Here is a 55,378-nt window from a genome sequence, read left to right on the forward strand (position 1 = left end):
CCTACGAGACGCTGGCCGCCGAGACGGGTGTGTACATCGACACCGACCTGGTCGTCAGCCGGCTCGGGCCGCCGCTCGAGGACGAGATGGTCCACTGGTTCCCGGCCGACGCGGTCGCCGGTGCCTGCGCCCGGTACCGGGTGATCTACCCGGACACGGCCATCACGCCGTCGACCGCGCTGCCCGGCGCCCGGGAGGCCGTCGCGGCCGTCCAGGCGCTGGGCGGACGGGCGATGGTCGTCACCGCCAAGTACGAACCGAACGCCAAGCTCCACCTCGCGCACCTCGGCATAGACGCGGACGTGCTGATCGGCGGACTCTGGGCCGAGGGCAAGGCGGAGGCGCTCCTGGAGCACGGCGCGGGGATCTACGTCGGCGACCACATCGGGGACGTCCGCGGCGCGCACGCGGCGAACGCCCTGTCGGTCGGGGTCACCACCGGCCCGTGCGCCGAGGAGGAACTGCGGGCCGCCGGAGCCGAGGTGGTCCTGCCGGACCTCCTGGCCTTCCCCGACTGGCTGCGGACCTTCGCGGCGGCCTGACCCGGCGTTCGGGGCGCGGGTGGGGCTGTTCCGTCATGGCCCCGGCTGTTCGGGCGCGGGTGGGGCTGTTGCGGGGCGGGTGCGGCTGATTCACCCCGGCCCCGGCTGTTCCTGCGCGAGTGCGGCTGATTCACCCCGGCTCCGGCTGTTCCGGGTGCGGGTGGGGCTGTTGCGGGGCGGGTGCGGCTGCTCCACCCCGACCCTGGCTGTTCCGGGTACGGCCCCGGCTGTTCCGGCGTGGATGCGGTGACGACGTGGGTGCCCTGACCTGGCACGTGGGGCCTGGGGCTGGTGACGGTGTGGGTGGCCCGGCACCGGCGTTCCGGCTCGCGCGGTGAAACGGTTGGGTGGCCTGACTCGGGCCGTCCGGCCCGTGCGGCGTGAGGATCGGCCGACCTGGCGCGGGCGTCCGGCTCGTGAGCCGGGACGGTGGCAGCCCGTGCCGCCCTGACCTGACCTGACCTGACCGGCCAACCGCCCCCCGACCGACCGGCCAACCGCCCCCGACCGGCCCGTCAACCGCCTGCCCGCCCTGGCCCGCCGGCCAACCGCCCGCCAGGCTCGCCCGCCGACCGCCCGCCCGCCCGGCTCGCCCGCCGACCGCCCGACCAACCGCCGACGCCCCGACGCATGTGGGCCCGGCCGTCGGCGCGAGCCTCCGTGCAGCCGCCCCCCCTCCCCGGGGAAGGGCGGGCAGCCGTGCGTGCCGGGCCAGCCCGCGCGAGCGCGGGTGCCGTCCTGCGGCGCTGCTGTTAATTTCGCCCCTATGGTCACTAATTGCCCGCATTGCCGGTATGTCCGGATCGGCAGCTGAGGCGGGGTGGGTGTTCTCCGCGACAACCCCGCCCTCTCCCTCTTCCTCTGCCTCGCCGCCGGCTACCTCATCGGCAAGCTCCGCGTGGGGCCCATCACGCTCGGCGGTATCTGCGGCACGCTGATCGTGTCGCTGCTGCTCGGCACCCAGCACATCAGCGTCGACGACGACGTGAAGACCGTCTTCTTCGCCCTGTTCATCTTCTCGCTGGGCTACATGGCCGGTCCGCAGTTCTTCTCCAACCTCAACCGCCGCAGCCTGCGCTTCTTCGTGCTCTGCCTGATCGAGCTGGTCTGCGTGCTCGGCATCGCCTACGGGCTCGCCAAGGCCTTCCGGCTGGACGTCGGCACCGCCGCCGGGATCCTGGCCGGGGCGGCCACCGAGTCCGCCGTCGTGGGGACGGCCACCGAGGCCATCGGCAAGCTCGGAGACCTGACCTCCGCACAGGTCTCCCAGTACCAGGGGCACGTGGCCACCGCGTACACGGTCTGCTACCTGTTCGGCCTGATCACCATCGTCCTCTTCACCAGCCAGATCATGCCCATGCTGCTCCGCATCGACCTCGCCGACGCCTCGCGTGAGCTGTGGGAGAAGATGCGCGGCGGCGGGAGCGGGCTGGAGTCCGACGAGCGTGAGGCGCTGCCCGGCACGGTCGGCCGGACCTATCTGGTGACCCTGGCCGACGGGCGGACCGTAGGGGACCTGGAACGGGCCCTCGGCGGCCGGGTCACCGTCGAGGGCGTCAAGCGCGGCAGCAAGCTGCTCACCCCGGACGCCGCGCTGGAGCTGACGCTCAGCGACCTCGTCCAGGTGGTCGGCCGGCGCTCGGCCATCATCGAGGCCGGGCGGGAGATCGGCCCGGAGACCCCGGCGGTGCCGGGTCTCGACACCCCGCTGGCCACCCGTCAGGTCGCGGTGACGGAGAAGGCCACCGCCGGCGCGACCATCGACCGGCTGGAGAAGACCCACCCGGAGTTCCGCGAGGACGGCGTCTACATCACCGACGTCCTGCGCAACGACCAGCACCTGCCCGCCAGCGGTGAGACGACGCTGGCCCGGGGCGACGTGCTCACCCTGGTCGGCGCCCGCGGCGGACTGAACAAGCTGGTCGCGAAGATCGGCGCGGTGGTGAAGAACGACTCCACCGACTTCATCTACCTGGGATTCGGCATCGTCGCGGGCTCCCTGCTCGGCCAGATCGTGGTCAAGGCCGGGGACGTCCCGCTCTCCCTCGGCACCGGCGGCGGCTGCCTGATCTCCGGCCTCGTCTTCGGCTGGTTCCGCTCCCGCCGGCAGACCTTCGGCGCCTTCCCCCCGCAGGCGGCGAGCACCCTCAAGGACATGGGCCTGGCCGTGTTCATCGCCTGCACCGGGCTCGCCGCCGGACCGCAGGCCTGGCCACTGCTCAAGGAGTACGGCGCGCTGCTTCCGCTGGCGGGCATCGCCATGGTCCTGGTCCCGGCGACGGTCTCGCTGATCGTCGGCACCCGGCTGCTGAAGATCGAGAAGCCGCTCCTGATCGGCGCCATCGCGGGGCAGCAGTGCTCCACCCCGGCGATCACCTCCATCACCCAGGTGGCCCAGAGCTCCGTACCGCTCCTCGGCTACACGATCACGTACACGCTCTCCAACTTCCTGCTCCCGCTGACCGGGCCGGTCCTCGTCGGCGTGCTGGGGGCCTGACATGAGCGTCCTCCCGACCACCGAACCCCACAGGAGCGGAGACCACCGTGCCCAGGACCAGCCTCAGCCGTGCCGAGATCCGTTCCTTCGCGCAGCTCAGCCCGTTCGAGCTGAAGGACAAGTTCATTCGGATCGCCACGGAGGCGCAGACCGGGAAACCGGGCCAGAAGGGCAGGACCACCCGGGCGATGCTCAACGCCGGGCGCGGCAACCCGAACTGGGTGGCCACCGGGCCCCGTGAGGCGTACCACGCGCTGGGGTACTTCGCCCTCTCCGAGTCCCGCCGGGTGTGGACGGCCGACAACCTCGGCGGCATGCCGGAGGAGGAGGGCTGCGCCGAGCGCTTCGACCGGTTCGCCCGCCGGAACCCCGGGCTGCCCGGCATCGAACTGCTGAAGGCGTGCGTCGACCTGGCGGTGAAGCGCTTCGGCTTCGTGCCCGACGCCCTCGTGCACGAGCTCGCGGACTCCTCCATCGGCGACAACTACCCGGTGCCGGACCGGATCCTGCACCACACCGAGGAGATCGTGCGCGGCTACCTCGCCGACGAGATGTTCGACCACCGGCCGCCGGAGGGGCAGACCCTCAGCCTCTTCGCCACCGAGGGCGGCACGGCGGCCATGTGCTACGTCTTCGACTCCCTGCTGAAGAACGGGATCCTGCGGAAGGGCGACCGGATCGCCCTGATGGTGCCGGTCTTCACGCCGTACCTGGAGATCCCGGAGCTGGACACGTACGGCTTCGACGTCGTGGAGGTGCGGGCCTCCCTGTTCACCGAGACCGGCGTGCGCCAGTGGCGCTACCCGCCGGAGGAGATCGAGAAGCTCGCCGACCCGTCGGTCAGGATGGTCTGCTGCGTGAACCCCAGCAACCCGCCCTCGCTGGCCCTCGCCCCCACGGTCTCCGAGCAGATCGTCTCGCTGGTCGCCGACCGCAACCCGGACCTGATCATCGTCACCGACGACGTGTACGGGACCTTCGTGGAGGGTTTCCGCTCCCTCGCCGCCGACCTCCCGCGCAACACGCTGCTCGTCTACTCGTACTCCAAGCACTACGGTGCGACCGGCTGGCGGCTCGGCGTCATCGGGCTCCACGACGACAACGTGATCGACGCCATGCTGGCCGCCCAGGACCCGGAGCTGAAGGCGCGGCTCGCCCGGCGGTACGGGAGCCTGTCGCTGGAGCCGGAGAGGATGCGCTTCATCGACCGCATGGTCGCGGACTCCCGGCAGGTGGCCCTGAACCACACCGCCGGGCTCTCGCTCCCGCAGCAGGTGATGATGACCCTGTTCTCGCTCTTCGACATGCTGGACGAGGGCCAGGAGTACAAGCACCGGATTCGAGCCATCGTCCGGCAGCGGCTCGACCTCCTCCTGGAGGGCGTCCACATGAAGGTCTCGGAGGACCCCAAGCGCGCCGCGTACTACATCGAGCTGGATCTGCTCGCCGAGGCCGAACGCGTCCACGGCAAGGAGTTCGCCGACTACCTGGAGCAGAACTACGAACCCGTCGACCCGCTCTTCCGCCTCGCCGAGCAGACCTCCGTGGTGCTGCTCAACGGCGGCGGCTTCGACGGACCGGAGTGGTCGGTGCGGGTGTCGCTCGCCAACCTGGACGACCTCGACTACCTGAAGATCGGCCACCACCTGCGCGTCATCTTCGACGAGTACGCGCAGGAGTGGCGGGCCCGGTAGCCGGTGCTACCGCGCGGCGGCGCGCTTCGGGGAGCTCTTCCACACCGACCGCACCACCCCCGCGGCCGCGATCAGGAAGCCGAGACCCATCAGCATGCACACCGCGTAGGCGATGGACGGGAACGGGTCGGTGCCGAGGAACAGCGGGGCGACGGTGACCAGGGTGGCCAGCGCGCCGACGAAGAAGACGATCGCGCCGACCTGTACGAGCCGGTCGCCTGCGCCTGAAGGAGTAGTACTCACCCGGCCAGGGTAGTTCCCAGCTCGGCGGAACCATCCGGCGACGTCTTGTGTCCGGCCCCCGGGCCATTAGCCTGGTGTACGGCGGGTCTCGGACCCGCTGTACTGCTATCCGGAGCCGTTTTCGCGGCTCTCCCGCACACCGACGAGTACGAGGACGAGGACAGACGTGCCCACGGGTAAGGTCAAATGGTTCAATTCGGAAAAGGGCTTCGGCTTTCTTTCGCGCGACGACGGCGCCGACGTCTTCGTCCACTCCTCCGTTCTCCCGGCCGGCGTCGAAGCGCTGAAGCCCGGTCAGCGCGTCGAATTCGGTGTGGTCGCGGGCCAGCGCGGTGACCAGGCCCTCTCCGTGGTGGTCCTCGACCCGACCCCGTCCGTCGCCGCCGCACAGCGGCGCAAGCCGGACGAGCTGGCCTCGATCGTGCAGGACCTGACGACGGTGCTGGAGAACATCACGCCGCTGCTGGAGCGGGGCCGCTACCCCGACAAGGCCGCGGGCGCGAAGATCGCCGGTCTGCTGCGGGCGGTCGCCGACCAGCTCGACGTCTGACGGAAGGCCGGGCCCGCGCGGCCCGGCCCCTCCGGGTCAGCGCCCGGTGACGGAGAACGCGTCCGGGGCCAGCGCCGGTACGAGCCCCTCGGCCGCCGCCCGCGTCAGCAGGCCGCGGATCGCCGCGTAGCCGTCCTCCCCGAGGTCGGCGGTGAACTCGTTGACGTACAGCCCGATGTGCTGGTCGGCGACGGCCGGGTCCATCTCCTGGGCGTGCTCCAGGACGTACGGACGCGAACGCTCCGGGTCGTCCCAGGCCATCCGGACCGACGTGCGGATCGACTCCGCCAGCCGGTTCAGCGTCTCCTCGCCCAGCGACCGCTTGGCGATGATCGCGCCGAGCGGGATCGGCAGGCCCGTGGTCGACTCCCAGTGCTGACCCATGTCGGCGAGGCTGTGCAGACCGTAGTTCCGGTAGGTGAAGCGGGCCTCGTGGATCACGAGCCCGGCGTCCACCCGGCCGTCGCGGACCGCGGGCATGATCTCGTCGAACGGCAGGACGACGATCTCGCCCACACCGTCCGGCACGACCTCCGCGGCCCACAGCCGGAAGAGCAGGTAGGCCGTCGAGCGCTCGCTCGGCACCGCGACGGTCTTCCCCGTCAGGTCCGCGCCCGGCTCCTTCGTGAGGACGAGCGGTCCGCAGCCCCGTCCGAGCGCCCCGCCGCACGGCAGCAGCGCGTACTCGTCGAGCACCCACGGCAGGACGGCGTAGGACACCTTCAGCACGTCGAACTCACCGCGCTCGGCCATGCCGTTGGTGAGGTCGATGTCGGCGAAGGTGACGTCGAGGGCGGGGGCGCCGGGGATCCTTCCGTGCGCCCACGCGTCGAAGACGAAGGTGTCGTTCGGGCACGGCGAGAAGGCGATCCGCAGCGCGGACGGCGGCGTCCCGGCGGCGTCGGCGGCGGGGTCAGTCACGGTGTCGGTCGAGTCGGTCATGCCGGTTCCAGCTTTCCACTACAGGTGCGGTCTTCCCGAACGCCTCCGTGAGGGCCGCCAGCGCGTCGCCGATGCGCCAGGCATCACGGTCGCGCGGCCCCACGGTGTTCGAGACGGCCCGGAGCTCCAGGGCCGGCACGCCGAACCGGTCGGCGGCCTCCGCGACGCCGAAGCCCTCCATGGCCTCGGCGACCGCTCCGGGATGTGCGGCCAGCAGCTCGGCGGTGCGGGCCGCGCTGCCGGTCACGGTGGAGACGGTGAGGACGGGGCCCGGCCTGGCGCCGGTCGCCCCCGCCACGTCCCGTACGAGCGTCCCGGGCGGCAGGAAGGTGTCCCTGCCGAAGCCGAGACCGGTGACGGGCACGAAGCCGTCCGGGGTCTCGGCGCCGAGGTCCGCGGCGACGATGCCGGTCGCCACCACGAGGGAGCCGACGGGCGCGGCGGGTGCGAAACCGCCGCCGATCCCGGCCGAGACGACGAGCGCGTACGGCGTCGCGGCGAGCGCGCACGCGGTGGCGGCCGCCGCGGCGGCCGGACCCGCGCCGCCCGCCAGGACGTCGAACGGCCCGGCGTGGTGCAGCTCGGCGCCGGGCACCTCACGCACCCGCGGCCCGTCCGCGAACGCACGCGTGACCGCGTCCCGTTCGGCCGGGACAGCGGTCACGACAAGCACCCGCACAGCGGTGGTCCTCGGGGTCAGGGGGTCAGGACGTCTTCGTGAGCTGGAAGTGCCAGATGCCCGTGAGCTTCTGGCCCTTGGTCTCGACGATGCTGACCTGCGTCTTGTCCGCGGTGGTCTCGCCGGTCTGGCTGGCGAAGAAGGCGCTGCCCGGGATCGAGCGGTAGGTCTTCTTGTACGGCTCCTGCTCGGCCTGCTGGCCGTTGATGAAGAGCGTCCAGCCGTTGTCGGCGATCTCGGGGTCGACGCCGAAGCGGACCTTGTCGTCCATCGCGACCTTGACGGACTTCTCCGCCTTCTTGTTGAGGCAGCCCTGGATCTCGGACTCCTTGAGGGCGTTGCCGTCGTTGTAGCAGGCGGCCTCGGTGCTCACCGAGTTGCCGCCGACCGTCACCGTGGCGAGTGGCGTCGGCTTGTCGCAGGCGGACAGGACAAGGAGTCCCGCGGACACGGCACCGAGAGCGACGCCGATTCGACGGCCCTTACCGGAGAAGAACGCAACGGTCATGCGCCGAAGGTTATCGGTCGGTGCCGCTCACGCCACGCGGGGGTGCGGTGAGCCGCGCCGGGCGGCCCCCAGGAGCCCCCGTACGGAGGCGGCCGCTCCCAGGGCGAGGAGCCCGGCGGCCACCGACATGCCGAGTACTCCGTTGAGGGGGAGGGCGATGCCGATCGCCCCGCCGACGACCCAGGACATCTGGAGGAGCGTCTCCGACCGGGCGAAGGCCGACGTGCGCACCTCCTCCGGCACGTCGCGCTGGATCATCGCGTCCAGCGACAGCTTCGACAGGGCCTGGGTGAATCCGGCGACCGCGGTGAGCGCGGCCACCATCACCGTGCTGAAGAAGATCGCGGCGAGCACCGCGACGCCCAGGGCGAGGCCCAGCACCGTGGCGACGATCACCTCGGGGCCGCGTGCCCTGAGCCACGAGCCCACCGCCGTGCCGCAGGCGTTCCCGACGCCGGCCGCCACGCCGACGATGCCGAGGGAGACGGCGGCGCTCTGCCCGGAGAGCGGATGCTCGCGGAGGAGGAAGGCCAGGTAGAAGATCAGGAAGCCGGAGAGCGCGCGGTGCGCGGCGTTCGCCTGGAGGCCGTGCAGGACGGACGGTCCGACGGAGCGCAGTCCGGGCGGCTTCTCCCGCCCCTTCCTCCGGCCGAGCCTGGTGCTGCCGCCCCTGCCCCACCGGGCCGCGGGCTCGGGCGGGCGGTCCGCCTCCTCGTGCGGGACGACGAGCCGGGCCTTGCGCTCGCCCTTCGCGGAGTCGACCTTGGGGGGCAGCGTGAAGGCGAGGACGGTCCCGCCGAGGAAGATCGCGCAGGCTCCGTAGAGCGGCCAGGGCGACCCGATGGTCTGTAGCCCGGCCCCGATCGGCGCCGCGACGCCCGTCGCCAGCAGACCGGCCAGGGTGACCCGTGAATTGGCCTTCACCAGGGAGAAGCGGGGCGGCAGGAGCCGGGGGACGACGGCACTGCGTACGACGCCGTACGCCTTCGACGAGACCAGGACGCCCAGCGCCGCCGGATAGAGCTCCAGACCGCCGGTGGCCACGGCGCCCGACATCGTGATCGCGAGGACCGCGCGGGCGAACATCGCGCCCGCCATCGCGGCGCGGCGGCCGTGCGGCAGCCGGTCCAGGAGCGGGCCGATCACCGGGGCGAGCAGGGTGAAGGGGGCCATCGTGACGGCGAGGTAGAGGGCGACGCGTCCGCGCGCCTCGTCGGTGGGTACGGAGAAGAACACCGTGGAGGCGAGCGCCACGGTGATCATGACGTCCCCCGCGCCGTTGACCGCGTGCAGCTCGATCAGCTTGCCGAGGCCGGACTCGCCCGCCCCGTGGGCGTGCGTCGCCTTCCGGATGCCCCGCGCCGCGCCCGTGAACGGGGCGCGCAGGGCACGGCCCATCGCCCGGCCCGCCCTGCGGAGCGGGCCGGATCCGTCGGACGACCTGGCGGCGGCCACGTGGTCATAGTGCCCCACCCCCTGCCGTAACGAACCCATGATCGCCACGGGGCGCGCGGCTGCCGCTCCGTCGGGTGAGTCGGCCGCGCCCGGGAAACGGCCGGGACACACCACGGGTCCCCGGCCGGCCGGTCCGCGTCCCGGCGGCGGTTCCGGCGCCGGTCCGCAAGGGTTACGGAGCTGTTTGGGACGGGCAGGTGGGCGCGGAGCGGCGGAGAGGGTAGCGTGCACTCACGCGCCACCGGCGGTTGTTCTTGGCCGCGCGCCTCTCCGCGATCCCGCAGAATGGGTTGCAGAAGGCGCGCCCGACGCAGGCACAACGGGTGTGGACGTCGACGCGGCCCCCAGGTCCGCTCCGTTCACAACCGTCATGGCCGAAATCGGACATCGATGGAGCTGCTGGCGCGCTCGTGAGACGGCGTATGGAGAGAAGCGAGACCTGTGAGTGCTGCGACGACGACGCGAAGCCGTACGGCCCGTACCCCCGCCCCTGACCGCCTGTGCGCCGAGGCGGTAGACCTCGCACGCGCGGCGGCGGAGGAAGCCGCCGCGCCCGGAGTGGTGGGTGAGCATGTGGCGGTGGTCTCCGAAGGGGACCGGGTCGTCACGCACTACTTCGAGTCCAAGGAGCCCGGCTACCGGGGCTGGCGCTGGGCGGTGACGGTCGCCCGGGCCTCCCGCGCCAAGAACGTCACCCTTGACGAAACGGTGCTGCTGCCCGGGTCCGACGCGCTCCTCGCCCCCGAGTGGGTGCCCTGGAGCGAGCGGCTGCGGCCCGGCGACATGGGTCCCGGCGACCTCCTGCCGACCGAGGCGGAGGACCCGCGCCTGGAGCCCGGCTGGACGGGCGAGGACGAGCCCGCGCCGAATTCCGCGGTCTCCGAGGTGTCGCAGGAGCTGGCGGCCCTCGCCGACGCGGAGGACGCGGAGCTGACGACGCTGCCGGGGACGAGCCGCGGCTCGATCGCCTCGGTCGCGGAGGAGCTCGGCACGCGGCGTGCGCGGGTGCTGTCCCGGTACGGGCTGCGGCTGGCGGCGGACCGCTGGGACGAGGAGTTCGGCCCGAGGACCCCCATGGCGCAGGCGGCTCCGGCCTCATGCGTCACCTGCGCGTTCCTGGTGCCCATGGCGGGCTCGCTGAAGCAGGCCTTCGGGGTCTGCGCGAACGAGTTCGCCCCGGCCGACGGCCGGGTGGTCTCCCTGTCGTACGGCTGCGGAGGCCACTCCGAGGCGGCGGTCATGCCGAAGCCTCCGAAGCCGGCACCGCACGCCCTGGACACGATGCGGGTGGACGACTACCCGCTGCGTCCGGCGGACGACTCCGGCTCGGTCCCGGCCCAGCCGGACGGCTCGACGGAAGACCTGGGCCACTCCTGACGTCCCCGCGCGTCCCGGGGTCCGGCGCCGCGCCGGACCCCGGCACCGCCATGCCGCGGCCGGGTCCGTCCGCGTGCGCCCCGCGGGCCTCCTGAGAGGGCCGCCGTACGGGCGCGGACACGCCCCGGGGCACCGGGTGCGCGAGGCCGTCCGGACCGCTCCCGGACGGGATCCGCGGACGAGGCCCAGCTCGGGGACGGGGGGCGCCGAGGGGGTTCCCGGTCGCGGTACCTTCGGGCGCACACTGGGCGTCACGGGTCACCGGAAGAGCGGAGTACGAGCGTGGGCATGAATGCGACCGAGGGGGCCGATCCGTTCGGGACGGCACGGCTGCGGCGCGGCGTGCTCGACGCCTGGGGCGCGGGTCCCGCCCGCTTCCGGGAGGACGCCAACGCCGAGGAGGACCTCGCGCTGGGCGGCTACCGCGACCGCCTGGTCGTCGAGCTGGCGCAGAACGCCGCCGACGCCGCGGCCCGCGCGGGAGTCCCCGGCCGCCTCCGCCTCACCCTGCGCGCCGCGTCCCCCGACGGCCCCGCCGTGCTGGCCGCCGCCAACAGCGGTGCCCCGCTCGACGCGACCGGCGTCGAGTCGCTGAGCACGCTGCGGGCCTCCGCCAAGCGCGAGGGCCACGAGTCGGCCGTCGGCCGTTTCGGCGTCGGCTTCGCCGCCGTCCTGGCCGTCAGCGACGAACCCGCGGTGATCGGACGCCACGGCGGTGTCCGCTGGTCCCTCGCCGAGGCCCGCGACCTCGCCCGGCAGGCCTCCGTCGGCAGCCCCGGCCTCGGTGACGAGCTGCGCCGCCGGGACGGCCACGTGCCGCTGCTCCGGCTCCCGCTGCCCGCCGAGGGCACCGCGCCCGACGGCTACGACACCGTCGTCGTCCTGCCGCTCCGCGACGGCGTCGCCGAGGATCTCGTGGGCCGCCTCCTGGACGGTGTGGACGACGCGCTGCTCCTGACGCTGCCCGGCCTCGACGAGGTCGCGATCGAAACCCCCGACGGCGCACGGACGTTGCGGCGCTCGCAGCACGGCCCGTGCACGCACGTGGACGACTCCGCGCACGGCCTCCACCGCTGGCGCACCGCCTCGGCGGACGGGCCGGTGGAGCCCGCGCTGCTGGCCGGCCGGCCCGTGGAGGAACGGCTGCGCCCGCACTGGTCGGTGACCTGGGCCGTGCCCGTCGACGAGGACGGAGCGCCCCAGCACCCCCGTACGGCACCCGTCGTGCACGCCCCGACGCCCACCGACGAGCCGCTCGGCGTCCCCGCGCTGCTGATCGCCTCGCTGCCGCTGGACACCACCCGCCGGCACCCCGCGCCCGGCCCGCTGACGGACTTCCTCGTGGAGCGCGCCGCCGACGCGTACGCGGAACTGCTCGCCGGGTGGGAGCCCGTGTCCGTCGCCACGATCGCGCTGGTGCCGGGCGTGCTCGGCAAGGGGCAGCTCGACGGCGCGCTGCGCGCCGCGATCCTGGAGCGGCTGCCCCGGGTCGCGTTCCTGGAGCCCGCCGCGCCCCGGGACCCGGCCGAGGCGGCGGGTCAGTGGGACGACTGGGACGGTGCCGGAGCCCCGCGCCGGGACACGGCCGCGCTGCGCCCGGTCGAGGCCGAGGTGGTCGAGGGCGTGGGCGCGGAGACCGTACGGGTCCTCGCCGAGGTGCTGCCCTGCCTGCTGCCCGCCGGGCTGGAGCGCCGCACCGAGCTGCGCACGCTCGGCGTCGCCCGCGTCCCGCTGACCGAGGCCGTCGACCGGCTCGCCGGTCTGGAGCGGGGCCCGGAGTGGTGGCGGCGGCTCTACGACAGCCTGGCCGGTGTCGACCCCGACCGGCTCTCCGGACTGCCCGTCCCCCTCGCCGGCTCCGCCGACACACCCCGCACCACCATCGGCCCCCGCCAGGTCCTCCTGCCGCTGCCGGACGCGCTGACCTCGCCGGTGCTCGACAGGCTGGCCCGGCTCGGGCTGAAGGTGGCCCACCCGGACGCCGCCCACCCGCTGCTGGAGAAGCTGGGCGCCCTGCCCGCCACCCCCCGGGCCGTCCTGACGACCCCGCAGGTCCGGGCCGCCGTGGCGGGTTCGCTGGACGCGGGCGAGATCTGGGACGAGGACGCGCTGGACGGCGACGAGCTCGCCGAGACCGTCCTCACGCTCGTACGGGACGCGGACCTCGCGCCCGGCGACGAGCCCTGGCTCGGTGCGCTCGCCCTGCCCGACGAGGACGGCGAGCCCGCGCCCGCCGGCGAACTCGTCCTGCCGGGAAGCCCGTTCGCCCAGGTGATGCGCGAGGGCGAACTCGCCCTGTGCGACGCGGAACTGGCCGGGCGCTGGGGCGAACAGCCGCTGACCGCCTGCGGGGTGCTGGCCACCTTCGCCCTCGTGCGGGCCACCGACGTCGTCCTGGACCCCGACGAACTGGAGCCCCGCGACGGCGACTTCGCCGAGCCGGACGACGCGGGTCTGCTCGACGCCGTCGACGTCTGGTGCGAGGACGTCCTGGACCAGCTCCCGGACACCCCGGTGCCGCCGGTCGCCACGGAACTCGTCGCCGTACGCGACCTGGACCTCGTCGACGACGACGCCTGGCCGCAGGCGCTGGCGATGCTCGCCCGCCCGCCGCTGCGCGACGCGCTGACCCAGCCGGTGCGGGTGCTGCTCCCGGACGGTACGACGCAGTCGGTGCGGCCCTACACCGCGTGGTGGCTGCGCGACCACCCCGTGCTCGACGGGCGCCGCCCCGCCGGACTGCGCGCGGCGGGCGGTGACCCGCGCCTGGAGGGCCTGTACGACTCCGCCGACGCGACGGGCTTCGACGACGCGCAGGTGCTGCGCGCCCTCGGTGTGAGGACCTCGGTGGCCGCCCTCCTGGACGAACCGGGCGGGGCGGCCGAGCTGCTGGGGCGGCTCGCGGACGAGGAGCGCCCCGTCGGCCCCGTGCAGCTGCACTCCCTCTACACCGCGCTCGCCGAACTGGACCCCGAACAGGTCACGTTGCCCGACGAGTTGAGGGCCGTCGTGGACGACGAGGTGCGGGTCGCCGACGCGGCGGACGCCGTCATCGCCGACGCCCCCGACCTGCTGCCGCTGACCGGTGGCCTGCCGCTGCTGCCGGTGGCCCCGGCGCGCGCCGCGGAACTGGCGGAGCTGCTCCAGGTGCGGCGGCTCGGGGAGAGCGTCGAGGCCGTGGTGACGACGGAGGGCGAGGAACACCGGGTGCCGGACTCCGTACGGATCCTGCTCGGTCCCGGGACCCCCGGCAGCTACGTCGAACACGGCGAACTGCGCGCGGGCGGTGTGGAGCTGGACTGGCGCCGCACCCCTGACGGTGTGGTCCACGCGTCCACGGTGGAGGGGGTGGCGGCCGGTCTCGCCTGGGCCGCCGGGCAGTGGCCGCGCCGCTTCGAGGTGGCCGCGCTGCTGGAGGACCCGTCGCGCACGGAGGAACTGGCCCGGGACCGCTGGTTCGACTGAGCCGGGGGCTCACAGCTCCTTGACGTACCGGTTCGCGTGGGCGAGCGGGACGAGCGGATGGCGGTCACGGACGGTCCTGACCGCGGCGACGTCCCCTCGCGCGCCGCGGACGGCGCGGACCTCGTCCTCGTCCACCCGCGTCCGGAACCCCTCGTAGCTTCCGTAGCGGTCCTGGAAGGCGCGCCCGCGCCCGCGGAGGACGAGGTCGCAGGCGAACGCCGCGACCGCTCCCACGGCCCCGGCCACGACGACTCCGGTGAGGGGGTCGATCATCGGTCCTCTCCTCCGGTTCTCCCTGCCGGGCACGCCGGTTCAGGGCTCGGCCCGTCGAGGGCCCTCTGGGGTCAGCACAGTCAGGGTGCCATGCCCCCGATGTGATCTTCACAGGAAAGTCACCCGGCGGGCACAACCTTTCACGACTGCGGCCTGTCTGGATCGGTGAGTCATCAGACTCACCGACCACATGGGGACCACGGGCAGCAGTGCCTGCCGCGGGCCCCCTTCTCCACCTGGGGAACACATGCGTATGCGTGCCACTGTTGCCGCTGTCTCCGGCGCCCTGGCTCTGTCCGCCCTCGCCGTCCCGGCGGCGCAGGCGGGCGACCGGGCCGTTCCGGTCCTGGACAAGCCGACCGCCGCCGAGGTGTTCGGCACCGGGGCCAGGGCCCCCTTCGCGGCGTCGCGCGCCGTGGTGACGGAGCCCGTCATCTCGAAGGTCGTCGTCAACGGCGGCAAGGACATCGTCGTCGGCACGACGGCCGCGAAGAAGATCACCGTCTCGGTCACCGCCTCGCACCCGTCCGGCATATCCGACGGATACGTCGACCTCTGGCACGGCTCTAACCCCGAGACGGACATCGACGGATGGGTGGTGGCGAACGAGGACGCGGCCACCTGCACGAACTCCAGCGCCACCACCGCCACGTGCAGGCTGACGATCACGATCGTCCCCGGCGAGGACCTCTACAAGAACGCGCTCGCCGGAACCTGGCACGTCACCGCGGGTGCGCTCGCCCGTGACGAGAGCTCGTTCGCGTGGAACGACTACCAGGCCAAGGCCCGGATCCAGCGCCTCTCCAAGGTCACCGTCAACGCCACCCCGGAGCCCGTCAGGAAGGGCAAGACCCTCACGGTCACCGGCAAGCTCTCGCGCGCCAACTGGGAGACCGGCACCTACAAGGGCTACTCCGCCCAGGCCGTCAAGCTGCAGTTCCGCAAGAAGAACAGCAGCACCTACACCACCGTCAAGACCATCAAGTCGAACAGCACCGGCGTGCTGAAGACCACCGTCAAGGCGTCCGTGGACGGCTACTGGCGCTACAGCTTCGCCGGCACGTCCACCACCCCGGCCGTCACGGCCGCGGGCGACTACGTCGACGTGAAGTAGTGACCGGATAACCGGGTGAGCGGGGGCCGCGCCCCCGCGGACCTACGAGCGGAAGCGGCGGCCGACCATGCGCCAGGCCAGTTCCAGGACGGCCGCCGCGACCACCGAGATACCCACCGCGGTCCAGGGCATCGACACCCCCACCAGCTTCAGGGCGAAGAAGTTCTGGAGGGCGGGGACCGCGAGCACGACCAGGAAGCAGACGCCCATCGCCACCACCAGGGTGATCCGCCACCACGTGTAGGGGCGGGCGATGATCGCCAGGACCCACATCGAGACCAGGAACAGGGTCAGGGTCGCCGCACTCGTCTCGGCCTCCAGCGATCCCGGCCCCGAGTAGGCGTGCCGGGCGACCAGGTAGGTGGCGAAGGTGGCCACCGCCGCGATGACCCCGGACGGGATCGCGTACCGCATGACGCGGCGTACGAAGTGCGGCTGGGCGCGCTCCTTGTTGGGGGCGAGCGCCAGGAAGAACGCCGGGATGCCGATCGTCAGCGTGGACAGCAGCGTGAGGTGGCGGGGGAGGAACGGGTACTCCACCTGGAAGCAGACCACCAGGATCGCCAGCAGCACCGAGTACACGGTCTTCGTCAGGAACAGCGTGGCGACCCGGGTGATGTTGCCGATGACCCGCCGGCCCTCGGCCACGACCGAGGGCAGTGTCGCGAAGCTGTTGTCGAGCAGCACGATCTGGGCGACCGCGCGGGTCGCCTCGGAGCCCGAGCCCATCGAGACGCCGATGTCGGCGTCCTTCAGCGCCAGCACGTCGTTGACGCCGTCCCCGGTCATCGCGACGGTGTGACCGCGTGACTGGAGGGCCGCGACCATGTCGCGCTTCTGCTGCGGGGTGACCCGGCCGAAGACCGCGTTCCGTTCGATCGCCGTGGCCATCTCGTCACGGTCCTCGGGCAGCCGGCGGGCGTCCAGGGCGTGTTCGGCGCCCGGCATCCCCAGCTTCTGGGCCACCGCGCCGACCGAGACGGCGTTGTCGCCGGAGATGACCTTCGCCGCGACGTTCTGGTCGTCGAAGTAGGACAGGGTCTCCCCGGCGTCGGGCCGCAGCCGCTGCTCCAGGACGACGAGAGCGGTGGCCGTGGCCCGATCGGCGGCGTCGGGGGCGTCCAGCTCGCCGCTCAGCCGGGCGAGGAGCAGGACCCGCAGGCCCTGTTCGTTGAGGTGGCCGGTCTCGGCGAGGGCGGGGTCGTCGGCGGACAGCAGCACGTCGGGGGCGCCGAGCAGCCACGAGGACGTCCCGCCGTCCCCCTCGCTGAAGGCGGCGCCGCTGTACTTGCGGGCGGAGGAGAACGGCAGGGTCCGTGTGACGTCCCAGCCCCTGTCGTCCGGGTAGGCGTCGATGATGGCCTGGAGGCTGGCGTTGGGCCGCGGGTCGGAGGCACCGAGGGCGCCCAGGACCCGGTGGACGTACTCCTCGTCCGAGCCGTTCAGCGGGCGGACCTCGGTGACGTCCATGCCGCCCTCGGTGAGGGTGCCGGTCTTGTCCAGGCAGACCACGTCGACCCGGGCCAGGCCCTCGATGGCCGGCAGTTCCTGCACGAGGCACTGCTTGCGGCCGAGCCGGATGACGCCGATCGCGAAGGCGACCGAGGTGAGCAGGACCAGGCCCTCGGGGATCATCGGGACGATGCCGCCGACCGTGCGGGCGACCGAGTCCTTGAAGTTGTTGTCCTTGACGACCAGCTGGCTGATGATCAGCCCGATCGCCGTCGGCACCATCATCCACGTCACGTACTTGAGGATCGTGCTGATCCCGCTGCGGAGTTCGGACTGGACGAGGGTGAAGCGGGACGCCTCCTCGGCGAGCTGCGCGGCGTAGGCCTCGCGCCCGACCTTGGTGGCGGTGAAGGCGCCGCCGCCCGCGACGACGAAGCTGCCGGACATCACGGGGTCGCCCGGCCGCTTGATCACGGGGTCGGCCTCGCCGGTCAGCAGCGACTCGTCGATCTCCAGGCCGTCGGCCTCGACGACCGTGCCGTCCACGACGGCCTTGTCGCCGGGACCGAGCTCCACCAGGTCACCGAGGACGATCTCGGACACGGAGACCTCGGCGGAGGTCCCGTCGCGCCGCACGGTCGGCTTCGCCTCGCCGATCACCGCGAGGCTGTCCAGGGTCTTCTTGGCACGCCACTCCTGGACGATGCCGATCCCGGTGTTCGCGATGATCACGAAGCCGAACAGGCTGTCCTGGATCGGCGCGACGAAGAGCATGATCGCCCAGAGCACGCCGATGATCAGGTTGAACCGGGTGAGGACGTTCGCGCGGACGATCTCGGTGACGGACCGCGACGAGCGGACGGGTACGTCGTTGACCTCGCCCCGCGCGACCCGTTCCGCCACCTCGGCGGTGGTCAGCCCGCCCGGTGGCGCGGGCGCGGGAGGGGTCCGTACGGATTCCGGTCGCTCACCGGAGGAGTCGAGTGCCCGCTGCGTCATGATCCGACCGTACGGGCGGACGGGGCGGTTCACCCCCTGAGGAGGGCGAAGATCAGACCGGGGGAGGAGCGGAATGGTCCCACGGGTGTACGCCCGGGAGCCCGGGTCTCGGGCGGCGGGTGGAGGACGGGCGGCGGCCGGCGGGGAACCGGAGGAGCCGCGCCCGCGCGGGGCGCCGGTGGCGCCGGGCCGAGGGAGCAGGCGGAACCGGCGTGGCAGGCGGGGCCGAGGGGACCGGCCGGGTCAGCCGAGCGTGCTGCCGTGCGCGGACTTCTCCGCGGCGGCCGCCGCGGCCCGCTTGATCGCGGCGTCGCGTCCCCGGACGTACCAGATGCCGATCAGGCCGAGTCCGGCGCCCGCCAGGCAGGCCCAGATCCACCAGGCGTGACCCCGGTCGTCGAACCAGCCGTAGAAGGGGACCTGCACGAGGAAGAGGACGAACCAGAGGATCGTGCCGCCGGTGATGGTGGCGACGACGGGACCCTCCAGGGGCTCCGGTGCCTCGTGTTTCGGTGTCCACTTCTCCATGCGATCAGTCTAGCCGGGGCGTCGCGGGCCAGACGGCGCAAGGATCTACGCGCGGAGATAGCGATCTTTCCCTTATGTATTCATACTGAATCTGCTTGCGGGTGACTCGAATTATTCGTGTGAACATCCAAATCTGACTGTTTTCATCCCCTCGATGCACGACTGAAGGTCATACATGTCCTCCTCGACCACCGCTCCGGTCGATCAGCCTCCGATGCCGCCGCAGCCCGACGGCGTCCTTGATCGTTACTTCAAGATCTCCGAGCGGGGGTCGACGGTCGCGCGCGAGATCCGCGGCGGCTTCGCCACGTTCTTCGCGATGGCGTACATCATCGTGCTCAACCCGATCATCCTGGGCAGCGCGAAGGACATGTACGGGCATCAGCTCGAAGGCGGCCAGCTCGTCACGGCCACCGTGCTGGCGGCCGCGTTCTCCACGCTGCTGATGGGCGTCATCGGCAACGTGCCGATCGCGCTCGCCGCCGGTCTCGGGGTCAACACCGTCGTCGCCCTCCAGCTCGCGCCCCGGATGAGCTGGGCGGACGCGATGGGCATGGTCGTCCTCGCGGGCATCGTCGTGATGCTGCTGGTCGCCACCGGGCTGCGCGAGCGCGTGATGAACGCCGTGCCGCGCTCGCTCCGCAAGGGCATCGCGATGGGCATCGGCCTCTTCGTGCTGCTGGTCGGCCTGGTCGACTCGGGATTCGTCTCCCGCATCCCCGACGCCGCGCACACCACGGTGCCGCTCCAGCTCGGCAGCGACGGCCACCTCAACGGCTGGCCGGTCCTGGTCTTCGTCCTCGGCACGCTGCTGACCCTCGCGCTGATCGTCCGCAAGGTGCCCGGCGCGATCCTCCTGTCCATCGTCGCCATGACGGTCGTCGCGCTGGTCATCGACGCCGTCGCGAACCTCCCGGCCGACGCCTGGGGCCTGACCGTGCCCGCGTGGCCGGGGAATCCGGTGTCGTCCCCGGACTTCGGGCTGCTCGGCCAGGTCAGCCTGTTCGGCGGCTTCGGGAAGGTCGGGCTGCTGACCGGCGTCCTCTTCGTCTTCACCGTGCTGCTGTCCTGCTTCTTCGACGCGATGGGCACCATCCTCGGCGTCGGCGACGAGGCCAAGCTGATGGACAAGGACGGCAACTTCCCGGGCATCAACCGGGTCCTGCTCGTCGACGGTGTCGCCGTCGCCGCGGGCGGCATCAGCTCCTCGTCGGCCTCGACCTGCTTCGTGGAGTCCACGGCGGGCGTCGGCGAGGGTGCCCGTACCGGGCTCGCGAGCGTGGTGAGCGGCCTGCTCTTCACGGTGGCGCTGTTCCTGACGCCGCTGGCGACGATGGTCCCCTCGCAGGCGGCCACCCCGGCACTGGTCGCGGTCGGGTTCCTGATCCTCGCGGGCAATGTGCGCGACGTCGACTGGAGCGACCTCACGCTCGCCATCCCGGCCTTCCTGGCCATGCTGATGATGCCGCTCACGTACTCGATCACCAACGGCATCGGCATCGGCTGCATCGCCTTCAGCGCGATGCGCCTGGCGGCCGGCCGCGGCCGCGAGGTCCCGGCGGCCATGTACGTGGTGTCGGCGGTCTTCGTCTTCTACTACGCGATGCCGGCGCTCGGCCTCACGTAGGCGCGTACGTCCGCACCCCCACGGGGCGGATCCCCGTCAGGTGACCCGGTCCGCCGGGTCCGCGTGACGGGGGTCCGCCCCGTAGAACTTCTCCGTCTCGTCGACGGCGGCGTGGAAGCGCTCGTCGAAGTCGTCCCGCACGAGCGTCCGGACCACGTAGTCCTGGACGGTCATGCCGCGTCTGGCGGCGTGCCGGCGGAGCCGTTCGAGCAGCTCACCGTCTATGCGCAGGCTGAGCACTGTCGATTCCATGCCAAGCAGGGTCGCGGCACACCCGGCCCGCTCGCGGCTCTTTCCGGCTCATACTCACTCGTTCGGGTGATCAGTTTCTCGCGCGTGTACCACCCATTGGTATTTAGCAGAGCTAATGAGTTACGCTAAGAAACATGCCTGACCTGATCCACGACGGCGACAGTGCCGCCGCCGTGAGCTCCCTTCGCTCCGCCGTGATGCTGCTGGGCCGGCGCCTGAAGCACCAGCGTGTCGACGAGTCGCTGAGCCCGACCGAGATGTCGGTGCTCGGCACGCTCGCGCGTTGCGGCTCGGCCACTCCCGGTGAGCTGGCCCGCAAGGAGCACGTGCAGCCGCCGTCGATGACCCGCATCGTCGCGCTGCTGGAAGCCAAGGGCCTGGTCAGACTGGAACCGCACCCCGATGACCGTCGGCAGAAGATGGTCAGCCGGACCGAGCAGGCGGAAGCCATGCTCGCCGAGAGCCGCTCCAAGCGGAACGCCTGGCTGGCCGATCTCGCCGAGGGCCTGGACGAGGAGGAGTGGGAGAAGCTGCGGGCCGCCGCGCCCGTGCTGGAGAAGCTCGCCCACCTGTGACCCTGCGCGCCCCCGCCGGTTTCCGGTCCGAGGCGCGCCCGCGTCACACCCCCGTCAGCAAGCACGTCGTATACGTCCGAGGAGGCGAACCCTTTTGAGTACGGGATCCGGAGCAGACTCCGCCCCCGCACCGACTTCCACCCACGAGAGCAAGACCGGCGGGACCTTCTCGTCGCTGAAGATCCGCAACTACCGCCTGTTCGCCACGGGCGCCGTGATCTCCAACACCGGTACCTGGATGTCCCGCATCACGCAGGACTGGCTCGTCCTGAGCCTCACCGGGTCCGCCGCCGCCGTCGGTATCACCACGGCCCTCCAGTTCCTCCCGATGCTCCTGTTCGGCCTGTACGGCGGCGTCATAGCCGACCGGCTGCCGAAGCGGCGTCTGCTGCTCATGAGCCAGGCCGCCCTCGGCCTCTGCGGCATCGCACTCGCCGCCCTGACCCTCTCCGGCGTCGTCCAGGTCTGGCACGTCTACCTCGTCGCCTTCCTGCTCGGCCTCGTGACCGTCGTCGACAACCCGGCGCGCCAGTCGTTCGTCTCCGAGATGGTCGGCCCCGCGCAGCTGCGCAACGCGGTCAGCCTGAACTCCGCGAACTTCCAGTCCGCCCGGCTCATCGGCCCCGCCGTCGCGGGTGTCCTGATCACGACCGTCGGCAGCGGCTGGGCCTTCCTGCTGAACGGCCTGTCGTTCGCCGCACCCCTGATCTGCCTGCTCATGATGCGTACGAGCGAGCTCCACGCGTCGGTGACGGTCAAGCGGGCCAAGGGCCAGCTGCGGGAAGGACTGCGCTACGTCTCGGGCAGACCCGAGCTGATCTGGCCGATCGTGCTGGTCGGGTTCGTCGGCACCTTCGGCTTCAACTTCCCGATCTGGCTGACCGCCTTCGCGGACGAGATCTTCCACGGCGGCGCCGGGATGTACTCGTTCTTCAACATCCTCATGGCGGCCGGCTCCCTGGCCGGAGCCCTGCTCGCCGCCCGCCGCCGGTCCTCGCGGCTGAGGATGCTGGTGGCCGCCGGCACGCTATTCGGCGGTCTGGAGATCGCCGCGGCGCTCTCCCCGTCCGTCTGGCTGTTCTCGCTGCTGCTGCTGCCGATCGGCATGATCGGCCTGACGACCAACATCAGCGCCAACACGAGCGTCCAGATGGCCTCCGACCCCGAGATGCGGGGCCGGGTGATGAGCCTCTACATGATGGTCTTCGCCGGGGGCACCCCGGTGGGAGCCCCGATCGTGGGCTGGATCAGCGACGTCTACGGCGCCCGCACCGGCATGGTGGCCGGCGGGGCGATCTCGATGGTGGCCGCGCTCGGCGTCGGGTTCGCCCTGACCCGGGTCGGCGGTCTGCGCCTCAAGGTCGACCTGCGCCCGGGCCGCCCGCACGTGCGGTTCGTCCCGCGCGAGCAGCTGGCGACGGCTGCCTGAGCCGTGCGGAGCGGCCCCGGCCCGTGAGGAACGCACCACGGCCGGGGCCGCTGCCGTGTGCCGGGGCCCCGCCACCCGCCGCTGATGCCCGCCGTCGTGCCGCGCGGGACGACGGCGGGTGGGCTGCCCGGGCGGGCCGGACGCTGGGACACTCGCCGCATGAGCAGCCGGAGACTCTTCGTCGCCCTCCTGCCGCCGGAGTCCGCCGCCGAGGAGCTGGCCGCGGCCGTCGCGCCGCTGCACGAGCTGCCCGGTGCCGGGGAGCTCCGCTGGACCGCGCGCGCGGGCTGGCACTACACGCTGGCCTTCCTCGGGAACGTCGACGAGGAGGTGCTGCCCGGGCTCCGCACCCGGCTGGAGCGGGCCGCGCACCGGACCGGCCCCTTCCCGCTCCGGATCCACGGCGGCGGCCGGTTCGACGGGCGGGCGCTGTGGGCGGGGGCCGCGGGCGGCCTCGACACGATGCGGCTGCTGGCGGCGCGCGCGCACGCCGCCGCGCGCAGGGCGGGGATCCCGGTGGAGGAGCACCACCGTCACACCGCCCACCTCACGCTCGCCCGCAGCCGTGGCCAGGCCGACCTGGCCCCGTACGTGGCGGCGCTGGAAGGCTTCGACGGCGGGTGCTGGGAGGCCGGGGAGCTCAGTCTCGTACACAGCGTTCCGCCGGCCGGCGGGGTGCCGGGGGCACGGCCGGGGTACGAGGTGCTGCGGGCCTGGCCGCTGGGGCGGTGAGCGGGCCGGTTACGCTCGTGGGGTGGACCCCAAGACCAGAAACCGCATCATGGCCGCCGTGCTCGTGCTGATGTTCGTCGTCGTGGCCGCGGCCTCCGCCCTCGGAGGCTGACCCCGGGGGCGGAGGCCGCGAGCGCGCGCCGCGTCCCTACCAGGCGAAGTTCTCCGGCGACGGGCCCGGACCCGGGAAGATCTCCTCCAGGGCCGTCAGCACCTCCTCGGAGAGTTCCAGCTCCACCGCGCGCAGCGCCGAGTCGAGCTGCTCCTGGGTGCGCGGGCCGGAGATCGGACCCGTGACGCCGGGCCGGGTGAGCAGCCAGGCCAGGCCAGCCTCGCCGGGTTGCAGGCCGTGCTTCTCCAGCAGGTCCTCGTACGCCTGGATCTGCGCCCGCACCTTCGGGTCGGCCAGCGAGTCGGCCGACCGGCCGGAGGTGGACCGGGCGCCGCCGCCCTCGCGCTCCTTGCGGATCGCGCCGCCGAGCAGCCCGCCGTGCAGCGGGGACCACGGGATGACGCCGAGGCCGTACTCCTGGGCGGCCGGGATGACCTCCATCTCGGCCCCGCGCTCCATCAGGTTGTAGATGCACTGCTCGCTGACCAGGCCGTAACTGCCGCGCTGCCTGGCGACCTCGTTGGCCTGGGCGATCTTGTAGCCGGCGAAGTTGGACGATCCCGCGTAGAGGATCTTGCCCTGCTGGATCAGTACGTCGATGGCCTGCCAGATCTCCTCGACCGGGGTGGACCGGTCGACGTGGTGGAACTGGTACAGGTCGATGTGGTCCGTCTGGAGCCGCCGGAGGCTGGCGTCGACGGCGCGGCGGATGTTGAGGGCGGACAGCTTGTCGTGGTTGGGCCAGGCCTCGCCGTCGGCCCCCATGTTGCCGTAGACCTTGGTGGCGAGGACGACCTTGTCGCGGCGGTCGCCGCCCTGGGCGAACCAGGTGCCGAGGATCTCCTCGGTGCGGCCCTTGTTCTCACCCCAGCCGTAGACGTTCGCGGTGTCGAAGAAGTTGACGCCCGCCTCCAGGGCGGCGTCCATGAGCGCGTGGCTGTCGCTCTCGTTGGTCTGGGGGCCGAAGTTCATCGTCCCCAGCACGAGGCGGCTGACCTTGAGTCCGGTGCGTCCGAGCTGCGTGTACTTCATGAGAGCCCACCCAACGCCTTCGAGCGTGCTCGAAGCAAGCGGTCCTCAGGCGCGCCGCGCGAACCGGTCCAGGGCGGCGAGCACCGTGCGGGACGTCTCCGGGCCGCCCAGGTGGCCCGCGCCGTCGATCACCGTGAGTTCCGCGTCCGGCCACGCCTTCGCCAGCTCCCAGGCGGTGGTCAGCGGTCCGCCCAGGTCGAAGCGGCCGTGCACCAGCACCCCGGGGATGCCCGCGAGGCGGTGCGCGTCGCGGATGAGCTGTCCTTCCTCCAGCCACGCGGCGTGCGCGAAGTAGTGCGCACAGATCCGTACGAAGGCCAGCCGGTCGCGGCCGGGCCTCCCGCTGTACGGGGGCGGGCCGGTGTACGCCTCCATGGACAGCACCGCGTCCTCCCAGGCGCACCAGTCGGCGGTCGCCCTCGCCCGCACCTCCGGGTCGGGGCTCTCCGTCCGGCGCGCGTACGCGGCGACCAGGTCACCGGGGCCCTCGGCCTCCGGGACACCCGCCCGGAACAGGTCCCATGCCTCGGGGAAGATCTGCCCCGCTCCCCGGTACAGCCAGTCGATCTCGCTCCGCCGGGTCGTCGTCACGGCGGAGATCACGATCTCCGAGACCCGCTCCGGGTGCTGCTCGGCGTAGGCGAGGATCAGCGTGGATCCCCAGGAGCCCCCGTACAGCAGCCACGTCCCGATGCCGAGGTGCTCGCGCAGGAGCTCCATGTCGGTGATCAGGTGGGCCGTCGTGTTGTGCCGCAGGTCGGCGGCTGGGTCGCTCGCGTGCGGGGTGGAGCGGCCGCAGTTGCGCTGGTCGAAGAGCACGACGCGGTAGAGGTCCGGGTCGAAGTACTGCCGGGCCCGGGTGCCGCACCCGGAACCGGGACCGCCGTGGACGACGAGGGCGGGCTTCCCCGCGGGGTTGCCGCAGACCTCCCAGTGGACGAGGTTGCCGTCGCCGACGTCCAGCATGCCCTGGTCGTAGGGCTCGGACGGCGGGTACTTCTCGTCGGGCTTCCTGTCCACTGCGGCGGATCCCCTCGGTCGGTGGGTGCTGCTCGGTGGAGGTGAACGGGGTGTCGGCCGTGTTCTCCGAGTCCACGTCGTCCAGGCTCCACACCCGGAACACGGGGGTGTCACCGCCCGAACCCACCTCGGCGGGCACGCGGGTCTCCACGGCGAACCGGCCGTCGGGATCGGCGGTGACGTCGCGCACCTCGCTCTCGACGGATCCGCTGTCCCGGAAACCGATGCGGATCCGCTCCTCCGGAGCGAAGCCGCCGGCCTCGATCGTCACCTTGGCGTCCACGGCCGCCCTGTAGGGGGTCACGGTCACGCGCGGCGGGGAGTGCGGAGTCGAGGAATCGGCCGCCGGCAGAGTCCGCACCGAGGGGCCCGGCCGGTCGGAGGAGGGGCCGGACTCCCCGGCCGAGGCGGGTGCCGTCACGGATGTCGTCGCGGGTCCGGTGCGCAGGCCGTCCGTAGGGGTATCCCCGTCGGACGTCACGGCCGTGATCACGGCGGCGATGACCGGCCCCGGTGGCTTCCGCGCTGCGGGGCCGGAGGATGCGGAGGCGGGGACGGTGTCGGCGGGCCGGAGGGCGGGGGTGGGGCTGGACACGTGGATCCCCCCTGTGCGCTCGTCATGCCCGGTGGAGCCGCTCAGGCTACCGACCGGGGCATCACGCGTGCCGCTCCATCACCCCCGGTACCCGCCGGGTCGGCGGACCGGCACCGGGTGGCTCCCGTGCGTCACGGGGCGATGGGCAGCCGGCGCTTGTGGTCGGTGAGGCGGTAGCGGCCGACGATGGTGTCGAAGGTCCGCTCGTCCACCGGCCTGCCCTCCAGGAAGTCGTCGATGGCGTCGTAGGTGACCCCGAGCGCGTGCTCGTCCGCCTTGCCCGGGGCGAGGGTCTCCAGGTCGGCCGTCGGCACCTTCCCGACCAGCTCGGCGGGTGCGCCCAGCGCCTCCGCGACCGCGCGGACCCTGCGCTTGGTGAGCCCGGTCAGCGGGACCAGGTCGGCGGCGCCGTCGCCGAACTTCGTGAAGAAGCCGGAGACCGCCTCGGCGGCGTGGTCCGTCCCGACGACGAGGCCGTTGTGCGCGCCGGCCACCGCGTACTGGGCGATCATGCGCTGCCTGGCCTTGACGTTGCCGAGCACGAAGTCCTGATGGTGCGGGTCGCGGAAGGCCACGTCGCCGGTGAGCAGGGACTCCTGCATGGCGTCGGTCGCGGGCCTGATGTCCACGGTCAGCACGTGGTCGGCCTGGATGAAGGAGAGTGCGAGCTGGGCGTCGTGCTCGTCGGCCTGGACGCCGTAGGGGAGCCGCATCGCGTAGAACCGGGCGTCGTGGCCCGCCTCCCGGACCCGCTCGACGGCGAGCTGGCACAGCCGCCCGGCGGTGGTGGAGTCCACGCCGCCGCTGATGCCGAGCACCAGGGAGCCCAGACCGGTGGAGGTCAGCCGCTCGGCGAGGAACGCCACCCGGCGCTCGATCTCCTTCTCGGCCTCGAAGGTCTCGGCGACCTCGAGCTCGCGGGCGATCTCCTGCTGTAGGGCGATGGCCGCCGACTCGCTCACGTCTGGTCCTCTTCCGGTTCACGATGGGCTGTCGCGCCCACCCTACCCAGGGGCTTCCGGCCGGTCCGGGGGCGTCCGGGCAGGGGCCGGCAGCGCGGTGCCTGGGGAGGGTGGCGGCGGCCCGGCCGCCCCGTCGGCCCGGTGCGCCGACGGGGCGGCCACGGCAGCGGGCCGCGCCGGCCGGACGCGATCCCGACGACGAGGAACAGCGCGGACGCCCGGCTTCCCGCCGGCCAGGACCGTAGGGTCCGGCGCGTAGCCGTGCGAGGCGCCGATCCCTCCGGGCTCCGTCCGGTCCGGCGCGTGACCGTGCGAGGCGCCGATCCCTCCGGGCTCCGTCCGGTCCGGCGCGTGACCGTGCGAGGCGCCGATCCCTCCGGGCCCCGTCCGGCCCCGTCCGCACAGCTGACGGGGAGGATCCGGCGCAGTGGACGGAGAAGATCCGGTTCCGGTCACGGGGCAGATCCGGCCCGGCGGCCGCCCTGGGCCCGAACCCGCCCCGCGTGCCGAACTGGTGGCCAGCCTGCCGAACCGGCCTCCCGTGTGCGGAACCCGTGGCCGGCCTGCCGAACCGGCCTCCCGCGTGCCGAACCGCCCTCCCGCGTGCCGAACCCGTGGCCCGCGTGGGCACCGGGTGCCCGCTCTGTGCCGCCGGGACCGTCAGCCCCTGACGGCCACGTGGTACGCCGACGCCCACAGTGTCACCGCGGAGGCCAGACCGACCACGGCCCGCACGCTCTCGTCCGACAGGCCGGCCGCGAGGAGTGCGAGGCCGAGCACCGCGACGGCGCAGAGCAGGGCGGCCGTGCCCTTGTACTGCCACTGGTCGTAGAGGCGTGCGAGCGGAAAGAAGTGCAGGCCCACCACCAGCGCGATGGCCGGGGGGATGAAACCGGGGTGGCCCGAGGCGTTGGACGCGGCGATCACCGCGAAGACCGCGGCCAGTTCGACGACGTTGACGACGCCGACCGAACGCGCCCAGTTCGCGGGCAGGCCGACCATCCGGGGCGAAGGGGCCGCGCCCTTGCGGTAGGCGAGGAAGACCGCCACGGCGGCGACCGGCACGGCGGCGATCTGCACCGCCCGAGCCGCTCCCGAGGACGCGAGTCCCGACGCCCCGGCGAAGGCCCAGACGAGGGCGAACACGGAGAGGACGACGGTGCCCCGGCGGCGCAGGGTCCGGGTGAGCGCGGCGCATTCGGCGTCCGGGACGGAGGGTGTCGTCGAGGGCGTCGGCTGGATCATGGGGCGACAGTACAGCGGTTGCCGGGCCGGTTCGGCGGGTTCGGCCCGGAGGGCGAAGGCCTCCACTTGCGGAGCCTTTCCGTCCGGCCCTCACCGGCTCTGAACTGCCGCTTTCCCGGCACCCGGACGCCCCGGCCGCCACGGCGGACCGGCCCGGGCCGGGGCCCGGGCGGTACGCGTGGTGACGGCCACGGGCCGCGTACGGGGTTCCGGCCGTGCAAAGCTGGACCGGGACCCGCTCGACCGGGTCCACGAGCGGTACGACGAGGAGGTTCCGGCGTGGACGCCACCCCGCGGGTACTGGCGGTGCTGGACGAGATCCTGGCCTCCGCCGCCCCCACCGAGCGCGGCGCCCTCTGGCATCTCGCCGAGCAGGGAAGGGAGTTGGACGCGAACGTCGTCCGTCTCCCCCCGGGGGCCGGGGTCGGCGAGCACCAGGAGGACGTCCTGGACGTGCTCCTCGTCGTCCTCGCGGGCGCGGGCAGCCTGCGTACGGGCGACGGCGGCACCCTGGACCTCGTCCCGACGACGGTCACCTGGCTGCCGCGCACCTCGCGCCGTTCGCTGGAGGCGGGGCCCGAAGGACTGACCTACCTCACGGTGCACCGCAGACGTCCGGGACTCACCGTCAAGCCGGCCGTGCGCCCGCCCGCGTACGAGGGCGGCGAGGCGCCCTGCATGCTGGACCTGGTGTGCCCGGAGTGCGGGCGGCTGTCGGCGGACCGGGCGCCGAAGTTCTGCGGCGCGTGCGGGGAGCGGTTCCCGGAACGGTGAGGGCCGGGAGATCGGCCGGGGGCTGAGCGCCGAGGGCCGAGCGCCGAGGGCTGAGGAGCAGGAGGGGCGGCCGGGTGCTGAACGGTGGGCGCTGAGCGCGGTGCCCGTGCCGAAGCCGGTTCGAGCGGGCGGGCCGGTTCGCGTACAAAGCCGGTTCGAGCGGGCGGGCCGGTTCGCGTACGAAGCCGGTCCGAGCGGGAAGCAGGTTCGCGTACCGGGCCGGGCCGTCAGGTCCCCAGGCCCGCGTCCCGTGCCAGCAGCGCCGCCTGTACCCGGTTCTCGCACTCCAGCTTCGCCAGGATGCGGCTCACGTAGGTCTTGACCGTGGCCTCACTCATGTGGATCCGCTGACCGGCGTCCGCGTTGGACAGGCCCTCGCCCAGCAGGGTCAGCACCTCCCGTTCGCGCTCCGTCAGCTTCTCCAGCCTGCGGCGCGCCCGTTCGGCACGGTCCGCGGTCCCGCCGGACGCGAGCGAGTCCACGACGTGCCGGGTGGCGCCGGGAGACAGGTACGCCTCTCCGGCCGCCGCCGCCCGCACCGCCCGCATGAGTTCCGCGGGTGCCGAGTCCTTCAGCAGGAAGCCCGCGCTGCCCCCGGTGAGGGCGCGCAGGACGTTCTGCCGTTCCCCGAAGGTCGTGAGGATCAGCACCCGCACCCCGGGGGCCGACCGGCGCAGCTCGGCCAGGGCCGTCAGGCCGTCCATGACCGGCATCTGGAGGTCGAGCAGCGCGACGTCCACGCGCTGCGACCGGGCCAGTTCGACGGCCTCCCGGCCGTTCGACGCCTCCGCGACGACGTCTATGTCCTCGGCGGAGGAGAGGATCATCCTGATGCCCGCCCGAATGAGCGGCTCATCATCCGTCACAAGAACCCTGATCACGACTCTCCTGAACGGTTCTGAGCGATCACTCCGGCGGGGACCTGGTCATCATCCCCGATCCGGCGGCCGGGCCGGAAGCCGAGGCGCGGAGCCCTCAGGCCTCGGTCTCGAAGGTGGCCTTGTCGACGAGCTTCCCGTCCTTGAAGCAGAACCGGAACACCGGCTCCTTGTCCCAGCTGCTCCCGAGCTCCGTGGAGAGCAGGACCAGGCAGGTCGTGCCCTCGGGCGCGGGCGGCGCGTCCTTCGCCATACCGCTGTTCAGGAACGAGTCCCCGCTCGGCAGTTGTCCGCGGACCTCCGCCTCCGTCTGGCCGATCGTCACCGCCTCGTACTGCTTCGGCTCGATCATGGCCTTGTCCGCCTCCCGCATGAGGAAGATCCCGCCGACGACGACCGCGGTCACCAGCACCACGACACCCAGCGCCGCCACACCGCAGCCGATCGCTATGCCCTTACGGTTCTTGTCCCTGCTCATTACCCTGGCCAACTCCTTCGGGAGACCGTGCCGGTCGATGACGGGATCACTCTCACCGAGGGGGTCCGCCGGGTTCTGCGCCCGAAAGTCGTCCGTGGGGGCGACGAAGGTCGTCGTGCCGTCGTCGTGCGGCGGGTTCGCGAGGCCGCCGCCCGGCGAGGTGTACGGCAGTACGGCCGCCAGCCGGAAACCTCCGTCCGCCGTGGGGCCCGCGTGCACCATGCCGCCGACGAGCCGGGCCCGTTCCCCGAGCCCGGTCAGCCCCTGCCGGCCGCTCGGCACACCGCCGCCGGGCTCCGCCGAGGGGCCGTTGGCGACCTCCACCACCAGCGAGTCCGGCTCGTAGCGCACCCCGACCATGATCGGGGCGCCCGGGGCGTGCTTGTGCGCGTTGGTCAGCCCCTCCTGCACCACGCGGTACGCCGTGTGGCCGGCGCTCGGGGCGAGCGGGCGCACGTCGCCCGTACGCCGCAGTTCCACGGCCGTACCGGCTGCCCTGGAGGCGTCGACCAGGCTGTCGACGCCGGCCACGCCGCGCGCCTGGGTCCCCGCGCCGTCCCCGTACCCCTCGGCGTCCTGGCCGGTGCCGTCCGGGCCGGGTGTCCCGGGACCGTCCCTCAGCACGCCCACGACGTCCCGCAGTTCACGCATCGCGGCCACCGAGGCCTCCCGCAGCACACCGACGGCCTCCCGCTGCTGGTCCGTCAGCGCGCGGTCCACCTCCAGGGCGCCCGTGTGGACCGCGATGAGGGCGAGCTGGTGGCCGAGGCTGTCGTGCATGTCCTGGGCGATGCGCTGGCGTTCCCGGATGCGGGCGTGCCCGGCGATCATCGCGCGCTCGCGCAGGAGCTGGGCGTTGTACTCGCCGAGGGTCTGGGCCAGGGTCCTGCGCTGCGACCAGTAACGGCCGGCCAGGCCCGGCAGGACCATCGGAACCAGCAGCAGGAGTCCCGCGAAGGCCACCATCGGCACGGTGGGGTGCGGCAGTTCCCACACGACCGACAGGCCGAGGGAGAGGGTGTAGGCGACGGTGAAGACACCGGCGGCCCTGCCGAGCCCCTCGATCCTGCGGCCGGCCGACCAGGACGCGACGAAGACGAGCGGAGTGAAGCCGCTGGCCACGGCGCAGCCGACGGCCGCCACCAGCAGCACCGTCGCGGGCAGCACCCGGCGCAGCGGGGACAGCAGCGCCACGCCCACCCCGGCGGCGACCGCCTGCGCCGTGCCGTGGTTCTCCAGGAGCCCTCCCTGCACGGCCAGCAGGGCGAGCACCGGGCTCAGCAGGGATTCGCCGGCGATGCGCCGGGCCGACCACATCCCGGTGGTGAAGAGGGCCCGGCCCGGTACGGTCGGCCGGAAGGCCCTCGGAGGGCGCACCGCCGGTGTCGCGGGGGCCGGCGCTGGGGAGGTCATGGAGTCCGCACGAGTCACGCCGCCACGGTAGGGCGCCGGAGCCGCCGGCCGCCTGGGCCGTTCGTCGCGGCTCCCGACGACGAAAGTCGTTCCCTTCGGCCACCACCCGGCGCACACGCGCCCCGGGACGCCCCCGAGGACGCCCGCGTGCCGGGCACCGGGCTCACGCCAGGGAGAGGAACAACTTCTCCAGACGGGCGCGCATCCGGTCCTTGTCGGCGGGGGACTGCCCCTCCTCGGCCAGGCACTGTTCGAGTCCCGCCGCGATGACGGAGAACCCCGCCCGGTCCAGGGCTCGTGACGCGGCGGCCAGTTGCGTCACGATCTCCTCGCAGTCCCGGCCCTCCTCGATCATCCTGATGACCCCGGAGATCTGTCCCTGGGCCCGGCGCAGCCGGTTCAGGACGGACTTCAGCTCGTCGGCCGCCATGTCGAGTCGCACGGTTCCTCCTACGTTCGCTACATACCCCCCTGGGTATGTTAGGCCCCCGTGCGGGGTGTACCCGGCGCCACCCGGCACCCGGTGCGTACGCCCAATGTGCCCGCCGCTCCGCGTCCGTAGCGTCATGGACGTGGCGCAGAGCGCGTCCGGCGAGCAGGGGGTGAGGACCATGTCCGACCGTGAGCGGCGGCCCACCGGACGGAGCGGCGAGGCGCTGCGGCTGGTTTCGGTGAGCAAGGTGTACGGGACGGGGGACGGCGCCGTGACCGCCCTGGACGGGGTGACGCTGAGCCTGCCGGCCGGGAGCTTCACCGCGGTCATGGGCCCCTCGGGTTCAGGGAAGTCCACGCTGCTCCAGTGCGCGGCGGGCCTGGACCGCCCCGACCAGGGGCAGATCCTCGTGGGCGGCGAGGAGATGGGAGGTGTCGGCGAAGCGGCGCTCACCAGGTTCCGGCGGGACCGGATCGGCTTCGTCTTCCAGCAGTACAACCTGCTGCCCACCCTGACCGTCGAGGAGAACACCGCGCTGCCGCTGCGGCTCGCCGGCCGGAAGGCCGACCGGGAGAACGTCCGCGCGGTCCTCGCCCAGGTGGGGCTCGGAGGGCGGCTCGGTCATCTCCCGGAGGAGCTCTCCGGCGGACAGCGCCAGCGCGTCGCCATCGCCCGCGCCCTGGTCACCAGGCCGGGCCTGATCTTCGCCGACGAGCCCACCGGAGCCCTGGACACGCGCAGCGCACGCGAGGTGCTGCGCCTGCTGAGGGAGACCGTCCGCCTGCACGGCAGCACCGTCGTCCTCGTCACCCACGACCCGGTGGCCGCCTCCTACGCCGACTCGGTCCTCTTCCTCGCGGACGGGCGGCTGGCGGGACACCTCGCCGCGCCCACCGCCGTGGCCGTCGCCGAGCGCATGACCCGCCTCGGGGACCGCCCGGCCGGACGCCGGGCGGCCGACAGCCCCCTGACGGAGGTGTGAGCGATGCTCTTCCTGGCCGTGCGCTCGATCCGCAAGCGACCCGGGCGCTTCCTCGCCACCCTGCTCTCGGCGTTCCTCGGGGCCGTGATCATCATGACGTTCGGTTCCCTGCACGACACGGCGGCGGCCCCCGGGGTCGACGGGGCCAGCGCGGACACCATGACCATCGCCGCGAGCGTCGTCGGCGGATACGGCTCCCTCCTCGTCTTCTTCGCCATCGCCTCCACCCTCACCGTCGCCGTACGCCAGCGCGCCGAGGAGATCCACCTGCTGCGCTGCACCGGAGCCACTCCCGCCCAGATCTCGCGCATGGTCGTCGGGGAGTCCGCGGTGGTGGCGCTGGCAGGCGCGGTCCTCGCCGTCGGACCCGCCGTACTGGGCGGCCGGGTGCTGCTGGACCTGTTCCGGGACAGCGGCCAGGTCGCCGCCACGGTCGAACCGGCCTTCGGTGTGCGGGCACTCGGGTCGGGCTTCGGCATCGCGGTCCTCGCCTCCGTCGGCGCCGCGTTCCTCGCCGTACGCCGCGCCACCCGGTCCGCCGCCGTGGCCCGCCACCCCAGGGGCCACCGCGCCCGCACGCCGGCGGGATGCGCCGCGCTGGTGGCGGGCACCGGAGGCGTCCTGAGCACGTACGCCGTCGACAGCTCCGCCCAGACGCTGATGGCGTTCCCCGCGTACGGCGCCATCCTGCTGTCCGTCGGCTTCGCCGTGCTCGCCCCGTCGCTGCTGGGCCGTCTCCTGGACCTGCTCCGGGCCCCTCTCGCCGCGTTCGGCGGTGCGGGCGGACACCTGAGCGCCCGCAATCTGCGCCGACGCGGGGCGGAGTCGGCCGGGGTGCTCATGCCGATGATCATCTTCACCGGGGTGGCCACCGCCACGCTCTACATCCAGGGGGTGGAGAGCGCCTGGGTCGAGGCGTCGGGCCCGGGCCGGAGCATCGACGACAAGAACGTGGAGACCCTGAACCTGGTCGTCGTCGGGATCATCGTCGCCTTCTCCTGCATCATGCTCGTCAACACCCTGTACGCAGCGACGTCGCACCGGAGCCGTGAGTTCGGCCAGCAGCGTCTCGCCGGGGCGACACCCGGCCAGGTCCTGGGCGTGGTGGCCCGGGAGTCGGTGATCCTCACGCTGACCGGCCTCGTGCTGGGCACCGTCGCGGGGGTCGCGGGGATCATCCCCTTCACGATGGTCCGCACCGGCCACGTCCTGCCCGACCAGGGGCCGGGTACCTGGCTGGCCGTCCTGGGCGTCGCCACCGCGGTCACCCTCGTCACGAGCCTGGGCACCGCGCGCCGCGCGCTGCGGACACCGGCGATCGACGCGGTCGCCGTCGCCGCGTGACACATGCGACCGACGCCTCCCGAGCCCCCGCGGCCCCCGACCGCGGGGGCTCGGGCGCGGGAGCCCGTCACACCGCCGCACGTTCCCGCTGCCCGTGCTCGTCGGCGCTTCCCGTACGCCGGCCCCGTCGCGCATCCGCCTGCTGCCGGACCCCCGTGTGACCGAGGCGCGACCGGGTCGAACCCCTTCAGCGACACGACGCCGCGAGGCCGGTCGCCGGGTGGTGACAGCCCGTCCGGAGGCGCACCTGACCGGCTGCGCCCACGGCGAAGCCACCCGCCGCCCCCGCTCCGGGAAGCTGCTCCCGCCCCCGGCCGCCGAGAGCGCGTTCGCCGGGAGCGTGTCCGACGCCCTGCGCGACGTCCTCGCGTCGGCTGCGCCCGCCTTCCTCGCGGAGGCCGCCGGACCGTGGGCGGCGACCGGTGAGCTCCACGCCCCGGGCCCCTCCCGGGTGAGCGCGCTCCAGGCGGTGACGCTCCCGTCGGAGCCGGCCGTCCGCACACGGACGACTGGTGAACGCCCGTACTGCCGTGGGGTGTTGTGGGCGTTCCGTGGAGCAGGTGCCGAGGTCGGACCGGCTGCGGACATCTCCGCGTTACCACTTCCGGGTTCACCGGAGTGCGCAACTCCACCCCCGAAGTACACAACCGTGCACAGTCGGCCTGTGATGCTGGTCACGTCGGGCGTTCGTCGGCACGCTTGGCTCATGGATGAAAGAAGTTCACTGGACCCGGTGCCCTGCTGGGTGCCGGCGGCCGGGCACGCCCTCCGGCATGTCGGGGTCCACTTCGACGCCGTGCGCGTCATCGGGGTGGCCGGCGAACAAGTGGCTTACGAACTGATGCAGTTCACCGACTTCGTCGCCGGCCCGATCGTGCGCTCGGGGGTCGGTGACCGCAGTACGTACTTCCTGCTGCCGCCGCAGAGCGCCGCCGCGTACCGGTGGCCGGCCGGGGCGCGGCTGATAGGACGGGACCTGCGGTGCGACGCGTTCGTCGGGATCCCGGCACTGGAGGGCAGGACGTGGCCGCTGGACTGGCGCTCGCGGCCCACCGGGGAGGCGCCGTTCGTCGACGTGAAGCTGCTGCACGAGGTGGCGGTGACCGTGCTGACGGGCTGAGTTGACCCGTGATCGCGGAACCGGGCATATGCGGAACGGAGGCCTGCGGGGGTGCGGTACCGTAATCGCGTCATCACGTTCCGTGCGCATGGAGCGCGCGGGCGGCCCCCGGGGGTGCTACCAACACCAGCCCGAGGGCCTTCACCCACGAGTGGAACCAGGAGTCCACCGAGATGCTTCGGCATGCTATCGCGCCCTCCCGGCGCTTCACGAAGGCTTCGCACGACGTCGTACGCCACGCGCGGCTGACCAGCGACGCGAAGATTCTGCTCCTGGCCGTGCAGGGGCTCCCCGAAGAGCAGGCGGCCCGGCCGCTCAGCGAGCACGCGCGCAGGCTGGGCATCACGGGGCGGGCGTACCAGAAGTCCAAGGAACTGCTGGTCGCGCACGGTTACGTCCATGAGTGGCGCGATCAGGGTGAGCGCGGGCGCTGGGTGACGGTGCAGCTGCTGTCCAACGTGCCCCTCACCCCCGAGGAGGCCGCCGCGCTGCGCCGGGGCGGGGCCGGGGAGTCACCGGGTGTCCCGAAACCGACGGTCGGTGGACCAGCCGGTCGGGTGGTCGGCCGTCAACTACCGGTGGACGAAGAACGGGAGAAGAACTGCTCCCACCCACCCTCCGAAGCCCAGCCCGTGGCGGGACCGGACGGCGGCGCCGGGACCGACGGGTGCCGGAGCGCGGAAGTGGCCGAAGGGGAGCGGGTGTTGCTGTCGCTGCGTCATGTGCGGCGCGAGCTGTACCTCGGGGCGAAGGAGGCGAGGGGGCTCGCTGAGCTCGCCGCCCGCTGGCTGCTGCGCGGGGTGTCGGCGGGTGAGCTGCGGCGCGTGCTGACCAGCGAACTGCCCGGCGACGGGGTGCGGTCGGCGGCCGGGTTCCTGCGGTTCAGGCTGGTGCACGGCATGCCGCCGGAGCTGTCCGGCGCGGCGGCACCGCCGTCCGGTGCGGCGCCCGCCCGGGTCCCGGAGCTGGTGACGTGCACGGCCGCCGGGCCGGAGGGGGATCCGCACGTCTTCCGGCCGGTCGCCGACGAGACCGAGTGCGGCCCCTGCCGCAGGCGGGCGGCGCGGGAACGCTGGGAGGCGCGGCAGGCCCCGGCGGAGGCCGGGCCCGGTGTGCTGCCGTGGCGGGAGCGCTTCGCGAAGCTCGGGCAGCCCGAGGGCGCCGGGGCGGTTCAGTCCGCCTGGTAGCGGAGTCCGTCGACGAGGAGGGCGATCATCCGGCGCGTGTGGCCGCTGCCGTCCTCGGCCGCGGGCAGGGTCAGGTTGCGCGTGGCTATCAGCAGGTCCTCGGGGTCGACGTCGGACCGGATCTCGCCGGCCTCCGCCGCCGTCCGGACGAGCAGCGTGAGCGCGGGCATGAAGCGCTGCTCGAAGTAGGACGGCAGGCTGTCGTACGCGGAGTCCCCCGAATGCAGGGCGGCGCTCAGGCCGCGCTTCGTGGCGAAGAAGAGCGCCAGGCGCTGGAGCCACCGGGTGAGCGCCTCCGCCGGTCCGTGCTCCGCGGCGAGGACGGGAGCGGCGTCGGCGCAGGCGTCGACCTCGTGGCGGAAGACCGCGGCGATCAGGTCGGCGCGCTGCGGGAAGTGCCGGTAGAGGGTGCCCGCCCCCACGCCCGCCTTCGCGGTGATCTGGCGTACGGGTGCGTCCACACCCGAGGTGAGGAACACCTCCGCGGCCGCCGTGAGCAGCGCGTCGGTGTTGCGCAGCACGTCGGCGCGCACCCGCTTCGGGGGCTGCCCCCCGGTGGCGGCGTCGGCTTCCCGGGACGTGTCGTCGCGCACGATGGCTTCCCTTGCTAAACGGAACGCTGTTCCGTATTGTCGAATCTGAACGTTGTTCCGTTTTTAGTCTAACGTCCGTGCAGGGCGTCCACCACGGAGCGAGGAGCTTCATGAAATACCGCACGCTGGGCCGGACCGGCATCAAGGTCAGCCCCTACTGCCTGGGCGCGATGATGTTCGGCGCCATGGGCAATCCCGACCACGACGAGTCGGTGAGGATCATCCACAAGGCGCTCGACGCGGGCGTCAACTTCGTCGACACCGCGGACGCCTACTCGCGCGGCGAGTCCGAGGAGATCGTCGGGAAGGCGCTCCGGGGGCGCCGGGACGACGTCGTGCTGGCCACCAAGGCCCATCTCCCGATGGGGGACGACCCCAACCGGCGGGGCAACTCCCGGCGCTGGCTGGTCCGCGCGCTGGAGGACTCCCTCCGCAGGCTGGGGACCGACCACGTCGACCTGTTCCAGATCCACCGGCCCGACCCGGACACCGACGTGGAGGAGACGCTCTCCGCGCTCACCGACCTCGTGCGCGCCGGGAAGGTCCGGAGCATCGGGTCCTCCACCTTCCCCGCCTCCGGCATCGTCGAGGCGCAGTGGGTCGCTGAGCGGCGCGGCCTGGAGCGGTTCCGCACCGAGCAGCCGCCGTACTCGATCCTCAACCGGGGGATCGAGCGCGAGGTGCTGCCCGTCTGCGAGCGCTACGGCATGGGCGCACTGGTCTGGAGCCCGCTCGCGGGCGGGCTGCTCACCGGCCGTTACCGCAAGGGCCGTACGGCCGACACGCACCGGGCCGGCTTCGGCTTCGCGCACATGAGCGACGAGCGCAGGCTGGACGCGGTCGAGCAGCTGATCCTGGTCGCCGAGGACGCGGGGATGCCGCTGACGCACATGGCGGCGGCCTTCGCCATCGCCCACCCCGCCGTCAGCTCCGCGATCATCGGCCCGCGCACGATGGCCCACCTCGACGACCTCCTCGCGGGTGCGGAGGTCGAACTGGACGACGAGACCCTGGACCGGATCGACGCCGTCGTGGCCCCGGGCACCGACGTCGGGGCGCTCGACATGGCATACCACGCGCCGGCCGTCGAGCTGGCGCGGCTGCGCCGCCGCCGGCCCGAGGAGCGCTCGGCCGCCTGATCCGGCGGCCCGGGGTGGCGGAGCGGGCCGTTCCGGCACCCCGGGAGCCGGTCGTGGCCGGACGCCGGCCGCGCGGGGTGGTGCGGCTGGCAGAATTCGCCGTATGGCGGACATCATCTCGCGCGACGGCACGTGGAGCTTCGACGGGGACGCGGTGCGCATCGTGCCCGGCAGCAAGGCGCACCCGGTGCGCCAGGGCCTCGGCGAGTTCTCCGTACCCCTGGAGGCGGTGGCGGGCGCCTCGTACGAGCCGGACCGCAAGGGCGGCAGGCTGCGACTGCGGCTGCGCAGCGGGGCCTGCCCGGTCCTGCGGGCCGCGGACGGGCGGCTGAAGGACGCCGCCGACCCGTACCAGCTCCTGGTCGACAAGGACCGTACGGGCGTGGCGGAGTACCTCGTCCACGAGATACGCAACACCCTGCTGATCGAGCAGGTGCCCGATGGGCCGGTGGACCGCTTCCTGCTGCCGGGCCCGTCGGTGCCGGTGTCGGGCGGGGGCGGGGACGGTACGGCGTCCTTCGACGGGGAGACGGTCCGCCTCACCTGGAACTGGAAGGCCGAGGAGTCCAAGACCTCGGGCGGTGACAGCGCCTTCCCGCTGTCGGAGGTGACCGGGGTGCGCTGGATGCCGGCGATCGGCCTGGAGAACGGCTCCCTGCGATTCGACCGCAGGGGCATCGTCCAGACCATGACGGCCGAATTCGACCCGTACTCACTGGATCTGTGGGGCCTGTCGAAGCGGGAGTACACGGCGGTCCTGGTGGCCGCCGCCGTGCTCGTCCGCCTGCCGTCGTCCGCCGAGCCCGCCGCGCCCGCCCCGGTCCTCGAAGCCGCCCCCGAGCCGGCCCCCGCCCTGCCGCCCGTCACCGAACCCGGGCCGCCCGCCGCCGAACCCGCTTCGCCCGCCGACGACCACGACGTGCTGCTGCGGAGGCTCCGCGAACTGGGCGAGCTGCACGCGGCCGGCGTCCTGACCGACGAGGAGTTCGACCTCGCCAAAAGGGCTGTCCTGAAGCGCTTCTGAGGGAGTGTCCGAAGCCCTCCGCGACGCGGCACGGCAGGCGGCTCCCCTCACGCGCGCCGGGGCCGTCGGCGGGACCGGGGGAGGCGGTTCAGCCGCAGCAGGCGTCCCGCTCCAGGGCGGGGCTTCCGCCCATCTGCCCGGCGTCGGCCTTGACGACGTACACCTCCCACGGCTCCCTGCCGGGGCCGTGCACCCACACCTTGTCCTGGAGCGCGTAGCAGCACGACGTGTCGTTCTCCTCGAAGGCCGCGAGCCCCGCGTCCCGGAGCCGGGCGGTGGCCGCCGTGACCTCGTCGGTGCTTCCGACCTCGACGCCGAGATGGTCCAGGCGGGTCTCCTGGCCGGGCTCGCCCTCGATCAGCACCAGCTTGAGCGGCGGGTCGGTGATCGCGAAATTGGCGTAGCCGGGGCGGCGCTTGGCGGGCTCCACGCCGAAGAGCCGGGAGTAGAAGGCCACCGACGCTTCGAGGTCGGCGACGTTGAGCGCGAGCTGGGCACGGGACATGACCGTCTCCTCGTCATGCTGGCGCGATCGGGTACCGATCGCTGTATTGATGTCTTTCGATTCAAGCTTGCGTCCTGGATCGAAGAACGTCAACATAGAAGCATGTCTAAACAAGAGTTCGTGGTGCTCGGCCAGGACGGCGCCGACGGCTGCTGCCCCACCCTGCTGGCCGCCCCGCTGGAGGAGGACCAGGCGGAGGCGCTGGCGAAGGTCTTCAAGGCCCTGGGTGACCCGGTCCGGCTGCGGCTGCTCTCGATGATCGCCTCACGGGCGGGCGGTGAGGTCTGCGTCTGCGACCTCACCCCGGCCTTCGACCTGTCCCAGCCGACGATCTCGCACCACCTGAAGCTGCTCAAGCAGGCCGGGCTCATCGACTCGGAGCGGCGGGGGACCTGGGTGTACTACCGGCTGCTGCCGGAGACGACCGACCGCATGGCCGCGGTCCTCACCCGCCCCGCCGGGGCCGCCCGATGAGTGCCCCTCCCGCCCCTTCGGGCCCGGTCGGCGCGCGGATGACGTTCCTGGACCGGTTCCTCGCCGTCTGGATCCTGATCGCCATGGCCGCCGGGCTGGGTCTCGGACGGCTGGTGCCGGGCCTCGGCGACGCGCTCGCCGGGGTCACCGTCACGGGGGTCTCGCTGCCGATCGCCCTGGGCCTGCTCGTGATGATGTACCCGGTCCTCGCGAAGGTCCGCTACGACCGGCTGGACAGCGTCACCCGCGACCGGCGCCTGCTCGTCCCGTCCCTGGTCCTCAACTGGATCGCCGGGCCGGCCCTGATGTTCGCCCTCGCCTGGCTCTTCCTGCCCGACCTGCCCGAGTACCGCACGGGGCTGATCATCGTCGGCCTCGCCCGCTGCATCGCCATGGTCATCATCTGGAACGACCTCGCGTGCGGTGACCGCGAGGCCGCCGCCGTCCTGGTCGCGCTCAACTCGGTCTTCCAGGTGGTCGCGTTCGGCCTGCTCGGCTGGTTCTACCTCTCCGTGCTGCCGGGATGGCTGGGCCTGGAACAGACCGCCCTGGACGTCCCGGTGGGGGAGATCGCCCGCTCGGTGCTGATCTTCCTCGGCGTCCCTCTCCTGGCCGGGTTCCTCACCCGCAAGCTCGGCGAGAAGGCCAGGGGCCGCACGTGGTACGAGACGAGGCTCCTCCCCAGGATCGGCCCGTTCGCCCTGTACGGGCTGCTGTTCACGATCGTCGTGCTCTTCGCCCTCCAGGGCGAGGCCGTCACCTCCGAGCCGCTCGACGTCGCCCGGATCGCCCTGCCGCTGCTGGTCTACTTCGCCGTCATGTGGGCCGGGTCCATGGCGGTCGGGCGCGCGGTGGGACTGGGGCACGCCAAGGCGACGACGCTGGCGTTCACCGCGGCGGGCAACAACTTCGAGCTGGCCATCGCGGTCGCGATCGGCACCTTCGGCGCCGCCTCGGGGCAGGCGCTCGCCGGGGTCGTCGGCCCGCTCATCGAGGTCCCCGTCCTGATCGGCCTGGTGCGTGTGGCCCTCGCCGCCCGCCGCTGGTTCCCCCGGCCCGCCGTCCCCGCGGACGGGCCTGCCGCCACCCCGGAAGGATCCGCCCGTGTCTGAGCACGCCCCGTCCGAAGGGGCCCTTGAGGCCCGGCCGTCCGTGCTGTTCGTGTGCGTGCACAACGCCGGACGCTCGCAGATGGCCGCCGCCTTCCTCGCCCACCTCGCGGGGGACGCCGTGGAGGTCCGCTCGGCGGGCTCCGCACCGGCCGACGCCGTGAACCCCGCGGCCGTCGAGGTGATGGCGGAGGCCGGTGTCGACATGTCCCGCAGCACCCCGAAGATCCTCACGGCCGACGCCGTGCGGGCGTCCGACGTGGTGATCACCATGGGGTGCGGTGACACCTGCCCCGTCTTTCCCGGCAAGCGGTATCTCGACTGGCGGCTCGACGACCCGGCCGGACAGGGACGTGACGCGGTCAGGCCGATCCGCGACGAGATCGAGCGACGGGTCCGCGCCCTGCTCGCGGAACTGGGCGTCGCGACCGCGTGACCGTGGAAGCGTTCCGGGCCACCACCGCCGTGCGTGAGGGGCATGCGCCGCGCCCGGGTGCCACCGGCCGCTGAGCAGGCGATTTCTGTACACCTGTGCGAGGAGTCACCGGTCCTGGCGGACTGTGGGCCCGGCGGCGCGGCGTGGGCCGCGTACGGCGTGGCCGGCCCCGACAATGGCGCACGCGCCATCCAGAGGCGCCCGACGTTCTCCGGCCCACACGGTCCGCCCAACCGCGGCCGTGCGAACGGGGTTTGTGGCAGACCAAGGAGGACCCGTGGTGGATGTCCCGGTGGACCAAGTGACCGGCGCGGTCGACGGTGCGCGTGCGCGGGCCCGTGGGCAACTCCTCGACGCCGGCCTGGAGATGTTCGGGGTGTACGGCTACGCGCGGACGACGGAGCAGGACCTGTGCGCGATGGCCGGGGTGCCGGAGGAGGTGTTCTGGGAGGAGTTCGGCTCCCGGGAGGGCCTGCTGATGGCCCTGCACAACCAGATCACGACCGCGGGGCTGCGGGCGGCCGAAGTCGCCCTGCTCTCCGAGGGGATGGACGACTGCCCGGTGGGGCAGCGCTTCCGGCGGCTCTTCGACGCGTACGTGGTCGCGGTGACCCGCGACCTGCGCGAGGCGCGGGTGACGTTCGTCGAGGTGCTGGGCGTGAGCCCGGCGGTGGACGCCCACTGCAAGCGGTGGCGCGACCTGTGGGCCGACTTCCTGACCGGTGAGGCCGAACGCGCCGCGGTGCGGGGCGAGGTGGAGGAGCGGGACCACCGGGTCGTGGTGATGGTCATGGTGGGCACGGTCCACGAACTCATGGCCCACCACGCCCGCCGACCGCGCAGGGCCCGGCCCGACGAGGTGTCGGAGGAGCTGACCAAGCTGGGGCTTGCGATGCTCGGAGTGGAGATGGTGGTCTGAGCGGGGCCGGGGGGCCGTTCACCCGGGCGCCCGTACCCGCCGGGTGACGCCGGCACCCGCGGTTCCCGGTGGCCGCGGCGCCTGGGCATCCGCCCGGGGGCGCGGCCGCCGTCCTCACAGCCTGATGTCGGCCGCCACGGGCAGGTGGTCGCTGCCCGTCGCGGGCAGGGTCCGGACGCGGACGACCGTCGCCGACCGGGTCAGGACCTGGTCGATCCTGGCCACCGGGAACGCGGCCGGCCAGCTGAACGCGAACCCCGGTCCCGGGGGGCCCATCAGCGAGGTCACCGGCTCCAGACCGCGGTCGTCCAGCGTGCTGTTGAGGTCGCCGAGGAGGATCACCCGGTCCAGGGGCTCCGCCGCGAGCTCCTTGCCCAGGAGGGCGGCGCTCTCGTCGCGGCGGGCGGACGTGAGCCCGGTCGTGGGGCCGATCCGGATCGACGGCAGGTGGGCGACGTACACGGCGACGTCGCCCCGCGGTGTCCGCGCCGTCGCCCGGAGCCCCCGGTCCCAGCCCGCCCCGACGTCCTGCGGCCTGATGTCCACCAGGCGCACGGCGGTGAGCGGGTGCTTCGACCAGAGTCCGACCGTGCCCCTCGTGGCGTGGTGGGGGTAGTCCGCGGCCAGGGCCGCCTCGAAGGCGGGCAGCGCCGGAGCGGTCAGCTCCTCCACGGCTATGAGGTCCGCGCCGGCCCCGGCCAGCGCCCGCGCGGTGCCGCCCGGATCGGGGTTCTCGTCGCTGATGTTGTGCTGGACCACCGTGAACCCGCCGTCCCCCGCCCGGCCGCCGGAGAACAGCAGGCTCCCGAACAGGACGGACCAGGCGACCACGGGCAGCAGCAGCGCCGCCGTCGCCAGGAACGAGCGGCGCAGCACCGCCAGGACCAGCAGGACCGGGACGCACAGCCCGAGCCAGGGGAGGAAGGTCTCCAGCAGACTGCCCGCACGGCCCGGGGTGTTGGGGACCAGGCCGGGAAAGACCAGCAGCACGGCCACCAGGAGGCAGAGCAGGGCGACGACCCGGCCCCGCCTCCAGCTCCAGCCCCGGCCCGGCGCCCGTCCGTCCCGCTCGCTCGTCACTCGCCCGCACTCCCGCCCGGGCGTCTCCCCGTGAGCCCCCGCACCGGGAAGAACGCCGGGCGCCCCGGCGCGGTTCCACGCCGCCCGCGCGCACCGTGGTTGTCAGTGACCGCCCCTACGGTGGAAAACATCGGCAGGACCGCGACGGACGACGTGTTTTGGGGCTGTGTCATGACGGGGACGGGGACAGGCGGCGCGATACCGGAGGAGTCCATCCACCCGGCCATCACGCACCCGGCGACGCGACGGGCGCTCGTCGACGGGGTGCTTCCGGGCGCCCACGCGATCATGCGGTTCCCCCACCTCCCCGGCTCACGCATGGTCACCGCCGCCCACCTCGTGGGGGAGCGGCACGGACCCGGCCGCCTCGATCCGCGTACGGGGGCCACCGTCGTCGTCGGACACCTGCTGGCCGAAGGGAGCGAGGCACAGGCGGTCGTCGTCGACGGCGGGACGGGCCGCGTCTTCAGCCTGCGCGGCTACGCCCCGGAGTACGCCCGGCTCACTCCGCTTGCCCCCTCGCTCGGCTCCCTCGCCCGCTTCCTGGCGGCCGTCGACGAACTCACGTCGCTGGAAGGACGGTTCGCGCATCTGAAGGGCCGGACGGGGGCGCACGTCGTCGCCGAGGCCTCGGCGCTCCTGCTCTCCGTCTTCACGGACGAGGACTGGGGCGAGGACGGCTGGGGGGACGTGGAGTGGAAGGGCGAGGTGCCGTCGGTCTGGCGGATGGCCGCGCTGTTCCGCCCCATGGCCCTCATCGCCGCACCGGGCAGGGGACTGCGCCTCGATCTGCCACCGGACTTCATCGAGGAGGAGTTCGGCGCGGACGAGGTCGTCCGGATCGCCCCGGCGGACCTGCCCGCGGTGCTGGAACACGGGCCGACCCGGCGCTTCCTCACCGAGGTCGGGCTCCCCCGGCACGGCCTGATGCTCTGGCTGGACGAGCCCGAGGACATCCTCAGGACCCTGACCGCGCTCCGCGCGGCGACCCGGGCGCACCCGGAACACCCCCGGAGTGCCGCGCCGCTGCCGGAGGGTTCGGACCACCTGCTGGTCATCGGCGGTCTGATGCACGACTTCGACGCCGTGATCGACGGCCGTACGGGCCTGGTGCACCACGTCCTCGGCGACGCCGGGACGGTGACCCCGGTCAACGCCGACGTGTCGACCCTGGCGTTCACGGTCTGGATGCACAGCCGGCAGCAGAAGCTCCAGGCGGAGTTCGGACTGGCGGGCAGCCTGGGGGAGTTCTACCACGAGGTCGCCGACACGATGGTCGCCGTGCTCGCCACCGCCGACCCGGTCGCCTGCCTCCCCACGGCCGGACCCGGTGACTTCCGGTACTGGCCCGAGGTGTTCCACGACGAGGCGGGCGCCGTGCTCTGACCTTCCGCCACGCGGCGGCGGTCAGGCCGTCGCCAGCGCTCCCGCGTACGGGCCGCCGACACCCCAGGCCCGGTGCATCGCGTCCGCGAAGGCTCCGGCCAGCTTGTGCTCGCCGGTCGGCCCGGGGTGCGTGCCGTCGTAGGTGTCCGTGTGGATGTCGTACCCCACGGGGTGCCCGGCCAGCAGCACCGGGGACGAGGGCGTGTCCAGGTCGGCCGCCGCCTCCGCGAGCAGGGCGTTGAAGCGGTCGCACTCGCCGGCGAAGGGCGCGTCGGACTCCGCCCTGACGTTCGGTATGACCGGGAGCAGCACCAGCCGGACCCGGGGGTTCGCGGTGCGGGCCGCCGTGACGAACGCCCGTACGTTCTCCGCCGTCTGCGCGCTGTTCGTGTAGAAGCCGAGGTCTATCAGGCCGAGCGAGACCAGCAGGACGTCGGCGCGGGCCGCCGTGACCGCGTCCGCGATGACGGGGGCCATGTGGAGCCAGCCCTCGCCCCAGCCCGCCAGATGACGGCGGGCGGACGCGGGGAAGGCCGCGTCGCCGTACGCGTGGGAGAGCGGGGCGTCCGCCTCGGTGTCGTACAGCTCGGTGCGCGGGCCCGTGATGGCGTACCCGCCGTCGCCGAGGGTCGCTTCGAGGTGCTGCCACATCCGGTAGCGCCAGGTGAAGTCGCCGCGACGCCCGATGGTCATGGAATCGCCGACGAAGAGGAAACGCATGGCGCCATCATGGCCGATCACCGCTCCGGGCTGCGACGTGACGGTGGACACTTGTCCCATGAGATCGCTGCTGACCGTCTCCGCCGCCGCTGCCCTCCTGTTCCTCACGGGGGCGGTGCCCGCCGTCGCGGACGACGGGGACGGAGCGGACCGCACCTTCACGATCGAGGACCCCCGGATCACCGAGTCCAGCGGTCTCGCGGCCAGCCGGATCCACCCGGGGATCTACTGGACGCACAACGACAGCGACGACGGGCCCTACGTCTACGGCATCGACTCCAGGACCGGGAAGACCGTCGCCACCATCACCATGACGGGCGTCGGGGAGCCCCGCGACGTCGAGGCCATCTCGCTCGGACCCGACGGCAACCTGTACGTCGGTGACATCGGCGACAACCTCGACGGAACCTGGGACCACGTCTGGATCTACCGCTTCCCGGAGCCCGAGAAGCTCGCCGACGCCACCGTACGGGCCACGCAGTTCGACGTGACGTACGCGGACGGCGCCCGCAACGCCGAGGCGCTGATGGTCCACCCCGTGACGGGACGGGTGTACATCGCCTCGAAGAACGAGGACGGCGGCGGGCTCTACGAGGGCCCGCCGAAGCTGACGACGGGCGGGAACAACGTCTTCCGGCGGGTGGGCGAGGTGCCGTGGGTGACCGACGGGGCGTTCTCGCCGGACGGCAGGAACCTCGTGCTGCGCTCGTACTTCAGCGCCCGGGGCTACGCCTTCGAGAACGGCAGGCTCGGCGCCGACCACGCGATCAGGGCGCCGTTCCAGGGCCAGTCCGAGTCGGTGACGTACACGGCGGACGGCTCGGCCCTGATGTTCGGCTCCGAGGGGAAGTACAGCGAGGTGGTGCGCGTCGAGGTGGAGGGCGGCGGCAGCGGGGACGGGAGCAAGGCCCCCTCCCCCGGCGGCGGGGGCGGCGGCACCTCGTCCGGGGACGACGGCGACTCGGCGAAGACCACCGCGACGGGCGGCGTCGTGGCCGGCGCCGTCGTCGTGCTGGCCCTGGTCGCCGCCAGGCGCCGCCGGAAGTAGCCCGGGCGCTCTCCCGGGCGTGAGGCGAACGGGCCCGTGGTGGCACAGTGGAAGGACCGTCCCCCTGACACCCCGGAGGCAGATCCTTCATGCGGCTTCTCCTCATCCGCCACGGTCAGACCCCTTCCAACGTCAAGCGGCTGCTGGACACCGCCGTACCCGGCCCGGGCCTGACCCCGCTGGGCCAGGAACAGGCGGCGGCCCTCCCGGACGCGCTGGCGGGGGAGGGGATCGACGCCCTCTACGCCTCCACCCTGCTGCGCACCCAGCTCACCGCCGCCCCGCTGGCGGCGCGGACCGGGCTCGACGTCCGGGTGCGGGACGGAATCCGGGAGCTGTCGGCGGGCGACCTGGAGATGCGCGGCGACGACGAGGCCGTCGAGACCTACATGACCACCGCCTTCGCCTGGTCGGCCGGGGACACCGGGCTGCGCATGCCGGGCGGGGAGAACGGGGTGGAGGCGCTGCGGCGCTACGACGCCGTCGTCGAGGAGGCCGCCGACAGCGGGGCCGGGACCGTGGCCATGGTCAGCCACGGTGCCGCCATCCGCATGTGGGCGGCGGCCCGCGCCGGCAACGTCGACGTCCGCTCCGCGTCCGCGCACGAGCTGCGGAACACCGGAGTCGTCCTCCTCACGGGTGCCCCCGGCCAGGGCTGGCGGGTCCTCCACTGGGAAGGCCGGGCGATCGGCGCGCAGGACAGCGGCACCGAGGCGAGCGGCCCCGCGGGCGAGGCGGTCGAGGACGCCGACGGCTAGGACGCAGGACGCTGCGAGGGCAACCTGAGGACGACGACGAAGGCCACGGCGGACGGCTGTTTCCGTTACTCCTTCGCAGGCACGTCCACCACCCCGGCGGTCGCCTCCGCCGCGGACCACGTCGACGTGAAGTAACCCTCGGGAGGGTCATCCGTCCTCCGGCAAGCGCAGAAGGCTCAGGCCGAAGGCCTTTCGGTCTGCGCCTCCTTGAGCCCCGGCTGTCTCCCGGTCGGCGGGCCGGTCAGCCGCTGCATCCCTTCGCGCTCTCCACGTCGATCGACGGTCTCGCCGTCCCCCAGGACCGCCGGCCGCACCGCAGCGATCCGAAAGCGGGCCCTGGGACATCCGCCTCCGTCGCCACCCCTGTCTGCCATCGCGCACCGCGTCCTCACATCCCGCTTCGCACCAGAGTTCGGCGGAGCCCGGAACCAGCACGCCTCCGGCGGCCACACACGGTCATGAACAGGGTGGATGCCATGGTGGATCGGCGACAGTTGGATACGCGAGCCCATCAGCACCGAGGCCGGTGTCCCCGAGGTGTGGCGCGGGTCACCGGAACCCCCCGGGCCGGCCGGAGAGGTAGGGGGTGTGAGATGTGATGAACAGGGAGACCCGGAACGCATGCGCGCACGGATCAGGGCGGGCGACCGCGAGGCGTTCGCCGCGCTCTACGAGGAGTACGCGCGGGCGGTCTACAACCACGCCTACCGGCTGACGGGCGACTGGTCCACGGCCGAGGAGGTCCTCTCCGAGACCTTCCTGGCCGCCTGGCGGACCCGGCACGCCGTCGAGCCGGAGGGCGGCCCGCTGCGGCCGTGGCTGCTCGGGATCGCCACGAACAGGGCGCGCAACGCGAACCGGGGTACGGGGCGACGCCTGGCCTTCCTGGCCCGCCGCCCCGCCCCCGAACCGGTGCCGGACATCGCGGACGCCGCGGCCGGACACGTCGACGACACACGGCGGCTCGCCGCGGTCCGCCAGGCGCTGGGCGGACTCCGCCGCCAGGAACGCGAGGTGCTGGTCCTCTGCGTCTGGTCCGGGCTGGACTACGCCGAGGCCGCCGAGGCCCTCGGCCTTCCGGTGGGCACCGTGCGGTCGCGGCTGTCCCGTGCCCGCGGCCGGCTGCGACGGCTCACCGACGAGCAGCTCCGCCGGACACCGGACGGGTCCCCGTGGGAGGCGGGGCCCGGGGACGAGGTCCGGTCCGGAACGGAACCCCGCCCCCGCCGCGGAGAGGTAGGGAGCAGGGCCGCGTTCGTGGCCCTGCCCATCCAGGAGGAAGCCCGATGAACGACCGTACCTCCGGCCCCGAGCGGGCCGAACGCGAGGAACTGGCCCGGCTGTTGCCGGCCCCGGCCGAACGGGACCTGCCCCCTGGCCGTCACCTCCACCACAAGGACACCCTGATGCGTCTGATCGACCAGGACGGCGACCGCGCCACCGCCCGCCCCCGGCCCCGCCTCCTGCGCCCCGCGGTCCTGCTCCCCGCCGCCGGACTGGCCCTCGGCGGGGTGCTGCTGACCACGCTCGCCGTGACGGGCCAGGACCACGCCCCGGTACCGGCCGCCGCAGGCACCAGCTCCGGGGCCGCGGCCTCGCGGGGCGCGGCCGTGCTGCTGGACCGGATCGCCTCGGTCGCCTCGAAGAGCGACGAACAGCAGGTCGCCGACGGGCAGTTCGTCTACGTCAAGACACTTCAGGCGGGGAACGAGGGTGAGTTCGGCGGTCCGGTGAAGCTGACCGAACCCCATGAGCGTGAGGTCTGGACGGCGCAGACGACGGGGCCGGTGGTCGATGAGGGCCTGATCCACGAGGACGGCTCGTACATCCCCCTCACCGTCGGGGTCCCGGACGGTGAACCCGCCGTCGGCTACCCGGCGGGCCTCAACCGGCCGACGTACACGTGGCTGGCCTCCCTGCCCACCGACCCCGACGCCCTGCTCCGGCGGATCGGCACCGAGATCACCCGGGACCAGGACGCACGCGACACCCCGGCCGAGGAGCGGGACCAGGCCCAGGACACCTTCGACACCATCGGTGAGCTGCTGCGGGAGACGTTGATGCCGCCGAGGACGGCGGCCGCCCTCTACCGCGCCGCGGCGAAGATCCCCGGCGTGATCGTGGACCCCGACGCGGTGGACGCGGCCGGCCGGCACGGCACCGGCGTGGCCCGCGACAACACCGCGGCCGGCTGGCGCACCGCCTGGATCTTCGACTCGGCCACCCTGGAGTACCTGGGCGAACGGAGCTACCTCGTCAGGGACACCGAGATGGGCCGGAAGGGCACCCTGATCGGTGAGTCGGCGGTCCTGGAGCGCGGGGTCGTGAACGCCCTCCGTGACAGGCCGTCGGCCGGGAAGCCGTCGACGACGGCCTGATCCCGGAGGGGATCCCGCCGGTGCCGGGCCACGGGCCCCGGCACCGGCGCCAGGTCCGTGCGCGGGGGACCGGTTCGCTCAGAAGTCGTCGGTGACCGGCCGCAGTTCGTAGTGGAGCGTACGGTCACGCCGCAGCCGGTGGACGAGCGGGACGGCCACCCCGTGCAGCGCCGGGTACTTGCGGGAGAGCATCCGGGCGGCGTGCGTGTCCTCCTTCGACCCCTCCGGGAGGAGCCGCGCCCAGGCCTTCACCGGCGGACCCGTCGGCGCGCCCCGTACGGTGCAGGGGGCGATCTCCACCACGGGGTGGTTGCGCATCCGGTCCACCTTCCAGGCCGAGGCGAACGTGCGGATGTAGGCGTGGTCCCCCTCGACGGCGATGCTGACGGGGGTACGGGCAGCTGATCCGTCCGGCCTGCGGCTGCTGAGGAGGACGGCGTACTGCCTCACGAAGGGCTCCAGCTCATGGATCGTCTCCATACCTCCCATGGTGCAGCAGAACGGATGATCCAGACTTTTCGGGCGCTTGTCCCGGCCCGGGGGCCGGGCCCTCGCGGAAACGGGCGGGCCCGGCCCCCGGGCCCCGCGTAGGCTCCGCCCATGCAGGCCGACGGTGCTCCCGCACCCTTCCCCACCTCCCGCCTCGACGCGCTCCCGCTCGACACCGCCCACGCCGAGGAGATGGCCGCGGTCCTCCGCGATCCCGCGCTCCACACCTTCACCGGAGGCGCCCCGGAGGACGCCGGTGCCCTGCGGGCCCGTTACGAGCGCCAGAGCGCCGGCTCGCCCGACCCCGCCGAACTCTGGTGGAACTGGGTCCTGCGGGTGCGTGACGGCGGGGCCCTGGCCGGTTACGTACAGGCCACCGTGCGCGGGTCCCGCGCGGAGGTGGCCTGGGTGATCGGGACGCCCTGGCAGGGCAGGGGGTACGCGAAGGAGGCGGCGGCGGGCCTGGTCCGCTTCCTCGTCGGGCAGGGCTCCGCGCGTACCGTCGTCGCCCACATCCACCCGGAGCACACCGCCTCCGCCGCCGTGGCCGCCGCCGCGGGGCTCCTGCCGACCGGGGAGTGGGAGGACGGCGAGGTGCGCTGGCTCCTGGACGCGCCCCGGGACGCCGCACCGGGCCGGCCGGTGGGCCCCGGACGTCCCTGATCACGACATGGCGTGAATTGTCTTATACGGTCGAAGGGCGCGGTGTGCGGACTCCGCGGCTCCTGCCTGGCGATCGACGGAGGCCTCGGGTGGGCGAACTGGGGAGGTTGGACGCCCTGCGGCTCGCCGGGCTCGGTGCGGCGGCCGACCAGGGCATGGACCGCTTCGCGCGGCTGGTCACCCGGCTCCTCGGGGTGCCGGTGTCGCTGGTCTCGCTGCTGGAGGCCGACCGGCAGGTCTTCCCGGGCATGGTCGGACTGGCCGAGCCCTGGGCGGCGCGGCGCGAGACCCCCCTGAGCCACTCCTTCTGCCAGCACGTGATCGTGGACGGCAGACCGCTGATCCTCGGCGACACGCGGACGCACCCCCGGACCTGCGGGAGCCTCGCCATCCCCGACCTCCAGGTGATCGCGTACGCGGGCATGCCGCTGACCGACGCCGACGGACACGTCCTCGGGTCGCTCTGCGCCATCGACCACACGCCCCGGCAGTGGTCGGCGGACGAGTTGCAGGACCTGGAGGACCTCACCGCCGCCTGCTCGGTGGAGCTCCGGCTGAGGATCGCCACCGAGCTGATCCGGCAGGACCGCGACCACGCCGGCCTGCTGCTGCGCGCCTCGGTCGAGCTGGGCCACTCCCGGGGCCTGGCGGACCTCACCCGCCGTCTGCGCCACCTGTTCGGCGGGCCCTCCGAGCCGTCCTTCGTGGGCCTGCTGCTCGCGGACGCCCACGGACTGCGACGGGTGGTCGACCCCGACGACGTGCGGCCGGTGGAGGCCGCCCTCGACCGCCTGGACCTGGACGCCGACTTCCCCAGCGCCCGGGCCCTCCGGGACGGGCGCACCGTCTTCGTCCCGGACCACGAGGCACTCGTGGCCGGGTTCAGCGCCGAGGCCGTGGCCGGGTACGACTCGCTGGGCCTGCGGTCGGTGCTGTGCGTTCCACTGCCGGGCGGCCGGGGCGTGCTGACGTGGTGCTGGTCCGACCCCCACGTCCTGGCGCTCACGGAGGAGGCGGTCCTCACCGCCGTCGCCGGATACGTGAGCCAGGCGGTGGAGCGCACCCTGTTCGTCGAGAACCGCCTCAGCACCGCCGAACAGCTCCAGTCCGCGATGCTGACCGACCTCCCGGCCGTGCCGGGCCTCGACATGGCCGCCCTGTACCTGCCGGCGACCGACCAGGACATGGTGGGCGGCGACTGGTACGACGCCTACGCCCTGCCACCGCTCCCGTCCGCCCCGCGGTCCTCCCTGATGCTGTCCATCGGCGACATCATCGGACACGACGTCCGGGCCGCCACCGTCATGGGCCAGGTCCGCAGCATGCTCCGCCAGGCCACCCTCGGCCACCCCGCGCACTCACCGGCCGCCGCCCTGGACGCGGTCGACAGCTCCTTCGGCGTACTGCCCCTCGGCCCCGGTGCGACCGCCGTGCACGCCCGCCTCGACCCGGACGGCGGCCGGTGGTCCCTGACATGGTCCAACGCCGGGCATCCGCCACCGCTGCTGCGGACGGCCGACGGCCGAGTCACCGTCCTGGGCGAGCACGACCTCCTGCTCCTCGGGTCGTCGGACGGCCTCGCCCGCCACGACCACACGCACGCACTGCCCCGGGACAGCGTGCTCCTGCTGTACACCGACGGCCTGGTGGAGCGCCGTGACGACGACATCGACACGAGCATCCAGCAGGCCGCCGCCACCCTGGCGACGCACGGCGGACTGCCCCTGCCGCTCCTGCTGGAGGTCCTTTCCCGAGGACTGGCGGACGTCCCGCAGCGCGACGACGTGGCGGTCCTCGTCATCCGCGTCACGGAAGGCCCGGGGTGACGCGGAAGCCCGCTGTCCGTGGGGGCGCGAGGCAGCCCGCTGCCGGGGGAGCCGGGTCGGGAGGCACCGGCCCCGAGCTGTCGTACGGGCCGTCGGCGGGCCCCGTCGCGGGACGTGCGGGCGGCCCGCGACCGGGAACGGCCCCGCACACCGGGGTGTGCGGGGCCGTTGCGGACGGGTGAGCGTCAGAGCTGGTCGATCACGTAGTCGACGCAGGCGGTGAGCGCCTGGACGTCCGCCGGGTCGATCGCCGGGAACATCGCCACGCGCAGCTGGTTGCGGCCCAGCTTGCGGTAGGGCTCCGTGTCGACGATGCCGTTGGCGCGGAGCACCTTGGCGACGGCCGCCGCGTCGATGCCGTCCTCGAAGTCGATCGTCCCGATGACCTGCGAGCGCTTCGCCGGGTCGGTGACGAACGGCGTGGCGTACTTGGACTCCTCGGCCCAGCCGTACAGGTGCTGCGAGGACGCGGCCGTGCGGCCGGTCGTGAACTCCAGGCCGCCCTGGGTGTTCATCCACTTCAGCTGCTCGTTCAGCAGGAAGAGGGTGGCCAGCGCCGGGGTGTTGTACGTCTGGTTCTTCAGGGAGTTGTCGATCGCCGTCGGCAGCGAGAAGAACTCCGGGATGTGCCGGCCCGAGGCGTGGACGCGCGCGGCGCGCTCCAGGGCCGCGGGGGAGAACACACCGATCCACAGGCCGCCGTCGGAGGCGAAGGACTTCTGCGGGGCGAAGTAGTAGACGTCCGTCTCGGTGATGTCGACCGGCAGGCCGCCCGCGCCGGAGGTGGCGTCCACCAGGACGAGGGAGCCCTCGTCGGCACCCGCGACCCGCTTGACCGGGGCGGCGACACCCGTCGAGGTCTCGTTGTGGGTGAAGGCGTAGACGTCCGTGCCCGCCTCGGCCTCCGGGTCCGGGTGGGTGCCCGGGTCCGAGGCGATGACGGTCGGGTCGGCCAGCCACGGGGCGAGCTTGGCGGCCTTCGCGAACTTCGACGAGAACTCGCCGAAGTTCAGGTGCTGGGACTTGTTCTCGATCAGACCGTGGGTCGCGACGTCCCAGAAGGCGGTGGAGCCGCCGTTGCCCAGGATGACCTCGTATCCCTCGGGGAGGGAGAAGAGGCTGCGCACGCCGTCACGTACCTCGCCGACCAGGTTCTTCACCGGGGCCTGGCGGTGGGACGTGCCGAGGAGAGAGGTGCCGGTCGCGGCCAGTGCGTCGACCGCCTCCGTCCGCACCTTGGAGGGCCCGGCGCCGAAACGTCCGTCGGCGGGCTTGAGGTCAGCGGGAATCTGGATGTCAGCCACGACCCGGAGCGTAGTCCCTCACGGATGCGGTCAGGTACCCCGTCCGTCCGGTGAGACACCCGCTCCGGGTGATCTTCGGCCCCCGCGGCCGGAAAGCGATGGGGCCGGTCAGCCGAGGTCGACCGGCAGCTCGTACAGGTCGTTCTGGGTGACGATCGGCTTGTTCCGCAGGTCGGAGGCGGGTACCGCGAGATCCAGATCCGGGAAGCGCTCGTACAGCGCGGGCAGCGCGACGCCTGCTTCCAGCCGGGACAGTGCGGCGCCCGGACAGACGTGCGGGCCGTGGCCGAAAGCGATGTGCCGGTTGGGGGAGCGGGTGATGTCGAACTCCCCCGCGGTCGGCCCGTACTGCTTCTCGTCGCGGCCCAGCGCGCCGAACGAGACGATCAGGGCCTCACCCTTGGGCAGGACCTTGTCGCCGACCTCGATGTCCTCGGTCGCGAAGCGGATCAGGACGTGCGAGGTCGGGGTGTTCCAGCGCAGGGTCTCCTCGATCACGTTCTCCCACGGCACCTCGCCGCTCAGCACGCGCTTGCGCTGCTCGGGGTGGGTCTGCAACGCCTCCACGACGTTGACGACCAGGCTGATCGTGGTCTCGTGACCGGCCGCGATGATCAGTTGCAGGGTGTTGACGATCTCCTCGTTGGTGAGGTGGTCGCCGTCCTCGGACGCCGCGATCAGGGCGCTGGTCAGGTCGTCGCCGGGGGCCGCCCGCTTGTCGTCGACGATCTTCGTGAAGAGGGTGCCGAGGTCCGCCATCATCTGCGGGACCTCCTCCGGCGGGGTCTGCGTCGAGAAGAACTTCTCGAACAGCTCCTTGAGCCGGGGGTGGTCGGCCGCGTCCACGCCCATCAGCTCACTGATGACGTTCATCGGCAGCGGGTAGGCGAACTCCGCCTTCAGGTCGACCGGTTCACCCTCGGGCAGGGCCGCGAGCCGGTCCAGGGAGGCGTTCGTCAGCGCCTCGATGCCGGACCGCAGCCGCTCCACCCGCTTCACGGTCAGGGCCTGCGCGACGA

At 73.0% G+C, this 55,378-nt stretch carries 53 protein-coding genes (2 of these 53 running past the window's edge); 30 read left to right on the forward strand and 23 right to left on the reverse strand.

The annotated features are described in order from the left end of the window. From ACFVS9_RS07185 to ACFVS9_RS07195, 3 genes are all read left to right on the forward strand, one after another. A protein-coding gene (locus ACFVS9_RS07185; RefSeq protein WP_383113576.1) for an HAD family hydrolase crosses the window boundary here: on the forward strand, positions 1-542 show its 3' portion. The gene continues 85 nt to the left of window position 1, outside the view; 542 of the gene's 627 nt are visible here — the last part of the coding sequence; its start codon lies beyond the left edge, outside the window; the stop codon is at positions 540-542. 820 nt (positions 543-1,362) lie between these two features. Beyond that, a complete protein-coding gene (aspT, locus tag ACFVS9_RS07190; protein WP_383113575.1) occupies positions 1,363-3,039 on the forward strand; it encodes an aspartate-alanine antiporter in 1,677 nt (558 codons plus the stop codon). A 47-nt stretch (positions 3,040-3,086) separates the two neighbouring features. Further along, positions 3,087-4,733, forward strand: coding sequence for a bifunctional aspartate transaminase/aspartate 4-decarboxylase (locus ACFVS9_RS07195; RefSeq protein ID WP_389930752.1), 1,647 nt, complete (start codon positions 3,087-3,089; stop codon positions 4,731-4,733). A 6-nt stretch (positions 4,734-4,739) separates the two neighbouring features. Here the strand turns inward: ACFVS9_RS07195 and ACFVS9_RS07200 are convergent, their stop codons facing one another. Then, positions 4,740-4,976, reverse strand: coding sequence for a hypothetical protein (locus ACFVS9_RS07200; RefSeq protein ID WP_383113573.1), 237 nt, complete (start codon positions 4,974-4,976; stop codon positions 4,740-4,742). Positions 4,977-5,142: 166 nt separating this feature from the next. Between ACFVS9_RS07200 and ACFVS9_RS07205 the strand changes: the two genes are divergently transcribed. Further along, on the forward strand, positions 5,143-5,526 hold the full coding sequence (locus ACFVS9_RS07205; RefSeq protein ID WP_389930754.1) for a cold-shock protein: 384 nt from the start codon (positions 5,143-5,145) through the stop codon (positions 5,524-5,526). Between the two features lie 36 nt (positions 5,527-5,562). Here the strand turns inward: ACFVS9_RS07205 and ACFVS9_RS07210 are convergent, their stop codons facing one another. From ACFVS9_RS07210 to ACFVS9_RS07225, 4 genes are read right to left on the reverse strand one after another with little or no spacing between them, the layout of a single operon-like run. After that, complete coding sequence (locus tag ACFVS9_RS07210) at positions 5,563-6,468, reverse strand: 1,4-dihydroxy-6-naphthoate synthase (RefSeq protein WP_383113572.1); 906 nt, start codon at positions 6,466-6,468, stop codon at positions 5,563-5,565. Beyond that, positions 6,440-7,147, reverse strand: a complete 708-nt coding sequence (locus tag ACFVS9_RS07215; RefSeq protein ID WP_389930756.1) for a futalosine hydrolase — start codon at positions 7,145-7,147, stop codon at positions 6,440-6,442. The genes ACFVS9_RS07210 and ACFVS9_RS07215 overlap by 29 nt, the downstream gene beginning before the upstream one ends. A 25-nt stretch (positions 7,148-7,172) precedes the next feature. Further along, complete coding sequence (locus tag ACFVS9_RS07220; RefSeq protein WP_383113570.1) at positions 7,173-7,655, reverse strand: DUF2771 domain-containing protein; 483 nt, start codon at positions 7,653-7,655, stop codon at positions 7,173-7,175. A gap of 27 nt (positions 7,656-7,682) precedes the next feature. Then, positions 7,683-9,110, reverse strand: coding sequence for an MFS transporter (locus ACFVS9_RS07225; RefSeq protein ID WP_383113569.1), 1,428 nt, complete (start codon positions 9,108-9,110; stop codon positions 7,683-7,685). 441 nt (positions 9,111-9,551) lie between these two features. Here ACFVS9_RS07225 and ACFVS9_RS07230 point away from each other — a divergent pair, with 441 nt between their 5' ends. Next, entirely contained in the window at positions 9,552-10,487 is a 936-nt protein-coding gene (locus ACFVS9_RS07230; RefSeq protein WP_383113568.1) for a DUF3027 domain-containing protein, read from the forward strand. 288 nt (positions 10,488-10,775) lie between these two features. Continuing rightward, positions 10,776-13,952 (forward strand): sacsin N-terminal ATP-binding-like domain-containing protein, encoded by a 3,177-nt coding sequence (locus ACFVS9_RS07235; protein WP_389930758.1) that lies wholly within the window; start codon positions 10,776-10,778, stop codon positions 13,950-13,952. 9 nt (positions 13,953-13,961) lie between these two features. Here the strand turns inward: ACFVS9_RS07235 and ACFVS9_RS07240 are convergent, their stop codons facing one another. Continuing rightward, the gene (locus ACFVS9_RS07240; RefSeq protein ID WP_383113566.1) at positions 13,962-14,225 is read right to left on the reverse strand and encodes a hypothetical protein; all 264 of its coding nucleotides are present in this window, start codon (positions 14,223-14,225) and stop codon (positions 13,962-13,964) included. Between the two features lie 247 nt (positions 14,226-14,472). Between ACFVS9_RS07240 and ACFVS9_RS07245 the strand changes: the two genes are divergently transcribed. After that, positions 14,473-15,339, forward strand: coding sequence for a DUF5707 domain-containing protein (locus tag ACFVS9_RS07245; RefSeq protein ID WP_389930759.1), 867 nt, complete (start codon positions 14,473-14,475; stop codon positions 15,337-15,339). 42 nt (positions 15,340-15,381) lie between these two features. On the opposite strand, the gene ACFVS9_RS07250 is transcribed toward ACFVS9_RS07245, so the two are convergent. Both ACFVS9_RS07250 and ACFVS9_RS07255 read right to left on the reverse strand, forming a co-directional pair. Next, positions 15,382-17,790, reverse strand: a complete 2,409-nt coding sequence (locus ACFVS9_RS07250) for a cation-translocating P-type ATPase (RefSeq protein ID WP_383113564.1) — start codon at positions 17,788-17,790, stop codon at positions 15,382-15,384. 243 nt (positions 17,791-18,033) lie between these two features. Then, positions 18,034-18,318: a DUF2530 domain-containing protein gene (locus tag ACFVS9_RS07255; RefSeq protein ID WP_383113563.1), complete on the reverse strand. Its 285-nt coding sequence runs from the start codon at positions 18,316-18,318 to the stop codon at positions 18,034-18,036. A 175-nt stretch (positions 18,319-18,493) separates the two neighbouring features. On the opposite strand from ACFVS9_RS07255, the gene ACFVS9_RS07260 reads away from it, so the two are divergent. Beyond that, the gene (locus tag ACFVS9_RS07260; RefSeq protein ID WP_389930762.1) at positions 18,494-19,945 is read left to right on the forward strand and encodes an NCS2 family permease; all 1,452 of its coding nucleotides are present in this window, start codon (positions 18,494-18,496) and stop codon (positions 19,943-19,945) included. A 36-nt stretch (positions 19,946-19,981) separates the two neighbouring features. Here the strand turns inward: ACFVS9_RS07260 and ACFVS9_RS07265 are convergent, their stop codons facing one another. Further along, positions 19,982-20,197 carry a hypothetical protein gene (locus tag ACFVS9_RS07265; RefSeq protein ID WP_383113561.1) on the reverse strand — a complete coding sequence of 72 codons (216 nt, stop codon included), beginning with the start codon at positions 20,195-20,197 and terminating at the stop codon, positions 19,982-19,984. Between the two features lie 134 nt (positions 20,198-20,331). Between ACFVS9_RS07265 and ACFVS9_RS07270 the strand changes: the two genes are divergently transcribed. The 3 genes from ACFVS9_RS07270 to thpR all read left to right on the forward strand — a co-directional run bounded on the left by ACFVS9_RS07270 (position 20,332) and on the right by thpR (position 22,933). Continuing rightward, positions 20,332-20,772 (forward strand): MarR family transcriptional regulator, encoded by a 441-nt coding sequence (locus tag ACFVS9_RS07270; RefSeq protein WP_356531469.1) that lies wholly within the window; start codon positions 20,332-20,334, stop codon positions 20,770-20,772. Between the two features lie 94 nt (positions 20,773-20,866). After that, a complete protein-coding gene (locus tag ACFVS9_RS07275) occupies positions 20,867-22,201 on the forward strand; it encodes an MFS transporter (protein WP_383113560.1) in 1,335 nt (444 codons plus the stop codon). A gap of 159 nt (positions 22,202-22,360) precedes the next feature. After that, positions 22,361-22,933, forward strand: a complete 573-nt coding sequence (gene thpR, locus ACFVS9_RS07280) for an RNA 2',3'-cyclic phosphodiesterase (protein ID WP_389930764.1) — start codon at positions 22,361-22,363, stop codon at positions 22,931-22,933. A 148-nt stretch (positions 22,934-23,081) separates the two neighbouring features. Here the strand turns inward: thpR and ACFVS9_RS07285 are convergent, their stop codons facing one another. Both ACFVS9_RS07285 and pip read right to left on the reverse strand, forming a co-directional pair. Next, positions 23,082-24,077 (reverse strand): aldo/keto reductase, encoded by a 996-nt coding sequence (locus ACFVS9_RS07285; RefSeq protein ID WP_383113559.1) that lies wholly within the window; start codon positions 24,075-24,077, stop codon positions 23,082-23,084. A 45-nt stretch (positions 24,078-24,122) separates the two neighbouring features. Beyond that, a complete protein-coding gene (pip, locus tag ACFVS9_RS07290; RefSeq protein ID WP_383113558.1) occupies positions 24,123-25,097 on the reverse strand; it encodes a prolyl aminopeptidase in 975 nt (324 codons plus the stop codon). Positions 25,098-25,147: 50 nt separating this feature from the next. Here pip and ACFVS9_RS07295 point away from each other — a divergent pair, with 50 nt between their 5' ends. Beyond that, the gene (locus ACFVS9_RS07295) at positions 25,148-25,393 is read left to right on the forward strand and encodes a hypothetical protein (RefSeq protein WP_389930766.1); all 246 of its coding nucleotides are present in this window, start codon (positions 25,148-25,150) and stop codon (positions 25,391-25,393) included. 430 nt (positions 25,394-25,823) lie between these two features. Here ACFVS9_RS07295 and nadE read toward each other — a convergent pair whose 3' ends face one another. Together nadE and ACFVS9_RS07305 are read right to left on the reverse strand one after the other, a co-directional pair. Next, complete coding sequence (gene nadE / locus ACFVS9_RS07300; protein WP_389930768.1) at positions 25,824-26,654, reverse strand: ammonia-dependent NAD(+) synthetase; 831 nt, start codon at positions 26,652-26,654, stop codon at positions 25,824-25,826. Positions 26,655-27,314: 660 nt separating this feature from the next. Beyond that, the gene (locus ACFVS9_RS07305; RefSeq protein ID WP_383113556.1) at positions 27,315-27,899 is read right to left on the reverse strand and encodes a hypothetical protein; all 585 of its coding nucleotides are present in this window, start codon (positions 27,897-27,899) and stop codon (positions 27,315-27,317) included. A gap of 279 nt (positions 27,900-28,178) precedes the next feature. On the opposite strand from ACFVS9_RS07305, the gene ACFVS9_RS07310 reads away from it, so the two are divergent. Further along, positions 28,179-28,673, forward strand: coding sequence for a hypothetical protein (locus ACFVS9_RS07310; protein WP_383113555.1), 495 nt, complete (start codon positions 28,179-28,181; stop codon positions 28,671-28,673). Positions 28,674-28,900: 227 nt separating this feature from the next. Here ACFVS9_RS07310 and ACFVS9_RS07315 read toward each other — a convergent pair whose 3' ends face one another. The 3 genes from ACFVS9_RS07315 to ACFVS9_RS07325 all read right to left on the reverse strand — a co-directional run bounded on the left by ACFVS9_RS07315 (position 28,901) and on the right by ACFVS9_RS07325 (position 31,884). Next, entirely contained in the window at positions 28,901-29,554 is a 654-nt protein-coding gene (locus ACFVS9_RS07315; RefSeq protein ID WP_383113554.1) for a response regulator, read from the reverse strand. 94 nt (positions 29,555-29,648) lie between these two features. Next, complete coding sequence (locus ACFVS9_RS07320) at positions 29,649-31,346, reverse strand: sensor histidine kinase (protein ID WP_389930827.1); 1,698 nt, start codon at positions 31,344-31,346, stop codon at positions 29,649-29,651. A gap of 259 nt (positions 31,347-31,605) precedes the next feature. Next, a complete protein-coding gene (locus ACFVS9_RS07325; RefSeq protein WP_383113553.1) occupies positions 31,606-31,884 on the reverse strand; it encodes a metal-sensitive transcriptional regulator in 279 nt (92 codons plus the stop codon). A gap of 169 nt (positions 31,885-32,053) precedes the next feature. On the opposite strand from ACFVS9_RS07325, the gene ACFVS9_RS07330 reads away from it, so the two are divergent. The 4 genes from ACFVS9_RS07330 (at position 32,054) to ACFVS9_RS07345 (ending at position 36,508) form a co-directional block, all read left to right on the forward strand. After that, a complete protein-coding gene (locus tag ACFVS9_RS07330) occupies positions 32,054-32,857 on the forward strand; it encodes an ABC transporter ATP-binding protein (RefSeq protein WP_389930829.1) in 804 nt (267 codons plus the stop codon). A 3-nt stretch (positions 32,858-32,860) separates the two neighbouring features. Then, a complete protein-coding gene (locus ACFVS9_RS07335; protein ID WP_389930770.1) occupies positions 32,861-34,201 on the forward strand; it encodes an FtsX-like permease family protein in 1,341 nt (446 codons plus the stop codon). A 706-nt stretch (positions 34,202-34,907) separates the two neighbouring features. Then, a complete protein-coding gene (locus tag ACFVS9_RS07340; RefSeq protein ID WP_383113551.1) occupies positions 34,908-35,321 on the forward strand; it encodes a hypothetical protein in 414 nt (137 codons plus the stop codon). A 173-nt stretch (positions 35,322-35,494) separates the two neighbouring features. Then, positions 35,495-36,508, forward strand: coding sequence for a hypothetical protein (locus ACFVS9_RS07345; RefSeq protein WP_383113550.1), 1,014 nt, complete (start codon positions 35,495-35,497; stop codon positions 36,506-36,508). Here the strand turns inward: ACFVS9_RS07345 and ACFVS9_RS07350 are convergent. After that, the gene (locus tag ACFVS9_RS07350) at positions 36,493-37,101 is read right to left on the reverse strand and encodes a TetR/AcrR family transcriptional regulator (RefSeq protein WP_383113549.1); all 609 of its coding nucleotides are present in this window, start codon (positions 37,099-37,101) and stop codon (positions 36,493-36,495) included. The two genes, ACFVS9_RS07345 and ACFVS9_RS07350, sit on opposite strands and share 16 nt — an antisense overlap. A 110-nt stretch (positions 37,102-37,211) precedes the next feature. Between ACFVS9_RS07350 and ACFVS9_RS07355 the strand changes: the two genes are divergently transcribed. Further along, complete coding sequence (locus ACFVS9_RS07355; protein ID WP_383113548.1) at positions 37,212-38,240, forward strand: aldo/keto reductase; 1,029 nt, start codon at positions 37,212-37,214, stop codon at positions 38,238-38,240. Positions 38,241-38,343: 103 nt separating this feature from the next. Continuing rightward, entirely contained in the window at positions 38,344-39,264 is a 921-nt protein-coding gene (locus tag ACFVS9_RS07360; RefSeq protein WP_389930773.1) for a DUF4429 domain-containing protein, read from the forward strand. 88 nt (positions 39,265-39,352) lie between these two features. Here ACFVS9_RS07360 and ACFVS9_RS07365 read toward each other — a convergent pair whose 3' ends face one another. Continuing rightward, positions 39,353-39,769: an ArsI/CadI family heavy metal resistance metalloenzyme gene (locus ACFVS9_RS07365; RefSeq protein WP_383113546.1), complete on the reverse strand. Its 417-nt coding sequence runs from the start codon at positions 39,767-39,769 to the stop codon at positions 39,353-39,355. A 102-nt stretch (positions 39,770-39,871) separates the two neighbouring features. Between ACFVS9_RS07365 and ACFVS9_RS07370 the strand changes: the two genes are divergently transcribed. From ACFVS9_RS07370 to ACFVS9_RS07385, 4 genes are all read left to right on the forward strand, one after another. After that, on the forward strand, positions 39,872-40,243 hold the full coding sequence (locus ACFVS9_RS07370) for an ArsR/SmtB family transcription factor (protein WP_389930775.1): 372 nt from the start codon (positions 39,872-39,874) through the stop codon (positions 40,241-40,243). Continuing rightward, on the forward strand, positions 40,240-41,355 hold the full coding sequence (gene arsB, locus ACFVS9_RS07375; RefSeq protein WP_383113544.1) for an ACR3 family arsenite efflux transporter: 1,116 nt from the start codon (positions 40,240-40,242) through the stop codon (positions 41,353-41,355). The genes ACFVS9_RS07370 and arsB overlap by 4 nt, the downstream gene beginning before the upstream one ends. After that, complete coding sequence (locus ACFVS9_RS07380; protein WP_383113543.1) at positions 41,348-41,788, forward strand: arsenate reductase ArsC; 441 nt, start codon at positions 41,348-41,350, stop codon at positions 41,786-41,788. The genes arsB and ACFVS9_RS07380 overlap by 8 nt, the downstream gene beginning before the upstream one ends. Positions 41,789-42,065: 277 nt before the next feature. Then, positions 42,066-42,707 carry a TetR/AcrR family transcriptional regulator gene (locus ACFVS9_RS07385; RefSeq protein ID WP_383113542.1) on the forward strand — a complete coding sequence of 214 codons (642 nt, stop codon included), beginning with the start codon at positions 42,066-42,068 and terminating at the stop codon, positions 42,705-42,707. 114 nt (positions 42,708-42,821) lie between these two features. Here ACFVS9_RS07385 and ACFVS9_RS07390 read toward each other — a convergent pair whose 3' ends face one another. Continuing rightward, entirely contained in the window at positions 42,822-43,787 is a 966-nt protein-coding gene (locus ACFVS9_RS07390; protein ID WP_389930778.1) for an endonuclease/exonuclease/phosphatase family protein, read from the reverse strand. A 171-nt stretch (positions 43,788-43,958) separates the two neighbouring features. On the opposite strand from ACFVS9_RS07390, the gene ACFVS9_RS07395 reads away from it, so the two are divergent. After that, positions 43,959-45,173 (forward strand): SUKH-4 family immunity protein, encoded by a 1,215-nt coding sequence (locus ACFVS9_RS07395; protein ID WP_389930780.1) that lies wholly within the window; start codon positions 43,959-43,961, stop codon positions 45,171-45,173. Positions 45,174-45,194: 21 nt separating this feature from the next. Here ACFVS9_RS07395 and ACFVS9_RS07400 read toward each other — a convergent pair whose 3' ends face one another. Continuing rightward, positions 45,195-45,953, reverse strand: a complete 759-nt coding sequence (locus ACFVS9_RS07400) for a GDSL-type esterase/lipase family protein (RefSeq protein ID WP_389930781.1) — start codon at positions 45,951-45,953, stop codon at positions 45,195-45,197. Here ACFVS9_RS07400 and ACFVS9_RS07405 point away from each other — a divergent pair. The 4 genes from ACFVS9_RS07405 to ACFVS9_RS07420 all read left to right on the forward strand — a co-directional run bounded on the left by ACFVS9_RS07405 (position 45,952) and on the right by ACFVS9_RS07420 (position 50,077). Beyond that, positions 45,952-46,941, forward strand: coding sequence for a WD40 repeat domain-containing protein (locus ACFVS9_RS07405; RefSeq protein ID WP_389930783.1), 990 nt, complete (start codon positions 45,952-45,954; stop codon positions 46,939-46,941). The genes ACFVS9_RS07400 and ACFVS9_RS07405 overlap by 2 nt on opposite strands. Before the next feature lie 89 nt (positions 46,942-47,030). Then, positions 47,031-47,699, forward strand: coding sequence for a histidine phosphatase family protein (locus ACFVS9_RS07410; protein ID WP_389930785.1), 669 nt, complete (start codon positions 47,031-47,033; stop codon positions 47,697-47,699). 621 nt (positions 47,700-48,320) lie between these two features. Beyond that, positions 48,321-48,989 carry an RNA polymerase sigma factor gene (locus ACFVS9_RS07415; protein ID WP_383113536.1) on the forward strand — a complete coding sequence of 223 codons (669 nt, stop codon included), beginning with the start codon at positions 48,321-48,323 and terminating at the stop codon, positions 48,987-48,989. After that, on the forward strand, positions 48,986-50,077 hold the full coding sequence (locus ACFVS9_RS07420) for a CU044_5270 family protein (RefSeq protein ID WP_389930787.1): 1,092 nt from the start codon (positions 48,986-48,988) through the stop codon (positions 50,075-50,077). Before ACFVS9_RS07415 ends, ACFVS9_RS07420 begins: the two co-directional genes overlap by 4 nt. A 78-nt stretch (positions 50,078-50,155) precedes the next feature. Here the strand turns inward: ACFVS9_RS07420 and ACFVS9_RS07425 are convergent, their stop codons facing one another. Further along, positions 50,156-50,557 (reverse strand): PPOX class F420-dependent oxidoreductase, encoded by a 402-nt coding sequence (locus ACFVS9_RS07425; RefSeq protein WP_383113534.1) that lies wholly within the window; start codon positions 50,555-50,557, stop codon positions 50,156-50,158. Positions 50,558-50,677: 120 nt separating this feature from the next. Here ACFVS9_RS07425 and ACFVS9_RS07430 point away from each other — a divergent pair, with 120 nt between their 5' ends. Next, positions 50,678-51,229 (forward strand): GNAT family N-acetyltransferase, encoded by a 552-nt coding sequence (locus ACFVS9_RS07430; RefSeq protein ID WP_389930789.1) that lies wholly within the window; start codon positions 50,678-50,680, stop codon positions 51,227-51,229. 89 nt (positions 51,230-51,318) lie between these two features. Next, the gene (locus ACFVS9_RS07435) at positions 51,319-53,055 is read left to right on the forward strand and encodes a GAF domain-containing SpoIIE family protein phosphatase (RefSeq protein ID WP_389930791.1); all 1,737 of its coding nucleotides are present in this window, start codon (positions 51,319-51,321) and stop codon (positions 53,053-53,055) included. 185 nt (positions 53,056-53,240) lie between these two features. On the opposite strand, the gene serC is transcribed toward ACFVS9_RS07435, so the two are convergent. Further along, positions 53,241-54,359, reverse strand: a complete 1,119-nt coding sequence (serC, locus tag ACFVS9_RS07440) for a phosphoserine transaminase (protein WP_383113531.1) — start codon at positions 54,357-54,359, stop codon at positions 53,241-53,243. A gap of 108 nt (positions 54,360-54,467) precedes the next feature. Further along, a protein-coding gene (locus tag ACFVS9_RS07445; protein WP_383113530.1) for a cytochrome P450 crosses the window boundary here: on the reverse strand, positions 54,468-55,378 show its 3' portion. The gene runs 298 nt beyond the window's last position; the window shows 911 of its 1,209 coding nt (coding positions 299-1,209); its start codon lies beyond the right edge, outside the window; its stop codon occupies positions 54,468-54,470.

This window comes from Streptomyces sp. NPDC058008 (assembly GCF_042886395.1).
In the GTDB taxonomy this organism is placed as follows: domain Bacteria; phylum Actinomycetota; class Actinomycetes; order Streptomycetales; family Streptomycetaceae; genus Streptomyces.

Bases quoted from the DNA above. Each gene is read 5' to 3' on its own strand.
- ACFVS9_RS07210 (WP_383113572.1), bottom strand. From the start codon at position 6,468: ATGACCGACTCGACCGACACCGTGACTGACCCCGCCGCCGACGCCGCC.
- ACFVS9_RS07220 (WP_383113570.1), bottom strand. From the start codon at position 7,655: ATGACCGTTGCGTTCTTCTCCGGTAAGGGCCGTCGAATCGGCGTCGCT.
- ACFVS9_RS07235 (WP_389930758.1), top strand. From the start codon at position 10,776: ATGAATGCGACCGAGGGGGCCGATCCGTTCGGGACGGCACGGCTGCGG.
- ACFVS9_RS07240 (WP_383113566.1), bottom strand. From the start codon at position 14,225: ATGATCGACCCCCTCACCGGAGTCGTCGTGGCCGGGGCCGTGGGAGCG.
- ACFVS9_RS07245 (WP_389930759.1), top strand. From the start codon at position 14,473: ATGCGTATGCGTGCCACTGTTGCCGCTGTCTCCGGCGCCCTGGCTCTG.
- ACFVS9_RS07250 (WP_383113564.1), bottom strand. From the start codon at position 17,790: ATGACGCAGCGGGCACTCGACTCCTCCGGTGAGCGACCGGAATCCGTA.
- ACFVS9_RS07255 (WP_383113563.1), bottom strand. From the start codon at position 18,318: ATGGAGAAGTGGACACCGAAACACGAGGCACCGGAGCCCCTGGAGGGT.
- ACFVS9_RS07260 (WP_389930762.1), top strand. From the start codon at position 18,494: ATGTCCTCCTCGACCACCGCTCCGGTCGATCAGCCTCCGATGCCGCCG.
- ACFVS9_RS07265 (WP_383113561.1), bottom strand. From the start codon at position 20,197: ATGGAATCGACAGTGCTCAGCCTGCGCATAGACGGTGAGCTGCTCGAA.
- ACFVS9_RS07270 (WP_356531469.1), top strand. From the start codon at position 20,332: ATGCCTGACCTGATCCACGACGGCGACAGTGCCGCCGCCGTGAGCTCC.
- thpR (WP_389930764.1), top strand. From the start codon at position 22,361: ATGAGCAGCCGGAGACTCTTCGTCGCCCTCCTGCCGCCGGAGTCCGCC.
- ACFVS9_RS07285 (WP_383113559.1), bottom strand. From the start codon at position 24,077: ATGAAGTACACGCAGCTCGGACGCACCGGACTCAAGGTCAGCCGCCTC.
- ACFVS9_RS07305 (WP_383113556.1), bottom strand. From the start codon at position 27,899: ATGATCCAGCCGACGCCCTCGACGACACCCTCCGTCCCGGACGCCGAA.
- ACFVS9_RS07320 (WP_389930827.1), bottom strand. From the start codon at position 31,346: ATGTGGTCGGCCCGGCGCATCGCCGGCGAATCCCTGCTGAGCCCGGTG.
- ACFVS9_RS07330 (WP_389930829.1), top strand. From the start codon at position 32,054: ATGTCCGACCGTGAGCGGCGGCCCACCGGACGGAGCGGCGAGGCGCTG.
- ACFVS9_RS07335 (WP_389930770.1), top strand. From the start codon at position 32,861: ATGCTCTTCCTGGCCGTGCGCTCGATCCGCAAGCGACCCGGGCGCTTC.
- ACFVS9_RS07340 (WP_383113551.1), top strand. From the start codon at position 34,908: ATGGATGAAAGAAGTTCACTGGACCCGGTGCCCTGCTGGGTGCCGGCG.
- ACFVS9_RS07345 (WP_383113550.1), top strand. From the start codon at position 35,495: ATGCTTCGGCATGCTATCGCGCCCTCCCGGCGCTTCACGAAGGCTTCG.
- ACFVS9_RS07355 (WP_383113548.1), top strand. From the start codon at position 37,212: ATGAAATACCGCACGCTGGGCCGGACCGGCATCAAGGTCAGCCCCTAC.
- ACFVS9_RS07360 (WP_389930773.1), top strand. From the start codon at position 38,344: ATGGCGGACATCATCTCGCGCGACGGCACGTGGAGCTTCGACGGGGAC.
- ACFVS9_RS07365 (WP_383113546.1), bottom strand. From the start codon at position 39,769: ATGTCCCGTGCCCAGCTCGCGCTCAACGTCGCCGACCTCGAAGCGTCG.
- ACFVS9_RS07370 (WP_389930775.1), top strand. From the start codon at position 39,872: ATGTCTAAACAAGAGTTCGTGGTGCTCGGCCAGGACGGCGCCGACGGC.
- arsB (WP_383113544.1), top strand. From the start codon at position 40,240: ATGAGTGCCCCTCCCGCCCCTTCGGGCCCGGTCGGCGCGCGGATGACG.
- ACFVS9_RS07395 (WP_389930780.1), top strand. From the start codon at position 43,959: ATGACGGGGACGGGGACAGGCGGCGCGATACCGGAGGAGTCCATCCAC.
- ACFVS9_RS07405 (WP_389930783.1), top strand. From the start codon at position 45,952: ATGAGATCGCTGCTGACCGTCTCCGCCGCCGCTGCCCTCCTGTTCCTC.
- ACFVS9_RS07400 (WP_389930781.1), bottom strand. From the start codon at position 45,953: ATGGGACAAGTGTCCACCGTCACGTCGCAGCCCGGAGCGGTGATCGGC.
- ACFVS9_RS07410 (WP_389930785.1), top strand. From the start codon at position 47,031: ATGCGGCTTCTCCTCATCCGCCACGGTCAGACCCCTTCCAACGTCAAG.
- ACFVS9_RS07415 (WP_383113536.1), top strand. From the start codon at position 48,321: ATGCGCGCACGGATCAGGGCGGGCGACCGCGAGGCGTTCGCCGCGCTC.
- ACFVS9_RS07420 (WP_389930787.1), top strand. From the start codon at position 48,986: ATGAACGACCGTACCTCCGGCCCCGAGCGGGCCGAACGCGAGGAACTG.
- ACFVS9_RS07425 (WP_383113534.1), bottom strand. From the start codon at position 50,557: ATGGAGACGATCCATGAGCTGGAGCCCTTCGTGAGGCAGTACGCCGTC.
- ACFVS9_RS07430 (WP_389930789.1), top strand. From the start codon at position 50,678: ATGCAGGCCGACGGTGCTCCCGCACCCTTCCCCACCTCCCGCCTCGAC.